At 59.6% G+C, this 57,671-nt stretch carries 45 protein-coding genes and 2 tRNA genes (2 of these 47 only partly in view); 19 read left to right on the top strand and 28 right to left on the bottom strand.

Features of this window, described 5'->3' with window-relative positions; all coding sequences use genetic code 11:
- The 5 genes from adhP to JZX87_RS04145 all read right to left on the bottom strand — a co-directional run.
- Nucleotides 1-787, bottom strand: partial view of an alcohol dehydrogenase AdhP gene (adhP, locus tag JZX87_RS04165; RefSeq protein WP_206824091.1) — the 5' portion only. Its footprint begins 242 nt before the window's first position; the window shows 787 of its 1,029 coding nt (coding positions 1-787); it begins with the start codon at nucleotides 785-787; its stop codon lies off the left edge, out of view.
- Between the two features lie 155 nt (nucleotides 788-942).
- Entirely contained in the window at nucleotides 943-1,821 is an 879-nt protein-coding gene (locus JZX87_RS04160; RefSeq protein ID WP_206824090.1) for a dienelactone hydrolase family protein, read from the bottom strand.
- 141 nt (nucleotides 1,822-1,962) lie between these two features.
- Nucleotides 1,963-2,382, bottom strand: coding sequence for an MAPEG family protein (locus JZX87_RS04155; RefSeq protein WP_148147403.1), 420 nt, complete (start codon nucleotides 2,380-2,382; stop codon nucleotides 1,963-1,965).
- Nucleotides 2,383-2,481: 99 nt separating this feature from the next.
- A complete protein-coding gene (guaB, locus tag JZX87_RS04150) occupies nucleotides 2,482-3,975 on the bottom strand; it encodes an IMP dehydrogenase (RefSeq protein ID WP_206824089.1) in 1,494 nt (497 codons plus the stop codon).
- Nucleotides 3,976-4,164: 189 nt separating this feature from the next.
- On the bottom strand, nucleotides 4,165-5,169 hold the full coding sequence (locus tag JZX87_RS04145; protein ID WP_206824084.1) for an MBL fold metallo-hydrolase: 1,005 nt from the start codon (nucleotides 5,167-5,169) through the stop codon (nucleotides 4,165-4,167).
- 219 nt (nucleotides 5,170-5,388) lie between these two features.
- Between JZX87_RS04145 and JZX87_RS04140 the strand changes: the two genes are divergently transcribed.
- Nucleotides 5,389-6,801: an MFS transporter gene (locus JZX87_RS04140; RefSeq protein ID WP_148147391.1), complete on the top strand. Its 1,413-nt coding sequence runs from the start codon at nucleotides 5,389-5,391 to the stop codon at nucleotides 6,799-6,801.
- Nucleotides 6,802-6,804: 3 nt separating this feature from the next.
- Here JZX87_RS04140 and JZX87_RS04135 read toward each other — a convergent pair whose 3' ends face one another.
- Both JZX87_RS04135 and JZX87_RS04130 read right to left on the bottom strand, forming a co-directional pair.
- Nucleotides 6,805-7,545: an RlmE family RNA methyltransferase gene (locus JZX87_RS04135; RefSeq protein ID WP_148147392.1), complete on the bottom strand. Its 741-nt coding sequence runs from the start codon at nucleotides 7,543-7,545 to the stop codon at nucleotides 6,805-6,807.
- The gene (locus JZX87_RS04130; RefSeq protein ID WP_502711299.1) at nucleotides 7,542-9,272 is read right to left on the bottom strand and encodes a Ppx/GppA phosphatase family protein; all 1,731 of its coding nucleotides are present in this window, start codon (nucleotides 9,270-9,272) and stop codon (nucleotides 7,542-7,544) included. Before JZX87_RS04130 ends, JZX87_RS04135 begins: the two co-directional genes overlap by 4 nt.
- 259 nt (nucleotides 9,273-9,531) lie before the next feature.
- On the opposite strand from JZX87_RS04130, the gene JZX87_RS04125 reads away from it, so the two are divergent.
- Nucleotides 9,532-9,605 (top strand) — tRNA-Gln (locus tag JZX87_RS04125).
- Between the two features lie 109 nt (nucleotides 9,606-9,714).
- Here JZX87_RS04125 and JZX87_RS04120 read toward each other — a convergent pair.
- Nucleotides 9,715-10,539: a pseudouridine synthase gene (locus JZX87_RS04120; RefSeq protein WP_206824082.1), complete on the bottom strand. Its 825-nt coding sequence runs from the start codon at nucleotides 10,537-10,539 to the stop codon at nucleotides 9,715-9,717.
- 346 nt (nucleotides 10,540-10,885) lie between these two features.
- Between JZX87_RS04120 and prmB the strand changes: the two genes are divergently transcribed.
- From prmB to JZX87_RS04100, 4 genes are all read left to right on the top strand, one after another.
- Complete coding sequence (prmB, locus tag JZX87_RS04115; protein WP_206824081.1) at nucleotides 10,886-11,800, top strand: 50S ribosomal protein L3 N(5)-glutamine methyltransferase; 915 nt, start codon at nucleotides 10,886-10,888, stop codon at nucleotides 11,798-11,800.
- 87 nt (nucleotides 11,801-11,887) lie between these two features.
- Nucleotides 11,888-13,138, top strand: coding sequence for an NAD(P)/FAD-dependent oxidoreductase (locus JZX87_RS04110; protein WP_206824080.1), 1,251 nt, complete (start codon nucleotides 11,888-11,890; stop codon nucleotides 13,136-13,138).
- Between the two features lie 287 nt (nucleotides 13,139-13,425).
- Complete coding sequence (locus tag JZX87_RS04105) at nucleotides 13,426-14,784, top strand: glutamine synthetase family protein (protein ID WP_206824079.1); 1,359 nt, start codon at nucleotides 13,426-13,428, stop codon at nucleotides 14,782-14,784.
- 1 nt (nucleotide 14,785) lies between these two features.
- Nucleotides 14,786-16,090: an NAD(P)/FAD-dependent oxidoreductase gene (locus JZX87_RS04100; protein ID WP_183823210.1), complete on the top strand. Its 1,305-nt coding sequence runs from the start codon at nucleotides 14,786-14,788 to the stop codon at nucleotides 16,088-16,090.
- Nucleotides 16,091-16,103: 13 nt separating this feature from the next.
- Here JZX87_RS04100 and JZX87_RS04095 read toward each other — a convergent pair whose 3' ends face one another.
- The 6 genes from JZX87_RS04095 to JZX87_RS04075 all read right to left on the bottom strand — a co-directional run bounded on the left by JZX87_RS04095 (nucleotide 16,104) and on the right by JZX87_RS04075 (nucleotide 21,383).
- Nucleotides 16,104-16,760: a TetR/AcrR family transcriptional regulator gene (locus JZX87_RS04095; RefSeq protein WP_148148095.1), complete on the bottom strand. Its 657-nt coding sequence runs from the start codon at nucleotides 16,758-16,760 to the stop codon at nucleotides 16,104-16,106.
- 167 nt (nucleotides 16,761-16,927) lie between these two features.
- Entirely contained in the window at nucleotides 16,928-17,449 is a 522-nt protein-coding gene (locus JZX87_RS04090; protein ID WP_206824077.1) for a gluconokinase, read from the bottom strand.
- 45 nt (nucleotides 17,450-17,494) lie between these two features.
- Nucleotides 17,495-18,526: an AbrB family transcriptional regulator gene (locus tag JZX87_RS04085; protein ID WP_286194145.1), complete on the bottom strand. Its 1,032-nt coding sequence runs from the start codon at nucleotides 18,524-18,526 to the stop codon at nucleotides 17,495-17,497.
- A 173-nt stretch (nucleotides 18,527-18,699) separates the two neighbouring features.
- Nucleotides 18,700-19,173 (bottom strand): iron-responsive transcriptional regulator RirA, encoded by a 474-nt coding sequence (rirA, locus tag JZX87_RS04080; protein WP_183823217.1) that lies wholly within the window; start codon nucleotides 19,171-19,173, stop codon nucleotides 18,700-18,702.
- Between the two features lie 453 nt (nucleotides 19,174-19,626).
- Nucleotides 19,627-19,755: a hypothetical protein gene (locus JZX87_RS31220; protein ID WP_286194144.1), complete on the bottom strand. Its 129-nt coding sequence runs from the start codon at nucleotides 19,753-19,755 to the stop codon at nucleotides 19,627-19,629.
- 131 nt (nucleotides 19,756-19,886) lie between these two features.
- Nucleotides 19,887-21,383 (bottom strand): CoA-acylating methylmalonate-semialdehyde dehydrogenase, encoded by a 1,497-nt coding sequence (locus JZX87_RS04075; protein WP_206824074.1) that lies wholly within the window; start codon nucleotides 21,381-21,383, stop codon nucleotides 19,887-19,889.
- 109 nt (nucleotides 21,384-21,492) lie between these two features.
- Here JZX87_RS04075 and JZX87_RS04070 point away from each other — a divergent pair, with 109 nt between their 5' ends.
- Nucleotides 21,493-22,380, top strand: coding sequence for a LysR family transcriptional regulator (locus JZX87_RS04070; RefSeq protein WP_206824073.1), 888 nt, complete (start codon nucleotides 21,493-21,495; stop codon nucleotides 22,378-22,380).
- 52 nt (nucleotides 22,381-22,432) lie between these two features.
- On the opposite strand, the gene JZX87_RS04065 is transcribed toward JZX87_RS04070, so the two are convergent.
- Complete coding sequence (locus JZX87_RS04065) at nucleotides 22,433-22,678, bottom strand: helix-turn-helix domain-containing protein (protein ID WP_183823223.1); 246 nt, start codon at nucleotides 22,676-22,678, stop codon at nucleotides 22,433-22,435.
- A 241-nt stretch (nucleotides 22,679-22,919) separates the two neighbouring features.
- On the opposite strand from JZX87_RS04065, the gene JZX87_RS04060 reads away from it, so the two are divergent.
- Nucleotides 22,920-23,405, top strand: coding sequence for a hypothetical protein (locus tag JZX87_RS04060; protein WP_206824071.1), 486 nt, complete (start codon nucleotides 22,920-22,922; stop codon nucleotides 23,403-23,405).
- A 371-nt stretch (nucleotides 23,406-23,776) separates the two neighbouring features.
- Here JZX87_RS04060 and JZX87_RS04055 read toward each other — a convergent pair whose 3' ends face one another.
- Nucleotides 23,777-25,279 carry a pyruvate kinase gene (locus JZX87_RS04055; protein ID WP_206824069.1) on the bottom strand — a complete coding sequence of 501 codons (1,503 nt, stop codon included), beginning with the start codon at nucleotides 25,277-25,279 and terminating at the stop codon, nucleotides 23,777-23,779.
- A gap of 390 nt (nucleotides 25,280-25,669) precedes the next feature.
- Between JZX87_RS04055 and JZX87_RS04050 the strand changes: the two genes are divergently transcribed.
- Together JZX87_RS04050 and JZX87_RS04045 are read left to right on the top strand one after the other, a co-directional pair.
- Nucleotides 25,670-28,111 (top strand): phosphoketolase family protein, encoded by a 2,442-nt coding sequence (locus tag JZX87_RS04050; RefSeq protein ID WP_206824068.1) that lies wholly within the window; start codon nucleotides 25,670-25,672, stop codon nucleotides 28,109-28,111.
- 279 nt (nucleotides 28,112-28,390) lie between these two features.
- On the top strand, nucleotides 28,391-30,271 hold the full coding sequence (locus JZX87_RS04045; RefSeq protein WP_206824067.1) for a methyl-accepting chemotaxis protein: 1,881 nt from the start codon (nucleotides 28,391-28,393) through the stop codon (nucleotides 30,269-30,271).
- 63 nt (nucleotides 30,272-30,334) lie between these two features.
- Here JZX87_RS04045 and JZX87_RS04040 read toward each other — a convergent pair whose 3' ends face one another.
- Complete coding sequence (locus tag JZX87_RS04040; protein ID WP_206824066.1) at nucleotides 30,335-31,087, bottom strand: SDR family oxidoreductase; 753 nt, start codon at nucleotides 31,085-31,087, stop codon at nucleotides 30,335-30,337.
- A 96-nt stretch (nucleotides 31,088-31,183) separates the two neighbouring features.
- On the opposite strand from JZX87_RS04040, the gene JZX87_RS04035 reads away from it, so the two are divergent.
- Nucleotides 31,184-32,104 (top strand): AraC family transcriptional regulator, encoded by a 921-nt coding sequence (locus JZX87_RS04035; RefSeq protein WP_206824065.1) that lies wholly within the window; start codon nucleotides 31,184-31,186, stop codon nucleotides 32,102-32,104.
- Between the two features lie 53 nt (nucleotides 32,105-32,157).
- Here JZX87_RS04035 and JZX87_RS04030 read toward each other — a convergent pair.
- Nucleotides 32,158-32,234 (bottom strand) — tRNA-His (locus JZX87_RS04030).
- Nucleotides 32,235-32,372: 138 nt separating this feature from the next.
- Nucleotides 32,373-32,861, bottom strand: coding sequence for a phasin family protein (locus JZX87_RS04025; RefSeq protein WP_206824064.1), 489 nt, complete (start codon nucleotides 32,859-32,861; stop codon nucleotides 32,373-32,375).
- Nucleotides 32,862-33,057: 196 nt separating this feature from the next.
- Between JZX87_RS04025 and JZX87_RS04020 the strand changes: the two genes are divergently transcribed.
- Nucleotides 33,058-37,221, top strand: a complete 4,164-nt coding sequence (locus JZX87_RS04020; RefSeq protein ID WP_206824063.1) for an ATP-binding protein — start codon at nucleotides 33,058-33,060, stop codon at nucleotides 37,219-37,221.
- 268 nt (nucleotides 37,222-37,489) lie between these two features.
- Here JZX87_RS04020 and JZX87_RS04015 read toward each other — a convergent pair whose 3' ends face one another.
- On the bottom strand, nucleotides 37,490-39,451 hold the full coding sequence (locus JZX87_RS04015; protein ID WP_206824061.1) for an acetoacetate--CoA ligase: 1,962 nt from the start codon (nucleotides 39,449-39,451) through the stop codon (nucleotides 37,490-37,492).
- A 162-nt stretch (nucleotides 39,452-39,613) separates the two neighbouring features.
- On the opposite strand from JZX87_RS04015, the gene JZX87_RS04010 reads away from it, so the two are divergent.
- Complete coding sequence (locus JZX87_RS04010; RefSeq protein ID WP_206824060.1) at nucleotides 39,614-41,470, top strand: AsmA family protein; 1,857 nt, start codon at nucleotides 39,614-39,616, stop codon at nucleotides 41,468-41,470.
- A 17-nt stretch (nucleotides 41,471-41,487) separates the two neighbouring features.
- Here the strand turns inward: JZX87_RS04010 and JZX87_RS04005 are convergent, their stop codons facing one another.
- From JZX87_RS04005 to JZX87_RS03985, 5 genes are all read right to left on the bottom strand, one after another.
- A complete protein-coding gene (locus JZX87_RS04005) occupies nucleotides 41,488-42,309 on the bottom strand; it encodes an ABC transporter permease (protein WP_206824550.1) in 822 nt (273 codons plus the stop codon).
- Nucleotides 42,309-43,247, bottom strand: coding sequence for an ABC transporter permease subunit (locus JZX87_RS04000; RefSeq protein ID WP_206824059.1), 939 nt, complete (start codon nucleotides 43,245-43,247; stop codon nucleotides 42,309-42,311). The genes JZX87_RS04005 and JZX87_RS04000 overlap by 1 nt, the downstream gene beginning before the upstream one ends.
- A 15-nt stretch (nucleotides 43,248-43,262) precedes the next feature.
- Nucleotides 43,263-44,420, bottom strand: coding sequence for an ABC transporter ATP-binding protein (locus JZX87_RS03995; RefSeq protein WP_206824058.1), 1,158 nt, complete (start codon nucleotides 44,418-44,420; stop codon nucleotides 43,263-43,265).
- 69 nt (nucleotides 44,421-44,489) lie between these two features.
- Nucleotides 44,490-45,584 (bottom strand): polyamine ABC transporter substrate-binding protein, encoded by a 1,095-nt coding sequence (locus JZX87_RS03990; protein WP_148148114.1) that lies wholly within the window; start codon nucleotides 45,582-45,584, stop codon nucleotides 44,490-44,492.
- Between the two features lie 158 nt (nucleotides 45,585-45,742).
- The gene (locus tag JZX87_RS03985; protein WP_183824096.1) at nucleotides 45,743-47,161 is read right to left on the bottom strand and encodes a short-chain fatty acyl-CoA regulator family protein; all 1,419 of its coding nucleotides are present in this window, start codon (nucleotides 47,159-47,161) and stop codon (nucleotides 45,743-45,745) included.
- A 196-nt stretch (nucleotides 47,162-47,357) separates the two neighbouring features.
- On the opposite strand from JZX87_RS03985, the gene aceA reads away from it, so the two are divergent.
- Nucleotides 47,358-48,647 (top strand): isocitrate lyase, encoded by a 1,290-nt coding sequence (aceA, locus tag JZX87_RS03980; RefSeq protein ID WP_206824057.1) that lies wholly within the window; start codon nucleotides 47,358-47,360, stop codon nucleotides 48,645-48,647.
- A 215-nt stretch (nucleotides 48,648-48,862) separates the two neighbouring features.
- Nucleotides 48,863-49,114, top strand: a complete 252-nt coding sequence (locus tag JZX87_RS03975) for an SMc00767 family acetate metabolism repressor (RefSeq protein ID WP_148148117.1) — start codon at nucleotides 48,863-48,865, stop codon at nucleotides 49,112-49,114.
- A 249-nt stretch (nucleotides 49,115-49,363) separates the two neighbouring features.
- On the opposite strand, the gene JZX87_RS03970 is transcribed toward JZX87_RS03975, so the two are convergent.
- From JZX87_RS03970 to JZX87_RS03965, 3 genes are all read right to left on the bottom strand, one after another.
- A complete protein-coding gene (locus JZX87_RS03970) occupies nucleotides 49,364-51,214 on the bottom strand; it encodes a methyl-accepting chemotaxis protein (protein WP_206824056.1) in 1,851 nt (616 codons plus the stop codon).
- A 151-nt stretch (nucleotides 51,215-51,365) separates the two neighbouring features.
- Nucleotides 51,366-51,500 (bottom strand): hypothetical protein, encoded by a 135-nt coding sequence (locus tag JZX87_RS31215; RefSeq protein ID WP_280518264.1) that lies wholly within the window; start codon nucleotides 51,498-51,500, stop codon nucleotides 51,366-51,368.
- Between the two features lie 158 nt (nucleotides 51,501-51,658).
- Nucleotides 51,659-52,843, bottom strand: coding sequence for a BaiN/RdsA family NAD(P)/FAD-dependent oxidoreductase (locus tag JZX87_RS03965; RefSeq protein WP_206824055.1), 1,185 nt, complete (start codon nucleotides 52,841-52,843; stop codon nucleotides 51,659-51,661).
- Nucleotides 52,844-52,968: 125 nt separating this feature from the next.
- Between JZX87_RS03965 and JZX87_RS03960 the strand changes: the two genes are divergently transcribed.
- The 4 genes from JZX87_RS03960 to pgl form a co-directional block, all read left to right on the top strand.
- A complete protein-coding gene (locus JZX87_RS03960) occupies nucleotides 52,969-54,411 on the top strand; it encodes a glutamine synthetase family protein (protein ID WP_206824054.1) in 1,443 nt (480 codons plus the stop codon).
- Between the two features lie 10 nt (nucleotides 54,412-54,421).
- A complete protein-coding gene (locus JZX87_RS03955; protein WP_210348980.1) occupies nucleotides 54,422-55,711 on the top strand; it encodes an NAD(P)/FAD-dependent oxidoreductase in 1,290 nt (429 codons plus the stop codon).
- Nucleotides 55,712-55,787: 76 nt separating this feature from the next.
- Complete coding sequence (zwf, locus tag JZX87_RS03950) at nucleotides 55,788-57,266, top strand: glucose-6-phosphate dehydrogenase (protein ID WP_148148122.1); 1,479 nt, start codon at nucleotides 55,788-55,790, stop codon at nucleotides 57,264-57,266.
- A 5-nt stretch (nucleotides 57,267-57,271) separates the two neighbouring features.
- Nucleotides 57,272-57,671, top strand: partial view of a 6-phosphogluconolactonase gene (pgl, locus tag JZX87_RS03945; protein ID WP_206824052.1) — the 5' portion only. Its footprint extends 299 nt past the window's final position; 400 of the gene's 699 nt are visible here — the first part of the coding sequence; its start codon is at nucleotides 57,272-57,274; the stop codon falls past the right edge of the window.

Here is a 57,671-nt window from a genome sequence, read left to right as displayed (position 1 = left end):
GCGCCATCGTGCCCCTGGAGCGCAGGAAGCCGTAGGCCTGCTCCATCGCCTTGGGCGAAACGGCGGTAACCAGCGCGCCATGCACGCCGCCGGTCGCCTTCTGCACCTGCTCGATGGCATCGGCATCGCGGCCATTGACTGTGATGTCTGCGCCAAGCTTTTTCGCCAGATCCAGCTTTTCATCAAAAATATCGGCGGCCACAACATGCATGCCCATGGCCTTGGCATATTGAACCGCCATATGGCCGAGGCCGCCAACGCCGGAGATGACCACCCATTCGCCGGGCCGGACCTCAGTTTCCTTCAGGCCCTTGTAGACGGTGACGCCGGCGCAGAGCACGGGAGCGGCTGCGCCGAATTCGAGATTATCCGGCAGGCGGCCACAGAAATCCGGATCGGCCAGACCATATTGCGCAAACGTGCCGTTGACGGAATAACCGGTATTCTGCTGGCTGCCGCAGAGCGTTTCCCAGCCGGTGCGGCAAGGCGAGCACGCGCCGCAGGCGGTGTGCAGCCAAGGCACGCCGACGCGATCGCCTTCCTTGATACGGGAGACGCCGGCACCGAGTTTTGCGACATAGCCGACACCCTCATGGCCGGGAATGAAGGGCGGATTGGGCTTGACCGGCCAATCGCCATTCGCGGCGTGAAGATCGGTGTGGCAGACACCTGTCGCTTCGTATTTTATCAGGACCTGACCCGGACCTGGATCGGGGATCGTCACTTCCTCGATGACAAGCGGCTTTCCGAATGCCCGTACGACGGCGGCCTTCATTGTTGATGCCATTTCATCCTCCTCACAAGCGATGACATTCGGCTGAGCGCTTGCTCGCCGCAACCTTGGAGAGAAAAGAAGCCGAACTGACACATGTCAACGTCGGCGGGTTTGCCGCCGCCGCTTCTGTCGCAAGGCTGCTACACTTGTGTGTGGCAAGATTGGTGTCAGCTAAGATACTGCCTGAAGAAGCCGGTCGTTCGGTTCCAGGCGAGATCTGCGGCTGCCTTGTCATAACGGGCGGCCGAGGTGTCGTTGTTGAAGGCGTGGTTGACGCCCTCGTAGACGAAGATCTCGAAGGTCTTGCCGTTCTTTTCCAGTGCCTCGCGATAGGCGGGGATGCCGGCATTGATGCGCTCGTCGAGGCCGCCGTAATGCAGCATCAGCGGCGCCTTGATTTTTGGCACATCCGCCGCCGGTGCCTGTTGTCCATAGTAGGCGACGCCAGCGTTAAGCTCCGGAGAGTTGACCGCGATGCGGTTGACGAGACCACCACCCCAGCAGAAACCGACAGCACCGACTTTTCCGTTGGCGCCTTCATGTTTCGAAAGCCAGGCACGCGCCGCTTCGCCATCAGCGGCAGTCTGTGCCGGCGCGAGGGTGGAAAACATCTCGCGCGCCTTGTCCTCATCCGCGGGTGTTCCGCCGAGAGGAGAGAGGAAATCCACCGCAAGCGCATTGAAGCCTTCCAGCGCCGCGCGGCGGGCGACATCGCGGATATGGTCGTTGAGGCCGCGGTTTTCGTGGATGACGATGATGGAGCCGAGCGGGCCGGTCGCGGATTTGGGACGGGCCCAATAGGCTTTCATGTCGCCGGTCGAACCGGGAAAAGTGACGTTTTCGGTCGTCAGCCGGTCGTCGCTTGCCTCGACCATGGCGGCGCGGGCGCCATTGGCGGCGAGCATGGGGGCGATGGCGGCCGCTGCGGCGCCGGACCCTGCGAGTGCGGTCAGCCGTTCCATGAACTTGCGTCGGTCGAGATGGAGATGGGTATATTCGTCATAGGCGTTGATCATCGCCTGGGTGACTTTTGGCTCCTTGTCCATGATGCCTGCTCCTCTCGCTACGCTTCGTGCAAAGTTAGGGCGGCCCTCCGACAAGGCGATGAAGCGCGGAAGGGCCGCGCTACACTTATGCGTGAAGAAATTGGTGCGTTAAAAAGATTGGTGCGTGAGAGCGGACCCGCCTCAGGACGTGGCGAGCCAAATCGCCAGCCAGCCCCACATCAACACTGTCACCATGAAGCCGAGCATGAACAGCGGGCGGCGCAGAAGCAGCCGGTTGCTGGTGATGTGGACATAGGAATGCGCGTAACGCGAGATGACGAAGATCCAGGCGAGTACAATGGTGATGATGTTGTCGGCATTGCAGATGAAGATCGCCAGCACGCCGGCGTGAAAAAGCATCGGCAGCTCGAACTGGTTCTTCAGGTTGTTATGGACCAGCAGGCTCTCAGTCGGCTCTGACAAGTTCTCCTTGAACTGCCGCGCATCGTAACCGCCGTCGCGGATGGCTGCGCCGCGGCGCATCGACAGCAGGTAATAGAGGATGAAGACCAGAAAGGCGTGGGCAATCATTGGCCAGAACATGGCGGTCGTGTCGGTCATCATCGGCAATACTCCTAAAATCTTCCCGACCTTCTGGCACGAAAACGGGCCGGGCAAAATGCCCGGCCCGCCTGAAATCGGTGGAGATGCTTCAACTCTTTACGAGCTGACGCCCGGATAGTTCGGGCTTTCGCGGGTGATGGTCACGCCATGCGGATGGCTTTCGCGAAGACCGGCGCCCGAAATGCGCACGAAGGTCGCCTTTTCCTGGAAGTCCTTGATGTCCTTGCCGCCGACATAACCCATGGCAGCCTTGAGGCCACCGGCGAGCTGGTGCAGCACGGCCGAAACCGGGCCCTTGTAGGGAACCTGGCCTTCGATGCCTTCCGGAACGAGCTTCAGCGTGTCGCGCACTTCCGCCTGGAAGTAACGGTCTGCCGAGCCGCGCGCCATGGCGCCGACGGAGCCCATGCCGCGATAGGCTTTGAAGGAACGGCCCTGGTAGAGGTAAACTTCGCCCGGGCTTTCATCGGTACCGGCCAGAAGCGAGCCGACCATGACGGCGGAGGCGCCGGCGGCGATCGCCTTGGCGACGTCGCCCGAGAACTTCAGACCACCATCGGCGATGACCGGGATACCGTGCTTGTTGCCTTCATCGACGGCGGCCATGACGGCTGCGAGCTGCGGAACGCCGACGCCTGCGACAACGCGGGTGGTGCAGATCGAGCCTGGGCCGATACCGACCTTGATGCAGTCTGCGCCGGCATCGATCAGTGCCTTGGTACCTTCAGCGGTAGCGACATTGCCGGCGATGATGCGAATGGCGTTCGACATCTTCTTGACGTGGGCAACGGCATCCAGAACCTTCTGGGAATGACCGTGGGCGGTATCGACGACGATGACATCGACGCCTGCATCGATCAGGCGCTCGGCGCGCTCGACACCATCGTCGCCGGTGGAGATGGCGGCGGCGGCACGCAGACGGCCCTGAGCGTCCTTGGCGGCGTTCGGGTTGAGCTGCGACTTCTCGATGTCCTTGACGGTGATGAGACCGATGCAGCGGCCTTCATTATCGACAACCAGCAGCTTTTCGATACGGTGCGAATGGAGAAGGCGCTTGGCCTCGGCCTGCTCGACACCGTCCTTGACCGTGATCAGGTTGTCGCGGGTCATCAGTTCGAAGATCTTCTGGTTCGGATCAGAAGCGAAACGGACGTCGCGGTTGGTGAGGATACCGACCAGACGGCCCGGGCGACCGCCGTTTTCGACGACCGGAATGCCGGAAATGCCGTGAGCCTTCATCAACGACAGGGCTTCGGCCAGCGTTGCATCCGGGCCGATCGTGACCGGGTTGACGACCATGCCGCTTTCGAACTTCTTGACCTGGCGGACTTCTTCAGCTTGTTCGATCGGGGTCAGGTTGCGGTGGATGACGCCCATGCCGCCCGACTGCGCCATGGCGATCGCCAGACGGCTTTCGGTGACCGTGTCCATGGCCGAGGACAGGATCGGCAACGAAAGGTCGATATCCTTGGCGATGCGGGTGGAAATATTGGTCTGACCCGGCATGATTTCCGAGTGCCCCGGCTGGAGAAGCACGTCGTCGAATGTTAGCGCTTCCGCGCCGGTTGCCGAGATTACGATGCGTGCCATTGCCAGTTCCTTCAGTTGGATAGGCAGAATCCTCCGGGAAAAGGAAATCCTTCATCCGGTTGCTTCTGCATGAAATACATGGAAGTTGGCGAGGGCTGGTAACACGTTCATGACAACAAGGGAATAGAAAAAACCCGGGAGGCAGCCCACCCGGGTTTGCATAGCTCATATGCTGTACGCAGAAAACGATCAGATATCGAACTGATAGCTCTTCGGCACGAAGCGGTAACCCGTCTCCTGCTTTTCGGCATAACCGACCGCCGGGAACGGCATGTGATAGCCGAGGAAGGCGACCTTGTCGGTGGCGACCATGTCGAACACCTTCTTCCGGGTTGCGGCGGCGGCGGCCTTGTCCATGTCGAACTTCACTTCCCAATCCGGGCGCTGCAGCGACAGCACGAAGTGGTTTGCCGTGTCGGCCGTCAGGATCAGGCGCTTGCCGGCGGATTCGACGTTGAAGATCATGTGGCCCGGCGAGTGGCCGAAAGCTGCCATGCTGGTGATGCCGGAGACGACATCGGCGCCATCACCGATGAAGGTGATCTTTTCGGCAAGCGGCTTGACGTTGGCAAGCACGCCCTTGTGGCCACCTTCGGCAGGTGTGCCGACACGGGCGGTATCGCTCCAGAAATCGTATTCCTTCTGGCCGACGACATAACGGGCATTCTCGAAGGCAGGTTTTCCATTTTCCATCAGGCCGCCGATATGGTCGCCGTGTAGATGGGTCAGGACGACGATGGTGACGTCCGCCGGCATGTAACCGGCAGCGGCCATACCTTCGATCAGGCGGCCTGCGCCCTGTGCATGACCGGACTGGCCGAAACCGGTATCGAACAGGATAACGTCAGAACCGGTGTCGATCAGGGTCGGCGAGAAGCCGTTGACGAACTGGTCGGTCGGCAAAAAATTGTCAGACAGAAGCGCGCCGACGGTTTCAGCGGACTGGTTGGTGCCGAAGGTTTCGTTCGGCACGCCAGACGGACGAGCGCCATCCTTGACGACGAGAACCTCGAAACTGCCTACCTTGAACTTATGAAGATCGGGCGGGGTAACGCGATCGATTGCCAAATTGCTGCTCGCTTTGCTGCTGTCCTGGGCGAAGGCCGCCCGGTTGCCGATGATTGCCGGTGCAGCGAGGACCGTTAAGCCCGCAGTGCCCAGCAAAGTTCTTCTTCCGATACCGTTTCCAGCCATATCCCGTTCCCTCATGACGAATGATGTCGACGCGAAGTTAGCGCGCCCGAGCGAAAAGTTGACGATGATCAGGGCTCAAAATCGCGTTTTCACGCAGACGTGACACCTCGCCCGATCAATGCGATGAACAAAAGGCGCGGAACGTCCATTGGCAGAACGGCTTTGGAGGTTTACAGGCCTCTTGTCCCTCGGGCCTGTCAGATAACGGCATCCGTCTCCATGAATCGTATCATTCCACTCATCCTCGCTGTCGCCCTGTTCATGGAGAACATGGATTCGACTGTGATCGCCACCGCGCTTCCGACAATCGCCAATGATCTCGGCGTCAGCCCGATCACACTCAAGCTGGCGCTAACCTCCTATATGGTGGCGCTTGCGATGTTCATACCGATCAGCGGATGGATGTCGGACCGGTTCGGCGCGAAGAAGGTGTTCCGGCTGGCGATCTGTGTATTCATCATCGGATCGATCCTCTGCGCGATCTCCGATTCTGTCGTCCAGTTCGTCATGTCACGTTTTCTGCAGGGCATGGGCGGGGCAATGATGACGCCGGTCGGGCGCCTGGTTCTGCTGCGCACCACCAAGCGCAGCGATCTCGTTTCCGCCATGGCGCTTTTGACCATACCGGCGCTTGTCGGGCCGCTGACGGGGCCGCCGATCGGTGGCTTCATTACGACCTATTTTTCCTGGCACTGGATCTTCATCATCAATGTGCCGATCGGGGTGATCGGCCTTTACCTCACCGGCAGATACCTGCCCGAAGTGCCGCCGATGGGAACTGCCAGGATGGACTGGACTGGCTTCCTGCTGACATCCGTCGCGGCCTCCGGCGTCGTGTTCGGGCTTTCGGTAATCGGCCTGCCGGCCCTGCCGCCCGCAGTCGGAATCAGCGCAACGCTTGCAGGCTTTGCCGCGTGCTTTCTTTATGTGCGTCACGCAAGGCTGCACCCTCACCCGATCCTGAACCTGCAGATCTTCAACGACCGGGCATTCAGGGCATCGACAACGGGTGGCACGCTGTTTCGGATTGCCACCGGTGCCATCCCCTTTCTGATGCCGCTGATGTTGCAACTCGGTTTCGGGCTCAATCCGTTCCAATCCGGCCTTATCACTTTTTCAGGTGCGATCGGTGCGCTGACCGTGAAGTTCATGGCACGGCGGGTATTTGCCGTCACCGGCTTCCGCACGGCGCTTATGGTCGCCGGCGTTCTCGGCGCAGCCATGACGGCGGTGAATGGGTTCTTCACGCCCGAGACGCCGCATATCTGGATCATCGGTGCGCTTCTGGCGGCAGGCCTGTTCCGCTCGCTGTTCTTTACCGGCGTCAACGCACTCGGTTATTCGGAGATTTCCGACGAACTGGCGAGCCAGGCGACCTCGATGGCATCCGCGCTGCAGCAGGTCAGCCTTGCGCTTGGCGTCGCCTTTGCCGCCTTCATCCTGGAAATGTCGTCGATGTTTTCAGGCAGCCATCTGCAGCTTTCAGATTTTCACCTTGCCTTCTTCATCGTGGCAGCCGTCTCGCTGTTTTCGATCATTCCGCTCATCAAGCTCGATCCGCTGACAGGCGCCGATGTTTCCGGCCACCGGGGCCGGCGACCGGCTGACGTGCAGCCGGAAGCGGGAGAATAAGGATCAGTCGTCAGACGTCTCGGAAACGACTTCGGCGTCGGCATCCTCTGCCCTGCGTCCCTTGAAGTGCTTGGCGAGCAGGAACATCTCGACCGACTCCTGACGCGACGACGCGGGCTTCACATGGATGACCTGCTTGAAGTTCTTCTTCAGGAGATCAAGCAGATCCTTTTCCGTGCCGCCCTGGAAGGTTTTGGCCAGGAAGTGGCCGCCTTCGGCCAGAACCTCGATGGCGAAATGCGCCGCGACCTCGCACAAATGCATGGTGCGCAGATGGTCGGTCCGGTGATGGCCGGTCGTCGGCGCCGCCATATCGGAAAGCACGAGGTTCGGCACGCCGCCGATCGCTTCCTTCAAAAGCGCAGGCGCGCTGTCATCGAGAAAGTCGAGTTGCAGGATTTTTACGCCCGGCAAGGGATCGACCTCGAGGAAGTCGATGGCGGCGACGCGCGGATCCTCGTCCGTCGAGTTCGTCACCTTGGCGGCGATCTGCGACCAGCTGCCAGGTGCTGCGCCCAAATCGATGATGCGGCGGGCGCCCTTCAAGATCTGGTGTTTTTCATCGATCTCAAGCAGCTTGAAGGCGGCGCGGGCGCGATAACCCTCGAGCTTTGCCCGCTGCACGTAAGGATCGTTGATATGGCGCTCCAGCCAGCGGCGCGAAGACGCCTTCAGCTTGCCCTTCTTGACCTTCTGGCCGAGCTTTCGCCCTGTTCTGTTTATTCCGACCGGTGTCTTCGTCATCGCCGTCTCAAAACCTCTCCGGAACCTGTCGAACCCGATCTGCGCGAGCGCACACGCCGCCAGACGCCATCATCGGCCATCATATCGGTCAAAAGCCCTTCGCGCAGCCCGCGATCGGCAACCCGCATTCTGGGACTTGGCCAACGGCGGCGGATCGCCTCCAGAATGGCGCAGCCGGCAAGCACGAGATCCGCCCTGTCCGGACCGATGCACGGGTTGGCGGCGCGCCCGGCAAAATCCCAGGAGAGCAGCTTTGCCTGCATGGCGGAAACTTCCGCATCCGACAACCACAGCCCATCGACCCTGCGGCGATCATAACGCGGCAGATCGAGATGGACGCCGGCAAGAGTCGTCACCGTACCCGATGTGCCGATCAGATGGAAATCGTAGTCGCTGCCGTTGCCACCGGTCTCAGGCGGCGGGCAATCGAATTTCGCCAGCATGCCCTGAACCTCACAGATCATCGCCTCGAAGACATCCGGCGTCACATCGCGACCACCATAACGCTCCGACAGAGTGACGACGCCGACGGGTAGCGACGTCCAGTGCGTGATATGGTTGGCAAGCCGCGATGAACGATTGTCGGCGATGCGGATGACGGCAATTTCCGACGAGCCACCGCCGATATCGAACAGCACGATCGAACGCGCCTCACGCCCCACAAGCGAGGAGCAGCCGGAAACGGCAAGACGCGCCTCTGTCTCACGATCGATGATTTCCAGCTCAAGACCGGTTTCGGCAGTCACCCGCGCCAGAAATTCCTCGCCGTTTGCGGCGGCGCGGCAGGCTTCGGTTGCGATCAACCGCATCTTGCGGATCGGCTTGGCGGCGAGCTTTAAGGCACAGATGCGCAAAGCCTCGACCGCACGGTCCATCGCGTCGTTCGACAGCCGGCCGGTGGCTGCAAGCCCCTCCCCTAGACGCACGATGCGCGAGAACGCATCGACGACGCGAAAATGGCCGGGACGCGTCGGCTGGGCGATCAGCAGGCGGCAATTGTTGGTGCCGAGATCGAGCGCGGCATAAAGGTCATCGTGGAAGGGAAGCGTCGCGTCGACCGACTGCAGGGCCGGGGTGATGCTGCTGCCCTGCTCGGAAGACGACATCGCCCGCGTCAACGCAGGCTGCGAAACACCGTTCAGAGCGCCTTTTGCCTGTGTGAGGGGGCGCCCCTGAAGGCCGCGACCGGCCCGGTTCTTCTTGCGCCGGTCCCGCCCTCTGCCGCCATGAGACTGACCGCTGTGAGCCTGGCCACCATGAGACTGGCCGCCGTGATTTTTGCCCTCATTCCGCGATGCGCCTTCGCCACCCGCATGATGGGGCTGCTGCGCGCCTGCGCCGGCATTCGATGCACCTGCCGAATGAGATGATCCGCCTCGGGCATCGACATGCGGCTTGCCACCGGAATGCCCTGAAGCACCGGCTGCAGCCTGTGACATATGATCGGACGATGCACCGGGATGAGATCTGGAGCGCCTGCGCTTGCGTTTGCGCGCAGGCTGATCCTGCTTGGCGACATCCGATTTCCCGGCATCGCGTTTAGCCACGTCCTGTCTTGACGAGTCCTGCTTTTTTTCTGGGCGCGCGGCCGGGTCAGCCTGAACGGCCGATGACGCGTGTTGGGAAGTGTTCGCATTGCGGTTTTTGCCGCCGCGCTTCCCTTTCCTGCGACGGGGCCGCTTTTGCGCCCCACGCTCTCCGGCCGACGCCCCGCCATCTGGCGGCATACGGCCGCTATCGGGGTCCATTGGTCGTTCTATCCATTTCGCGGCGCACCGCCTCCAAAAGGCGTGCTGCTGCGTCTGATTGCTTCGTTGCGGCAAGGATAACAGCGCAAGCGCAATTCGCCAATGTCTTTTTCCGAACGGCGACCAAAAGTGGCTGATGCAACATGCTGCAAATTTTTCGGAAAAAACTATTTGCAAGTCGCGAAGGTTTGGCTATAAGCGCCGCACACCGACGAACCGGCCAAGCGCCGCTTCCTGCTGGGGAATAGTTCAACGGTAGAACGACGGACTCTGACTCCGTTAATCTTGGTTCGAATCCAGGTTCCCCAGCCAACTTCCTCTAGAAGATTATGTTTTTGTTGGCGTTTTGATTGCGTGTCATGATTGCTAATCATATCCGCAGACTTGATAGCCTATGTCGAATCGCTGCACAGAAGCTGGCTTAACGCTTCGGCGCAGCGGCGGACTGGACCCTCAGCCCATCAAGCTCCGCCTCGCTCAGCGCACGCACTGCCCCCTTATCCAGATCACCCAGAGCGAGATCACCGATCGCGACGCGGATGAGGCGCAGCGTGGCGATGTCGAGCGCTTCGAGCATGCGACGGATGTGGCGGTTTTTGCCTTCGTCCAGTTCGATCTCCAGCCAGGAATTCTTTTCGCCTTCGCGCAGTTTTATCGCGCGGCGGGCTTTTAAGGTTTCGCCGTCCTGATCGATACCTTTCGTCATTGCCTCCAGCATCGCGTCGTCGACGAGCGTGTCGATCTGGACGTGATAGGTTTTCGGCACATGGGTTTCGGGATCGAGCAACGCATTGGCGAATTGCGTGTCATTGGTGAAGAGGAGAAGGCCCTCGCTCGCCTTGTCGAGCCGACCGACAGGGGAGAGGTGGGTGTGGTCGTGGCCTTTCAGGCAATCGAAGACGGTCGGGCGGCCTTCGGGGTCATGGCGGGTGGTGACTAGGCCGCGGGGTTTGTTGAGCATCAGATAGACCGGGGCTTCGGCCGCGACCTCTCTTCCATCGACGGCGAGCTTTGCGGTGTCGAGGTCGATCCAGGCTTCGGTATCGGTGACGGTGCGGCCGTTGACGCTGACCTGGCCGGCGCGGATGAGATCCTCGGCTTGCTTGCGTGAGCAGAAGCCGAGTTTCGACAAGGCACGCGGGAGCGTGACGCGTTTGCCGGAGGATGGCGCGGCGGGTTTGCGGACGGGGGCCGCCGGCGGCCGGCGGTTCTGTGTTGGTTTGGAGCGTCGGGGCTTTTCGTTCATTTCATGCGGTTTCCTGCGCAGGCGATCACGTCTTCGCTCGACTCTGAGTTTCCGCCCCCTCTGGCCTGTCGGCTGCCGGGGCAGAGCCACCTGTCTCTGCCCGCTCTTCGAGCCCGCCACAAGTGGGGAGATTACGAGTGGTACCCGCCTGCCTTACTTTTGGCCTCGGTTGAGCGGCCAGCTTGAACCATTTGCCTTGCGGGACGGTCAGGACGGGTCTTGTCCAGCCTTCCCTGTTGACCCATCCGCCCTTGCCATTCTATGCCCGGCTTCGTCCAGTCCTATATGGTCCGGATGTGATCAAAACCCAATTGCCAAAACCCAGTTGTGACGAAGAGAGACGCCGGTGAGCCAGGATAACATTACGACAGACCTCGTGACGCTGCGCGATTACTGGCGTTATGCGATTTCCCGTTTCAATGCGGCCGAGCTGGGTTACGGCCACGGCACGACGACGGCCGGGGACGATGCGGCGTTTCTGCTGCTCGATTCACTCAACCTGCCGATCGATGCGCTCGATCCGTTTCTCGATGCGCGGCTTCTCCCATCCGAACGCAAGCTGCTTTCCGAGCGGATCGAGACGCGTGTGACGACGCGCAAGCCTTCGTCCTATATTACCGGCCATTCCTATATCCAGGGCGTGCGCTTCCATGTCGACGAGCGGGTGATCGTGCCGCGTTCGCATATCGGCGAGATCCTGTTTTCCGAATATCTGGGCGAACAGGGTTCGGCCTATCTGCCTGATCCCTTTGCCGTGGAAACTGCCGTCGATATCTGCACCGGTTCGGGCTGCCTTGCGGTGCTGGCGGCAAAATTCTTCCCCAATGCGGCGATCGATGCGGTCGATCTTTCGGCCGATGCGCTGGAAGTGGCGAAGATCAATGTCGCCGAGCATGAAGTCGGTGAACAGGTGTCGCTCCATCAGGGCGATCTGTTTGCGCCGCTCAAGGGCAAGACCTATGACCTGATCATCACCAACCCGCCCTATGTGGACCATGCCTCGATGGCCGGTTTTCCGGCGGAGCATCAGGCGGAGCCGGCAATGGCGCATGACGGCGGCGAGGACGGGCTCGATCTGGTGCGCCAGATCCTGGAGCAGGCCGGCGACTATCTCAACCCGGAAGGCGGGATGATCTGCGAGATCGGCTCGGGCCGGGAAATTCTCGAAGAGGAATATCCGCATCTGGAATTCCTCTGGCTGGAAACGGCGGAATCGCAGGATGCCGTGTTCTGGATTTCGGCCGAGGCGCTGAAAGGCTAAAGCACCGCCATTTCGACATTTTTCGTTTGCGCGGCGATCACCGGGGCGGCATGTTCCGGTGATGGTTGAGTGTGGAGACGAAAGATCATGGCGGCTGCGGATGTCATCGTGCTTGGAGCCGGCATTGTCGGCATTTCGACGGCCTTGCAGCTTGCCCGGCGCGGCAAGGCGGTGGTTCTCGTCGACCGGGGCGAGCCGGGTCGCGAAACCTCCTATGGCAATGCCGGGCTGATCCAGCGCGAAGGCGTCGTCCCTTACGGCTTTCCGCAGCAGTTCGGCCAAATATTGCGCAATGCCATGAACAACCGGATCGACTCGCATTTTCACTGGCGGGCGCTTCCTTCCGTTTCTTCCTTCCTGGCAAAGTACTGGTGGCATTCGAACCTTTCGCGCCATCAGCTGATCGCCCGCGCCTACGCGCCTTTGATCGAGCATTCGATCTCCACCCATAACGAGCTGATCGAGGAAGCGGGGGCGCAGGCGCTGATCGCCAAGGATGGCTGGACAGAGCTTTTTCGCACGCCTGCCAAACGGGATGGCGAGCTTCGCGAGGCCGAAAGGCTGGCACAGGAATACGGCGTGGCGTTCGAGGCGCTTTCGCCGAAGGAACTGGCGGTGCGGGAGCCGCATCTTTCTCAAGGTTTCACCGGTGCCTTGCGCTGGGAAGATCCGTGGTCGGTGAAGGACCCGCTGGCGCTGAGCCAGGCCTATGTGAGGCTGTTCGAAAAGCTGGGCGGCAAGGTGCTGAAAGGCGATGCGCGCAGCCTTTCGAAAACCACGAGCGGATGGCGGATCGTGGCGGGGGAAGGCACGGTGGAAGCCAAGGACGTGGTCGTGGCGCTCGGGCCGTGGTCTGACGTGGTGACGAAGCCGCTCGGTTACAGTTTCCTCGTCGGGGTGAAGCGCGGCTATCACATGCATTATGCGCCCAAGGGCAATGCGGTGCTCAACGGCTGGCTGCTGGATGCGGAGCGCGGTTATCTTCTGGCGCCGATGAACCAGGGGATACGGCTGACGACCGGGGCGGAATTCGCTCGCCGGGATGCCCCGAAAACGCCGGTGCAGTTGGCCCGCGCAGAAGCGGTTGCGCGCAGCATCTTGCCGCTCGGCGAGAGACTGGACAAGGAGCCGTGGATGGGTGCCCGCCCCTGCACACCGGACATGATGCCGGTGATCGGAAGAGCGCCCCGGCATGAGGGCCTGTGGTTCGCTTTCGGCCATGCACATCACGGGCTGACGCTCGGACCGGTGACGGGTCAGGTGATTGCCGAGGCAATTTTGGGCGAAAAGACGCTGATCGATATTTCGGCCTATCGGCCAGAGCGGTTCAATGCTTGATGCCTCCGGGCCTGATGCCTCCGGACCTGATGGTTGCGGGCCTGATGGTTGCGGGCCTCAATAGCGATCACAGCGGCCGGGCTGGCTTTTGGCAAAAAGGCGGGTTAGGCTTTAAGGAACAATCAAAGGGAACGATGCCCGGATGATCGCCCCTGATCCGCCGGGCCGACATGACAATGGCACGTTATCTCATCTACGACGCCAGATTTCTCGACCGTTAGCGCGCCTCATTAGCGGCGTGAACGGGCGTTTTTCGCCTCGGGTTCGATTGGATTTTCTGGTGTTTCATGAATGATGTTGCCAATGCCAAAAGCTTTTTCGATGCCAATCCCGATATCGAGGTTCTAGAGGCCTTCGTGATCGATGCGAATGGTGTTCCGCGCGGAAAGTGGATACCGCGCGAACGGGCGCTGGACGTGCTGGACAAAGGCATGGCGATGCCGCGCTCGGTCTATGCACTGGATGTCTGGGGCCGCGACGTGAATGCCGCCGGACTAGCGCAGGGAACCGGCGATCCGGACGGGTTATGTTTTCCCATTCCCGGTACGCTGTCGCGGATCAACTGGCTGAACCGGCCGACGGCACAGGTGCTGCTCGGCATGCGCGATCCGGACGGTTCCGGTTTCTACGGCGATCCGCGGCAGGTGCTGGCCAATGTGCTCAAAGGGTTTGCGAAGATCGGGCTGACGCCGGTAGTGGCGACGGAGCTCGAGTTCTACCTGATCGACCCGCTGCGTTCGGCGCTCGATCCTGTGCGACCGCCGAACTCGCGCGAGGGGCGCTGGCATACGGGCCAGACGCAGGTGCTTTCGATCTCCGAACTGCAGGATTTCGAGGATGTGTTCCATGGCATTGCCAGTGCCGCAAGGGCGCAACGCATACCGGCCGACATGGTGGTGCGTGAAAACGGACCGGGCCAGTACGAGATCAATCTCAACCATGTGCCGGATGCGCTGAGAGCCGCAGATTATGCGGTGCTTCTGAAGCGGATCGTCAAGAGCGTGGCACGGGCGAATGATCTCGATGCGACCTTCATGGCGAAACCCTATGGCATGCAGGCAGGCAGCGGCATGCATGTGCATTTCTCGCTGATCGACGAGAGCGGGCGCAATGTCTATGCCGGCGAGGACGGGCCTTCGGAAATGCTGTTTCATTCGGTCGGCGGGTTGCTGGAGAATATGGGGGAGAGCATGGCGGTGTTTGCGCCACATGCCAATTCCTACCGGCGCTTGAGGCCATCGGAACATGCGCCGACCTATGCATCCTGGGGGTTCGACAACCGGTCGGCGGCGGTGCGGGTGATCACCGCATCGAAGCCTGCGACGCGGATCGAGCATCGGGTGGCGGGTGCAGATGTGAACCCCTATCTGGCGCTGGCGATGATCCTCAATGCCGCACTTTCCGGCATCAAGGAGAAGCGTAATCCGGGCGGGGCGATTACCGGCGACGAGCACGCGATCAACCATGATCCGCTGCCGACCAACTGGGACTATGCGCTGCGGCAGTTTGCCCGATCCACTTTCGCCTATGCCACACTCGGCCCGAAATACCGGTCGCTCTATAGTGCCTGCAAGGCGCAGGAACTGGCCGAGTTTTCGCTGCGCGTCACCGACGTGGAATATGACGCCTATATAAGGACGGTATGAGATGACGTTTCGAGACAGCGCCACCAATCCCGGCCATACCGGCTCGTGGTATGCGGCAAGCGCCAATGACAAGCGCGTGCACCCTGCCCTTGCCGGCGATATCGAGACTGACGTGTGCATCATCGGTGCCGGGTTCACCGGCATATCGGCGGCGCTGGAGCTTTCGGAGCGCGGCTTTTCGGTCGTGGTGCTGGAAGCGGAGCGTATCGGTTTCGGCGCATCCGGGCGCAATGGCGGGCAGATCGTCAACGGTTACAGCCGCGATCTCGAGACGATCGCCGGACGCTATGGGAAAGACAAGGCGATCGAGCTTGGCAAGATGTCGCTCGAAGGCGGCAATATCATCCGCGAGCGGGTGGTCAAATATGCGATCGATTGCGAGCTTGAGCATGGCGGTTTCTTTGCGGCCTTCACCGACAAGCAGATCCGCGAGATGGAGCATCACAAGACCGACTGGGAACGTTACGGCCATACAGGGCTGGAAATGGTGTCCAAGGCCGACGTGGCCAAATATGTAAGGACCGACCGCTATGCGGGCGGGATGATCGACAAGCTCGGCGGGCATATCCATCCGCTCAACCTCGTGCTTGGCGAGGCGCGCGCGGCGGAAAATCTGGGTGCGAAGATTTTTGAAGGCTCGCGGGTGATCGCGGTCGATACTGACAGGAAGCGTCCGGTCGTCAGCACGGGCGGCGGCTCGGTGACGGCATCTTATGTGCTGATCTGCGGCAATGCCTATCTGGCACCGCTGTTTCCGCAGGTGCATGGACGGATGATGCCGGTATCGAGCCAGGTGATGGTGACGGAACCGCTCGAGTCCTCACTGATCGAGGATCTGCTGCCGGCCAATTACTGCGTCGAGGATGCCAATTATATTCTCGACTATTATCGCCGCACCGCAGACAACAGGCTGCTTTATGGCGGCGGCATCGGTTACGGCGGAAACGATCCGAAAAACCTGACCGGCGTGATCCGTCCGAATATGCTCAAGACGTTTCCGCAGTTGAAGGACACGAAGATCGATTATGCCTGGAGCGGCAATTTCGCGCTGACGCTGACGCGTATTCCGCATATGGGGAAACTGTCGGACAAGGTCTATTTCTCCCATGGCGACAGCGGCCATGGGGTAACGACGACGCATCTTCTAGGAAAGATACTCGGTGAGGCCGCTGCCGGCCATGCGGAGCGTTTCGATGTCTGGGCATCGCTGCCCAACCTGCCCTTCCCCGGCGGACGGATGTTCCGCGTGCCGCTGACGGCACTCGGTGCATGGTATTACGGGATAAGGGATAAACTGGGCGTCTGATAACGCCCAGTCATCACACAGCTGCTTGCGGGAAATGTCCCTTGAGGAAGTAGGTCGCGTGGGTTCGCACGATCGACTTGAACTGTGCCGAAATCTGCGCCGCTTCCGCCGGAACCATCAGTGCGAGGCGCAAGGTGGCGCCGGCCATGTGGAACATGACGAACAGGGTCTGCGCATAGCTTTCACGCAGCGGTTCGGCAACGAAATGCCGGGTGAGCTGATAGAAACCCTCTGCCTGAGCCCGCGTCTCGGCGATATCGAGATCGGCCAGTGTCTTGTCTGCCTGGATCGCGTTCAGAAGGTCCTGAGTAGACGGTTCCTGGCGCATGCGCTCGTAATACATGTCGAACAGATCGTCGGTTGCCTTCAGGGCGTCATCCGCAGTTTCGATGTGGGAGACGTGGCCAGCAATCAGCTCGCGAACCTCTTCGACGTAGAGCTCATAGAGCATGGCGATGATGGCCGACTTGTTAGGAAAATATTGGTAGACCGAAGCGATGGGACCGCCGGAAAGCGCTGCGATCTCCTTCATGGTGACGGCATCAATACCCTTCTGACCGATCAGTTCCTTCGCGACTTTCAGGATCTCGCCGATACGTTCACGACTTCTTTCCTGTTTCGGCACCCGGCGAAGCGCGGCACGTCCCGCGCCATGGCTCGACTCCTGCATGCGATCCCTTTTCCACCCAACACTCATTGACCGAACGCTACCGGCGAAACCGATAACGCTAATTGAGTGTTATACGTAGAAAGACCAGTTTCAGATCACCAAGCCGGACAAAAAATGTAAATAAAAGTTTAATTCACTAAGAATTGTCGATCCGGGCGAGATAACGCTCAACTATTTTCCCGCCAGAGTTTTTCCAGCCTGCCGATTGCATCCTCTACGATTTGCGGAACCGAAGCGTCGATATCGACGGTCACCACATTGACCTCACCTTCAGGGCTTTCAAGCGTTGCAAGCTGACTTTGCAGCAAGGAGGTCGGCATGAAGTGACCCTTGCGAGCACCCATGCGGGAGGCCAAAAGCTCGGGCGAGCCCTTGAGGAACACGAAGTAGAGCGGATCACCGCCTGCAGATCGAAGTCTTTCGCGGTAAATCTTCTTCAAAGACGAGCATGTCAGGACAATATCTTCGCCGGCAGAGCGGGCGGTCTTGAGTTCGTTGCCGATGATATCCAGCCACGGCCAGCGATCTTCGTCCGTCAGCGGCGTGCCTTCCGCCATCTTCTTGACGTTCGCCTCCGGATGCAGCCGATCTCCTTCGACGAACTTGCAGCCGAGACGGTTTGCCAGAAGATCGGCAATCGACGTTTTGCCGGCGCCGCTAACCCCCATGACGATGATCGCCTTCGACATTCGTTCTTCTCCCTGCTTGTGTCTGCGCATCTGACGCGACGAATTCTATTTCAATCTTGCATCCCTGCCGATGACGAGCGGCATCAGCACGGACAGGAACATCAGCCTTAGCACATGATGGGCGCCGACATAGGTGGGATCGGCATGAAGCATGACGGCCATGGCGGCCATAGTTTCCAGCCCGCCGGGAGAAAACGCGATCAGCGCCGCATCAAGCGGCACATTGGCGAAATAGGAGACGATAACGGCAATGCCTCCCGCAAGCGCCATGACGACGACCGTGACGACCAAGCCCGAAACGATGGCAAGGCGCAGATCGGCGAAGGACAGGCCGGAAAAGCGCGAACCGATCAACGAGCCGAGCAAAACATAGATCGGGATCAGCAGCCAGTTGGGAACGGCGCCTGAAACGGTGCCGGTGATATGGGTGGAGATGGAGACAAAAACGCCGCCAAGCAGAAGGGCCGCGGGAAACTTCCAACGCTGGAAAAGCAGGCCGAAACCGGCTGATGCAATCAGCATCACAACGAAGATCGGCATGCTCATCGCGTCAGGCAGAACGATCACGTCGGTGTCGGCCAAATCAAAGAATTCAACGATCAGCGGGACACTGATCGTCAGCGCAAGCACGCGCACGCTCTGGGAAATGCTGACGGCGCGAAGATCACAGCGCATTTCGGCAGCGAGGCTGAGAACATAACCCAGATGGCCGGGCGATGCGGCAAGAAGCGCTGTCGTGCGATCGTAACGAAACAGCCGCTGAAGCACCCAGGCTGCCGAAAAAAGCAGGATGACAATCGCCACGAAGACCATGACGAAGCTGAGCGGCCAGGTACGTGCCGCAACAAAAATCTCCGGCGTAACTGTCGAGCCCATCGATATGCCGATGATGACGAAGCAGGCGTTGCGGACGAGAAGCGGGACACCCAGACGAAGTCCGGCTAGACCAGCAAAGGTGACTGCAAGCGCCGGTCCAATGAGATAGGGCGCCGGAAAGCCTATGGCGATGGCTATAAGTGCGCCGGCAGTTCCAATCAGCAACGTTACAAAAAATTGGCGCAGTTCAGGAAAATTCATACAGACCGGACCTGATACCTGTCGGCGCAACAGGCTGCCGACACGGCAGGCTGCCGGCATGGCAAGACATAATTCGTTCTAGCCACTGCGGCAGGAAGGTCAACCAAGTGCGGTCAGCAGAAACAAAAAACGCCGGAGCGACCGGCGTTTCTCATCGAAAAAGCTTGGTGAGATCAGGCCGCAGGGGCGACAACCTTCTTCATATCGACGGCATCAAGGCCGAGAAGGAAGTTGATCTGCGGGCGCGCCTTGACCAGATCGTCTATCGTGTATTCGGCCAGAACGTCGAAGAAGGCGTTGAGCGCCTTGCGAAGCGCGGAATTGAGACCGCAGCTATCGACCAGAGGACATTCGATCGCACCATCGTCCTCGAAACATTCCGCCATTGCGAAACTATCTTCCGTGACGCGCACGACATCAAAAAGGGTGATCTTATCGGCAGCACGGCCGAGCTTTACACCACCGTTGCGGCCACGCACGGTCTCCACCAGACCAGCCTTGTTGAGCGGCTGAAGGATCTTGAACAGAAACAGTTCGGATACGCCATATGCCCTGGCAATTTCCGGAATGCGGCTGAGATGGCCGTGATTGGCTGCACAATACATCAGCATTCTTACGGCATAATTGGTCTGTTTGGTCAGGCGCATGATGGTCTCCGAAGACTCGAGAGAACTCTATATAGACGCTTCCCTAGTTTTGAACAATTCCAAAATAGGAAAATCGGGATCATGTTTTCAAGTGCACTAATTCACCGAACACACAAAAAAGCAAATCCTGAATTAAACAATCAACATAAAGCAGCCACTAGGTGCGGTTTTCCTGGTGGTGATTACCATCTGCTTACACCCGCGTCAGCGTGCGATCCTTGATAAATGACATTCACACCAAGGCTGTGACAAATAGGTTCAGCACCAGCCGTGATCGACCGCCGGAAGTTTTTCGCGAGAAAACTGCAGGCCTGCTGAGACCATCTACCAGGAAAAACGCGCTGCGCCAGCGAACCACTCACACGCTTCGCGCGCCTGTTTCACCGCATGCCTTTCGCGCCGAGTCATTAGCAGGCTTTGTCTGACATGATTGAAATATGACGCGAAGATGGCTCAACCGATAGACATCGCGATAGCAATCGCTGCGGAAACGCCCAGAGTTATCATGATTGCCAGGATGCTCAGGCCAACACGCGCCAAATACGCGCGACGGGCACGCTTTTCGTCCCATTCGTAGACCATGATACAACTCCCACTCCTACCCGCGTCAAATTAGGGCAACTGGCGACCACGTCAACCTTTCGTGAGGGATAGTTGATTAAGCGAAAGCTGGATGGCGGATACGATCATACCCGCCATCGATGGTGTCCAGATTATTTCATGACCGGCATGACGAATTCCGCGCCGTCCTTGATACCCGAAGGCCAACGAGCGGTGATCGTCTTGGTCTTGGTCCAGAACTTGATCGAATCCGTGCCATGCTGGTTGAGGTCGCCGAAGGACGACGCCTTCCAACCGCCGAAGGAATGGTAGGCGAGCGGAACCGGGATCGGCACGTTGATGCCGATCATTCCGATGTTGATGCGGGATGCGAAATCGCGGGCGGCATCGCCGTCACGGGTGTAGATCGCTACACCGTTGCCGTATTCATGTTTCATCGGCAGCGACAGGGCGTCTTCGTAATTCGCCGCACGGACGACGGAGAGAACGGGGCCGAAGATTTCCTGCTTATAGATTTCCATGTCCGGCGTGACGTTGTCGAACAGCGAGCCGCCGACGAAATAGCCGTCTTCATATCCCTGCAGCTTGAAGCCGCGGCCATCGACGAGAAGCTTGGCACCCTCTTTGACACCCTTGTCGATCAGGCCGTTGATGCGCTCCTGTGCCGCCTTGGTGACCACCGGGCCCATGTCGGCCTTGTCATCGGTATAGGGGCCGATGCGCAGGCTCTCGATCTTCGGGATCAACTTGTCGACCAGTCGGTTGGCGGTTTCCTCGCCGACCGGCACGGCGACCGAGACGGCCATACAGCGCTCGCCAGCGGAACCGTAGCCCGCGCCCATAAGCGCGTTGACGGCCTGATCGAGATCGGCATCCGGCATGATGATCATGTGGTTCTTGGCGCCGCCGAAGCACTGGGCGCGCTTGCCGTTCTGAGCTGCCGTTCCGTAGACATAACGGGCGATCGGGGTGGAGCCGACAAACGAGACGGCGCCGATATCCGGATCCGTCAGGATGGCGTCGACGGCGGCCTTGTCGCCGTTGATGACGTTGAGGATGCCAGCCGGGAGACCTGCCTCGATCATCAGCTCGGCAAGCCGGATCGGCAGGGACGGATCACGCTCGGAAGGCTTCAGGATAAAAGCGTTGCCGCAGGCAATCGCCGGGGCGAACATCCACATGGGGATCATGCCGGGGAAATTGAACGGGGTAATGCCAGCGCCGATGCCGACCGGCTGGCGGATCGAATACATGTCGATCTGCGGGCCTGCACCCTCAGTGAACTCGCCCTTGGAGAGATGCGGAATGCCGATGACGAATTCGCAGACTTCCAGGCCACGGACGATATCGCCCTTCGAATCCTCGACCGTCTTGCCATGCTCCTTCGACAGCATGACGGCGAGTGCATCCATGTTCTGGTTGAGCAGATCGACGAACTTCATGAAGACGCGGGCGCGGCGCTGGGGATTGGTGGCAGCCCATGCCGGCTGAGCGGCCTTGGCGTTTTCGACTGCCGCGCGAATTTCGGAAACGCTGGCGAGCGCCACCTTGGCCTGTACTTCGCCGGTTGCCGGATTGAAGACGTCGGCGGTGCGACCGCTGGTTCCGGCGACATGCTTGCCGTCGATGAAATGACCGATTTCCTGCATGGTTTCCTCCTGGTTTCTGTGACAGCCAGAATGTCACTCGAAATTGCGCAATTCAACGCGATAGTTTACGCAACTGTTGTGCAAATTTCGACATTAGAGGGTAGCGCCCGTGGACTGGGATGATGTCAGGATGTTTCTGGCGGTGGCTCGCACCGGCCAGTTGCTCTCCGCCTCACGGCGGCTCGGTATCAACCATGCTACGCTCGGGCGGCGGATGACGGCGCTGGAGGATGCGCTGCAGACGCGGCTTCTGGTGCGGAGAACCAACGGTTGCACGCTGACGGCGGAAGGCGAAGTGCTGCTGGCTGCGGCCGAAAAGATGGAAACCGAAATGCTTTCGGCGCAGGCAAGAACGGCCAGCACCGACACGGTGATTGCCGGAACGGTGCGGATCGGCGCGCCGGACGGTTTCGGCGTCTCCTTTCTCGCATCGCGGATGAGCCGTCTTACCCGCCGGCATCCGGAACTGAAGATCCAGCTGGTGCCGGTCCCGCGGCATTTTTCGCTGTCGCAACGCGAGGCGGATATTGCGATCACCATCGAGCAGCCGGAACAGGGGCGGCTCGTTTCCTCCAGACTTACCGATTACACGCTCGGGCTTTATGCATCACGGGCCTATCTCGATACCGCCGGAGAACCAAAGACCGCCGAAGAGCTGAGACGGCATGCGCGGGTGGGCTATGTGGAAGACCTGATCTTCTCACCCTCGCTGAATTTCACCGGCGAGATCATGCGCGACTGGGATGCGGGTTTCGAGATCTCGAGCGCGATGGGCCAGACCGAGGCGGTCAAAGCGGGTGCCGGCATCGGCATCCTGCATGATTATGTGGCGCGGCAACACTCCGAGCTCATCAGGCTCTTGCCGCAAGTCTCGCTCAAGCGATCCTACTGGACGACCTATCACGAAACATCCCGCGACCTTGCGCGGCTTCGGATCGTTGTCGAATACATCCGCGAACTGGTGGCGGCGGAAAGCCATATCTTCGTCGCCGGTTGACGGCAAAGACGAAAAAGCCCGGCCGGAGCCGGGCTTTTGGTGCACCTTAAAATCAGGCGACGAGAAGCGCTGACGGGGGTAATTTCAGCGCAACGGCAATACGTTTCAGCTTGGCCGGATCGGCATTCAGGCCTTCCTCGACGCCAAGAATTTCCTCATGCACGAGGCCGGTGGTCAAAGAAAGGTCATCAATACTGTAGCCGGCGGCAATACGCGCTTCGGCAACGGCTCTTGCCACTTGACCCGAAAGAACAGCGCCGCTCTGAGATGCCTTGATGTTGCTAATTGAGACTGTCATGGTTTCATCCTTCTTGAAAAAACCCGGCGTTTGCGACGGGTGAAGGGGGTCAAATGACCCATGGTGCGACACGCGGCCGCAGGACAAACATAGGCCATAATCCGCTTTGTGCAATAGGCAATTGTGCGCTGCACAACATCGAATGTGAAAAAACGGTGGCGCCTCCGTATCTTAGGTGGTCAAAATTCCGGCAGAACCAAAGCAAGCCCTGCGCGTTTATAAGGCAAACGAGGACAGGATCATGCCTTATTCAGCTTTCACAAAACCGGCGCATGGCGACGATCACCTGTATGGGATCGATCGCGGGACCGACGCGCAATTGTTGCAGTCGGCGCACCGTCTGGTCGACATCTATCTCGTTTATCTGCGGGAACATGAAACCGGCAGCGATCTGTTCGACATATGCGAGCTGCCGGTATCAAAGGGCAGCCTCATCAACGCCTTCCGTGTGGTGATTGCCACAGAAAGCCGCCCTGGCGTGCGGGCCCTACTGGTGAAGGCCGGCATGACGCTGGCGCAGTTTCAGGAAAATATCGGCCCGCGCATGTCGTTCAAGCCTGCAGGCAGCAACGACAAGGCCCGCGACGGGCGCTGGCGGCCGGATTCGGGCCAGATCCGGCGCTTCGACCACGCACTGATGCGGCATGGGGAAGAGCGGACAAGGCTGGTGCGCATGTTCCGCCACGCCGCCGACATCGCCGAGCACAAGCCCATCCACGACGCCTGAATCGGATATCCATTCGAAGGCATTTCCGGGGCATTTTCAGGGGCATTGCGTTGGGTCAATGAAATCAACCGCAGCCTGTATAGGCTCAAAGCCAACTCGGACTGCAAGGATTTCCACTCCCGGAATTTGGTCTCCCGGAAAGCATATATCCAGTTTGCCGCCGAGGGTTGAGGTGAAGTCTGAAATCCGTGAACCCTGCGCGACGATATCAACGATATCCGGGCGCAGCCAAAGGACGGTTCGATCAAGAGCCGGACGGTGCCGGATTCGCCATCTCCGCCTGAACGGTGGGCTGGGACGACGCGACGGAGGCCGCGTCGTCCCACGAAGGACCCGGCCCAACATTCATGGGCCGGGTCTTCCTATTTGAGCTACCAGGATTTCAGTGCACGAAGCGTAGGCGTCTTCTTGAAAATATGCTCGTCCATGCGGGCAAGAAGCGTGTCAAGCAGCGTGACGGCTTCGGCAACCGCCGGTCCCTTGTTCAGCATGACGCATTCGGCACGGGCAGCCATGGCGGCATCGGTCATCTCTCCACGCGATGGCAAGCCGTCCTTGACCAAATCCTCCAGAACCTGTGTCGCCCAGACGGTGGGTACGGATGCCGCTTCGCAGAGCCAGAGGATTTCTTCCTGCATTTCGGCAACCCGCTCGAAACCGATCTCGGCTGCAAGATCGCCGCGGGCGATCATGACGCCGAAGGGGCGACCGAGTGTGTGGGCGCGGGCAATCAAGGCCGGCAGGTTGCGGACCGCTTCCGGCTGCTCGATCTTGGCAACGAGGCCAAGCTTTTCGATACGCGGCGGATGGGCGCAAAGCGCCTTCTCCAACAGATCCAGATCCTCCGGCCGGCTGACGAAGGAATAACCGAGCATGTCGGCATTGCCGATGACGGCAGCAAGATCACCTTCATCCTTGGCGGTCAGGGGCGACAGGCCCAGTGCCGTATCCGGCAGGTTCAATCCTTTTTCCGGTTTCAGCTTGACACCACCGGCCTTCACACGGGTCACCCTCAAAAGCGCTCCTCCTTCGGAGACGCTTTCGACAACGGCTTCCAGCTTACCGTCATTATAACGCAGCTTGTGGCCCGGCTCGACCCGTTCGACGATCTCCGGCAGTGAAACCGCCGCGCAGAAACGTACGTCTTCCGTCTGATAGGGTTCGCGCGAGACGACAAGGCGGAAAAGATCGCCTGTCGTGAGTTTGGCGCCCTTGTCGGCCACAACGGCTTCCGTCCTGATCTTGGGCCCGGCTATATCCATCAGCACGGTGATCCGGCGGCCGATCTTTTCTCCGGCGGCACGCACATGCCGCGCCATTGCCTCCCATGTGTCGGGACCATCATGAGCGCAGTTGATGCGAGCGACATCCATGCCGCGCCGGGCGAGATCAAGGATGAAGTCGGGATCGGTCGCCGCCTCTCCCGGCAGCGTGACCATAATGCGACCGCGGCGATGCGGGCGTCCACTACCGAGCAGCCGCTGCGTCATCGCACTGAGTACTGCCTCGCCGGCAAAAAACTGCGCTTCTGACGGCAGGGCATAGGGAGAGGTCATTGCCTGCATGGCGGACAGCGCGCAGAGGACGGCATCCAGCGTGGGCAGAACCCGGCTTTCCAGCCGGCCGAGTGACGACAGTCCATGACGCATCAGCCTGCGCTGCAGCGGCCGGATGTCGTGCCTGCGCAGACAGAGATAATGGCAGAGGTTTTCAAGGCGATCCGCTTCGTCTCCCCCGCGGATAAGGCTTTCGAACAATGACCGCCCTTCGCCGGCGACACGGTCACGCAATGCCCGAACCTCGGAAAAAAGCGCGCCAAGCTCGATTGTGTGGTCATCCAAATCGGCGGCGGCGATACCATTCGTGTCATGCATGTTTCGATCTCCTCCGATGACTGCAATCCGGCTAGGAAAGAAGTCTGGCCTTTCAACATCACCCCGACATGACAGGCGCGCGTTGAGTCGCATCAAAACCTGCGACGGCATAACGCACGGCGTTTATGCGCGGCGAATGATCAGGCCCGACTGGCGGCAGCGGGAGACCGAAGCCAGAAATGTCGCGCTGAAAGCTGGCAATCGTCAGCCCCTGCCCTATCCTGACGTCCATCGCGCAAGAGTTGATTGATTGTCACAAAAAGCGTCCACATTGCTGGAAGCGCGATGCCTCTTGAGAGGCGGACAATCCGCCAGTCCATGATCCATGTCATGAAACAGATCATCTAAATCGATTAGCATCAGAGGTGAGGAAAAAGAGAGGAGTTTTCAATGCAGCAACATTTGGTCCAAAAGGACGCCGCATTTTCGCAGGCCGAATATTTCGACCCCACCCGTCCGCGCACGCAACTGTCGCAGGCGGAAGTGGAATTGATGGACCGGTACTGGCGAGCGGCCAATTATCTTTCGGTCGGTCAAATCTATCTTCTGGAAAACCCGCTCCTGCGTGAGCCGCTTCAGCCGCTGCATATCAAACCGCGACTCCTCGGCCACTGGGGCACGACCCCCGGCCTCAACTTCATCTACACGCATCTCAACCGGGTGATCAAAAGCCGCGATCTCGACGTCATCTATATATGCGGGCCGGGCCATGGCGGACCGGGCATGGTCGCCAATACCTGGATGGAAGGCATCTACAGCGAGGTCTATCCGGAGATTGCGGAGAACGAAGAGGGCATGCGCAAGCTGTTCCGGCAGTTCTCCTTCCCCGGCGGCGTGCCGAGCCATGTGGCACCGGAAACGCCCGGCTCCATTCACGAAGGCGGCGAACTGGGTTATGCGCTGGTGCATGCCTTCGGTGCAGCCTTCGACAACCCGGACCTGATCGTTGCCTGCGTCGTCGGTGACGGCGAGGCCGAAACCGGGCCGCTTGCGGCCAGCTGGCAATCCAACAAGTTCCTGAACCCGGCCCGTGACGGTGCGGTTCTGCCGATCCTGCATCTCAACGGCTACAAGATCGCCAACCCGACAGTGCTTTCGCGCATCCCGCATGACGACCTGAGGAAGCTGTTCGAAGGCCATGGCTACGCGCCGATCTTCGTCGAAGGCAGCGAACCGGAGGCGATGCACCGGCTGATGGCGGATGCGATGGATCTGGCAACCGACATGATCCGCGCCATCCAGGAAGAGGCCCGTTCTGGAGCTGTTTCCGGCCAGGCGCCGCGCTGGCCGATGATCATCCTGCGCAGCCCGAAGGGATGGACGGGACCGAAAGAGGTCGACGGCAAGAAGGTCGAGGATTTCTGGCGGGCGCACCAGGTTCCGGTTGCCACGTGCCGCGAGAACGACAGCCACCGCAAGGTTCTCGAAGACTGGATGCGCAGCTACAATCCGGAGGACCTGTTCAATGCAGACGGCAGCCTGAAGGCGGAACTCAAGGCTCTGGCTCCAACCGGCAACCGCCGCATGGGTGCCAACCCGCATACCAATGGCGGCATCCTGCGCAAGGAATTGAAATGCCCGCCGATTTCCGACTATGCCGTCGATGTGACGGTGCCGGGCGAAAAGATCGTCCAGACGACGGAAGTGTTGGGCAAGTACCTGCGCGACGTGATGAAGCTCAACGACGCGGAGAAGAATTTCCGGGTTTTCGGGCCGGATGAGACGGATTCCAATCGGCTTGGCCCGGTCTTCGAGGCAACCGATCGGGTGTGGATGGAAAAGATCGAGCCCTATGACGTGCATCTTGCGCCTGACGGGCGGGTGATGGAAGTGCTTTCCGAGCACCTATGCCAGGGCTGGCTGGAAGGCTATCTGCTCACCGGCCGTCACGGCTTCTTCTCCTGCTACGAAGCCTTCATCCACATCATTGACTCGATGTTCAATCAGCATGCCAAGTGGCTGAAGGTGACGCGTCATCTCGAGTGGAGAAAGCCGATCAGCTCGCTCAACTACCTGCTCACCTCGCATGTGTGGCGGCAGGACCATAACGGCTTCTCGCATCAGGATCCGGGCTTCCTCGATCACGTTGCCAACAAGAAGGCCGACGTGGTGCGCATCTACCTGCCGCCGGATGCCAATACGCTTCTGTGGGTGGCTGACCATTGCCTGAATACCTGGGACCGCATCAACGTCATCGTCGCCGGCAAGCAGCCGGAGCCGCAATGGCTTTCGATCGAGGATGCGACCAGGCATTGCGAGGCCGGCATCGGTGTCTGGGACTGGGCCAGCAACGAGGATGATGCGATTGCGCCGGATGTGGTGATGGCCTGCGCCGGCGATGTGCCGACAATGGAAACTCTCGCCGCCGTGATGATCCTGCGCGAGGCGATACCGGAACTGAAGATCCGCGTCGTCAACGTCGTCGACCTGATGACGCTGCAAGCGAAGGAAGAGCATTCGCATGGCCTGACAGACGAGGAGTTCGACAAGCTGTTCACCACCGAGCGGCCGGTCATCTTCGCCTATCACGGTTATCCGTATCTCATCCACCGGCTGACCTATAAGCGCAACAACCACCGCAACATGCATGTGCGCGGCTTTGTCGAGGAAGGCACGACCACGACGCCTTTCGACATGACGGTGCTGAACCAGCTCGACCGCTATCACCTGGCGCTTGAAGCCATTGAACGGGTGCCGGAGCTGAAGGAAAAGGTTCCGCATGTGATCGAGATGCTCAAGGGCAAGCTCGCACTGCATACGGCCCATGTGCAGGAATACGGTGAAGACATGCCGGAAATCCGTGACTGGAAATGGACGGGTCTCAACGCCTGATCATAGGCGAACCGGTGGGATGATATCCCGCCGGTATGGCAATACCAGAGTGGGCCGCCGACTAAGCGGCCCATTTTTTTGTGCCTGCCGCATGGGCCAATCGACGGCAGGAATGGACAAGAAAATGTTAAATCAATTTTTATGATACTTTGTCAGATTTGAGGCAACAAGCCGCAGCGGTGCACAGCCCGCTGTAAGCCCTTTGTTAGCAAAACTGTCACAAATCTCAACGGGCACGCGCACAACACAAGAATGCACGGCACATCCAAGGACCCGGTTATGTTTGCAAAAATTCAGATTAAAACACTTTTACCATTGTTATTCGGCCTCGTCGTCACGCTCGGAATTGTCCAGGGCGCCTTTTCCATTCTCGCGGTCAATTCTCTCCAGGCCCAGGTCGACACCGTCGGCGAACGGGTTTCGCGGGCAACCCAGATGGGCGAAATGGAACGTCTTTTCGGCGATGTCCGCCGCAATGTCGCACTGCTGCTCAGCACTTCGACGCAGGAGGAACGCGCCAGCGCGCTTGCCGTGCTGAAGGCGGCATATGCCGCACGCAACAAAGCATTCGAAGCGTATGGCGCCAGTCTGACGACAGACACTATGCGTGCCAAATATCAGGCCACGGAAGCCGCAATCGACACCTATGAAGCAGCAGGCGGGCGTCTTGTTACCCTGCTGGGTGAAGGCGACATGGCTGCGGCCAAGAAACATGTGCAACAGATGACGGTCATGGGTGGAGAAGCCGTGAAGCTATTTGCCGAAATGGTCAGCCTGAACAAGGCAACCGGAGAAGCGGCAGTCAGCGAGGCAAAGGCAACAGCAAGTTCGTCGCTGGTGACAACGGTTATCCTGGTGGTCATCGTCGGCGTGGTCGGCGGGATTGCCGCCCTGCTCGGCTTCCGCTGGATCGCGCGACCGATCGCCAGCATCACCCTGTCGATGAACGCACTCGCGGCCGGCAATACAGAGCATCAGATCCCGCATCGGGATCGCAAGGACGAGATCGGCGACATGGCAGCCGCTGTTTCGGTATTCCGCGACAACGCCATCGAGCGCGAGCGGCTGGAACGCGAAGCGGAAGCCAATGGCCGGCTTACAGAACAGGAACGACAGGCGCGCGAGGAGCAAAGTACAAGGCAAGCAGCGGAGGTGAAGTTCGCGGTGGATGATATCGCCCGCGGCCTGAACCATCTTGCCGAAGGCGATGTGACCTACCGTCTGGCTACCCCGTTTGCCGGTGAGCTGGACAAGGTTCGGCTGAACTTCAACGAGTCCATTACCAGACTTCAGGCAGCACTGCGGTCAGTTGGAGACAACGCCAAGATGATCGATGCCGGCGCGAGCGAAATTCGTGCGGCAACGGAAGACCTGTCAAAGCGCACGGAACAGCAGGCCGCATCAGTGGAAGAGACCGCCGCAGCACTGGAACAGGTGACTACCGCCGTCAAGGATTCCGCCGCGCAGGCAAGCACGGCCGGCGAACTGGTGAAAAAGGCCCATGATGGTGCCGAACGCTCTGGAGAGATCGTTCGCAAGGCCGTTTTGGCGATGCAGGAGATCGAGAAATCGTCATCCGAAATCGGCAACATTATCGGCGTGATCGACGATATCGCCTTCCAGACCAACCTACTGGCGCTGAACGCCGGCGTAGAGGCCGCGCGTGCGGGCGACGCAGGCAAGGGGTTTGCCGTCGTCGCACAGGAAGTGCGCGAACTGGCTCAACGTTCAGCGAATGCCGCCAAGGAGATCAAGAACCTGATCACCAAGTCGAGCGCGCAGGTACGCGACGGGGTGGCGCTGGTTGGAGAAACCGGCACGGCGCTGCACACGATCGTATCGGAAGTGCAGGAAATCAACCGAAGCGTCTCGGCCATCGTATCGTCCACACGCGAGCAGTCTACCGGGCTTTCGGAGATCAACTCCGCGGTCAACCAGATGGACCAGGGCACGCAGAAAAATGCATCGATGGTGGAAGAGACAACTGCCGCGACCTACAGCCTTGCTTCGCAGGCTGCCGAGCTGACCGCCCTGCTTGCCCAGTTCAAGCTTGATGCGGAAGCATCAGTTCGGGCCATCAACAATGCTGACCTGCGGGACAGGAGGGAGCCATCGCCGGCACGTGCGCTGGGCCAACGGCTGGCATCGGCCTTCGGCTAAGAGTGACCGTCGTCTTCGAACATATCCGCCGGATCGAAAGCGACCCGGCGGATTTTTATTGTATCAGGCCTGCGAATTGGCGAGCGCCACCGCATCGGCACCAGCCGGCAGCCGCATCGGGGATGACGGATCGGTCACTGCCCGCCAGACGGCTTCTGCGACATCCATTGGCAGCGTGACCTCGGTTCGCTGCCTCATCTCGCCAAACACCTCGTTTGCATATTGAGCATAGGCTTCAGGGAAACCGCCATGCCCTTCCATGCGGGAGATCGCGGTTTTGCCGAAACTGGTGGCTGGTGCAGCGCCCGGAAGCACGATCCTCACCTCAATGCCGAATGGTTCGAGTTCCAGTGCAAGCGATTCCGTAAACGCATTCACCGCGGCCTTGCTCGCCGTATAGACCGACAGAAGCGGCAGCGGCTTCATGGTGACCGTCGACGTGACATTGACGATCAGCCCCGCCCTCCTTTCGCGGAACTGCGGAAGCACGGCCTGCACCATCCGCATGCTGCCGATCGTGTTGGTCTCGAAGATATCGCGGATGACATCGACCGGCGTGCCTTCAAGCGCGTTCAGCCAGCCGATGCCAGCATTGTTGACAAGGACGTCGACCGGGCCGGCGGCTTCGATAGCCCTTGCGACGCTTTCATCGCTTCTGACGTCGAGGGGGAGAATGCGCAGGTTTTCGGATATCGGCAGCAGGTCCTCACGCGGCGTGCGCATGGTCGCGATCACCTTCCAGCCGCGATCGAGAAACAGTTTTGCGATATCGAGGCCGAAACCAGACGAGCAGCCGGTGATGAGAACAGTCTTCATGGTTGTTCCTTTCATGTTGTCTGGTCATCAAAGTAGATATTGAGGCCAGGACGCGCTATAATCGATCGTCCTCAATTCATTTCCGAAAGTCCCGAATTGACCGATCCTTTCGCAGATGTGGTGGCCCTGCTGCAACCAAGCCTGCCGTTTTCGAAGATGGCGAGCGGCTCCGGCCCATGGCGCGTCGATGCTCCGGCGACGGCCCGGCCGCTTTTCTGCGTCCTTCTCGAAGGTGCTTCGCGGTTGTCGGCTCCCGGAGAGGAACCGATAGAACTGCGGGCCGGCGACTTCATTCTGATCCCCGCCGCCTGCGACTTTACCATGTCGAGTATCGAGCCGGTCGATCCGGAAAATGCCGCGCATTTCGCCGTTACCAGGCGCGATGAGGAGACCCGGCACGGCGATCCGGACGGACCGGCCAATATGCGCATGCTTGTCGGCGGACTTGCGTTCGGATCCCCGGATGCCAGCCTTCTTGTATCGCTGCTGCCGCGACTGGTGCATGTGCGCGGGGAAAGGCAGTTCGCCACCATCGTTCAACTGATCCGGAACGAAGCGAAGGAAGAAAAGCCGGCGCGCGACATGGTGCTGACGCGGCTTCTCGAAGTGCTGCTGATCGAGGCGCTTCGGTCGGCATCCGGCGGCAGCGCCTCTCCCGGCCTGCTTCGCGGGCTTTCCGACGAGCGGCTGGCGGCGGCGCTTCGCAAGATACATGCAGACCCGAAGCATGACTGGACGGTTGAGAAACTGGCCGGCGAAGCGGCTCTATCCCGATCGGTCTTTTTCGAACGCTTTCGCAAGGCGATGGGCGTCGCGCCGATCGAATATCTGCTCTCCTGGCGGATGGCGATCGCGAAAAAACTGCTCCGATGTGGCGATGAAGGCATCAAGGAGATCGCCGATCGTGTGGGCTACGGTTCCGCCAGCGCCTTCAGCATCGCATTCACTCGATTTGTCGGAATGCCGCCAACGCATTACGCACGTGCACAAATGGACCAGGATATCGGGGAAGGATAATTCCCCTCTCCCCGTAAGTCCTAGTGACTTATAGACTTACTGAGAGAGGGGAATGGTACGGTTGAGTGGGGTCGAACCACCGACCTCAGGTGCCACAAACCTGCGCTCTAACCAACTGAGCTACAACCGCATAAACCGCCGAAGCGATGTTGACCGGTCACATACGGCCATCGAATGAAGATTGCAAGTCCTTTCAATCTGACAAATTCGATCCTTGTGATCAAGTCCGCCGCGAGGATGTGGACAAGGTTGCCGAAGAACCTGGCGATCAGGACGGTTTGAAGGCGTCCATGGCTTTTTCGGCGGCTTGCCGGCCGGGCCTTGAGACTTCGCCTGCAACCTTTTGCGCGGCGTCCTGCATCACCTTCACCTGCTCGACGGTAAACTCCGCCTGCCTGCGGACGAAAGCAGTCTGCAATTCCATCATTTCGGAAAAGGACTTGGCCCCGATCAACTGCTCCATATGGGAGAGCGACATTTCGGTATTGGTGCGAAGTGCGTCGATTGCCTTCAAGCCGAATTCCATAGAGCCGGCCTGGGCAGAATGGATTGTGGATTCAACCGTGCGGGAGGCTTCCTCCGCCGCCGTTTTCATCTTACCGTAGGCGTCATGGGAATGGGTCGTGCTTTGCTCTGCAAACTCGCGCCAGCTTTGCGTCAGCTTTGCCGGATCGAATGCAGAGAACGAGAAGATATCGTCAGAATAAGCCACAATCTTTCCCTCCAAAAAGATCCGGTCCGGCGAAAAAACAGGCATCGCCGAACCTGTTCTGCCGTAAATATAGCCGATGCTATTGTGCATTGCAATATTTGCAGTGCAGCACAACCGACCGACGTTAACCCTGTTTACGCGTTCCTGTTCTCCCATGTGGACCCTGTCGAAGGGGAGGGATATTAACAAGAGGTTAATTCCATGGCCTTATAGGCCGACACGTAATTTCACAGGCTTGCCCATGTCGGACGTGCAATACCCATTCATCGATGTCGCCGTACACGAGCGTGTGCGAGAGGCATTTGCCGCGGGTATGGCCGTCGTTCTGTTCTCGGCGGATCTCAGATCGGTCTCATGGGCAAATGGCCGGGGTGCCGCACTTTTTGGCTTCGGCTCAATCTATGATTTTCTCGACCAGGGGCTCGACCGTGGCGAACTGATGTTTCGCCAGGTGGAGCCTGTCGCACGCTCGCTGCAATCGGTGGGCGACAGGCGCACGTTTACTGTTCGCATCGCTTCCGGGTTTCTGCGCGTGGCTGTGCAGGCGCGCTGCGAAATGATCCGGGTTCAGGACAAGCCGTGCATCCTTCTTTCCGTGCCGGTGGACAGCCAAAACCTGCCGCTGAAGGAATGTGCTGCCCGCCTGATCGAAGGCTTTGACGATCCCGACACGCATATGGCCGTGCTCGATGGCGATGGTAACATTCTGGCTGCATCCGGCCAGTTTGCAGCGCTCAGCCTTTCCATCCAGACTACGCGCATGCTTGTCTCGATGGTCGGCAATGACCGTCACCGACTGATCAAGCGCCCGATCGCGACCGCCAGCGGATATCTGCCTGCTGCGATCGGCCAGGTGTCGGAAGAGCCTGCACTTAATCTTCTGTTCGTCGTGGGAGCCGCAAAAATGCAGGCTGCGGCGGTGAATGCCGCCCATGCCGCGGAAGACATCGCCGTCGATAACTTCGCCTTGCCTGACTACGAAGATGCGCTGAGCGCCGTCGCCGCGATCGAGGACAATCCCGAAGCGGAGGAAGAAATCTCGCTCGATGACACAACGGGCGCGGCCGATGAGAGCGATGCGGTCTCCGTGGAGACGGGCGGACACGAGACAGAAACCGAAGCTGATGCCTTCGCCGAGACGGCTGCAGAAAAGGTCACGGTGGAAGAGGCTGCGGATACGCCTTCGCCGGTTTCCCGCATTGAAGACATCGAGAGCGGGGATGTGAAGACTGAAGATCTGGCCCCTGCTGATGAAGCAAACGAGGTTTTCACCGAGAGCGGCGAACCGGATGCGAAGACGTTCGACGGCACCACAGCTGCTGAGCGGGATGCCGAAACCGTTGCGCAGGACATTTCTGCCGAAGAGATCGTGAGCGGAGAAAATCACATTCCGGCAGACCTGTCGGGCGACGCGGACGCGCTTGTCGACATTGAAACCGATGATGACGAGGTCGCGCCGTTCGGATCGCATGAAGAGCATGATGACGACCCCGACGAAATATCGACGGTGTTCGATGCTGATGACGAAACCGTGCCAGCCACCACGTCTGAGGCAGAGGCGCCGGGGCAGCGGAATGAAGGCATAAACATCACCGAAGATCACGCCGGACCGATGCCGCTTGCGCAACAGGCAGAGCCGGCATCACGTCCGCTCGGAACGGTGCGCTTCGTCTGGAAAATCGATGCCGCCGGCCGGTTCAGCGAAGTGTCGAAGGAATTCGCCCAGGCTGTCGGGCCGCATGCAGCCGATATTTCGGGCATGGCATTTTCCGATCTCGCCGCACTCTTCAATCTCGATCCGGACGGCAAGATCGGCGAATTGCTTGGCCGTCGGGACACATGGTCAGGCAAGACGATCTGGTGGCCGGTAGAGGGAACCTCGCTCGTGGTGCCGGTCGATCTGGCAGCGCTCCCGACTTACACGAGAGCACGCGAATTTGACGGGTTCCGCGGCTTCGGCATCGTTCGGATGGGCGACGCAGCCGAAGACCCGCACGCCGCTGGCCTTTCATTGGGGGGAGCAGAGGCAGACCTAGCAACCAAGCCGCTCGAAGCAGAACAGAATGAATTGCAAGCTTCCGAGCAATTGGAAGAGGTTCTCGAGCAACCGGCCGAAAACCAGAATGCCGATACTGTCCCTGCGGCAAGCGACGAGAGCGCGGAAACGGCAGCGTTCGATGAGATTGGCGACACATCGAATGAAGAGGCGGATGTCGAAGCGAGCTCTTTCGCCGATGACGACATGCCGATGCCGGGTGAAACGGACAACGAACCGGATGTGGATACCGTTGATGCGGACACAGCTGAAGACCCGGCCAAGACCGTTGACTGGCCGGAAGGCGAGCCCCCAGCCCTGACGCTGACCGACACGCCGGGCAGACGGCAATGGGACAAGGTGATCCAGCTTGAGGAGCGACGCTCACGGCTGAGTCCCGGCGAGCAGGCAAACTTTCAGGAAATTGCCCGACGTCTGGATGATTTCGTGAAACCAGCCGAGGATCTGGAGACCGAAAGCGACGAAGCCCTCGGTGATAAGGTTATTACTGCAGACACCACCGCATCCGATCTGCCGGAGGATGTTGCGGCTTTCAGCAAGGACGTCACCAGCACGAACGAAGACCTCGTTTCCGAGGCGAATGGCGAGGTTGAGCAGTCCCTGCCGACCGACGACGACGAAACGCAACAGGTTGACGAAGAACTGCCGGAAGATGCCCAGGCATTTCACGAGGATGAGACGCTTGAGGTGACCGACGGATCGGAGACTTCCGATGGCATCGTCGTCACGTTGTTCGACAACGAGCCGACGGAAGCAACCGAGGACCGCCCCGAGAATGAGATCGAGCACGAGGAAGCGGCGGATGCCGCGGCTCTCGCCGCCATGCTGCCCGGTCGCGATCGCACCGGCCTTTCCGAGGATATCATCGACCAGATGCCGGTGGCACTTCTGGTGCATGCCGGTGATCGGCTGATCCACGCCAACAGCGAATTCCTGAAACTGACCGGCTATTCTTCGCTTGAGGCGCTTGGCGATGTCGGCGGACTCGATGCGTTGTTGCAGCGGCAGGAACTGGAAGACAAGACCACGCATGCCGGCGGCATGGTGGTGGTGCGCGCCGACGACGTGATCGTTCCCGTGACGGCAAGGCTTCAGTCGATCCGCTTCAATGAGACATCGGCATTGATGCTGGCGCTGATGCCGGTTGCCGCCGAAGCGGAGCCGCCAGAAAACACCACGGCGGAAGTGTTGCCGCTGCGCCCGATCCGCACCGCCGACCAATTGGCGAAACTGCAGGTCGAGGTGGAGGAGCTGCGGGCCATTCTGGAGACCGCCACCGACGGCGTCGTCATCATCGGATCCGACAGGGAAGTCCGGTCGATGAACCGGGCGGCAAGCGCGCTGTTCAATTTCGATGGCGAAGAGATCAACGGCAAGCCGTTCGTCACGCTTTTTGCGCATGAAAGCCAGCGGGCAATCCTCGACTATCTCTCCGGGATTTCCGGCCATGGCGTGGCGAGCGTGCTGAACGACGGTCGTGAAGTGATCGGCCGCGAGGCATCCGGCGGGTTCCTTCCCCTTTTCATGACGATCGGCCGATTGACGTCATCCAACGGCTATTGCGCCGTCATCCGCGACATCACCCAGTGGAAACGGACCGAAGACGAGCTGCGCACCGCAAAACGCGCCGCGGAAACGGCCAATGCGCACAAGAGCGAGTTCCTTGCACATGTGAGCCACGAGATCCGCACGCCACTGAATGCCATTATCGGCTTTGCCGACATGATGGCATCGGAACGGCTCGGGCCTGTCGGCCACCCCCGCTATATCGAATATTCGAACGACATCGGCCGCTCGGGCCGGCATGTGCTCGATATCGTCAACGACCTGCTCGATATTTCCAAGATCGAGGCCGGAGAGCTTGATCTCGATTTCGTCGCTGTCGGCCTGGACGAAACGGTGTCGGAAGCGGTCTCGCTTGTGCAGCCGCAGGCAAACGGCCAGCGGGTGATCATACGGACGGCACTGTCGCAAGCCGTGCCGCAGGTGGTGGCCGATCTGCGCTCGATCAAGCAGATCGTGCTCAACATTCTGTCCAACGCCATTCGGTTTACGCCATCGGGCGGTCAGATCGTCGTCTCCACCGCCTATGAATCGAATGGGAGCGTCGTGCTGAGAATTCGCGATACCGGTATCGGCATGAACCGCGCCGAGCTGGAATTGGCGATGAAGCCGTTCCGGCAGGTGGCGGGTGCATCCCGCAAACGGGGTGACGGCACGGGCCTTGGGCTGCCACTGACAAAAGCGATGGTGGATGCGAACCGGGCGAATTTCGCCATTACCTCGGCGCCGAACGAGGGAACGCTGGTGGAGATCACCTTCCCGTCGCAGCGGGTTCTGGCGAGCTAACGACACGCCAAAAACGCGATACAGAATAACCTATTCACGCAATGCGTGTATACCGCTATAAAAAAGGGGCAGCCTCGGCTGCCCTTAAGTCATTGTGCTGTTGAACAACGATAGAAGTAAAAGACGTCCCGCCTCAAAATCTCATCGTGTGTCAGCTTTATAGCCCCTAACGGGACATTTCGCGCCAGAATTGAGGAACGTCACTCAACAAGAGCTTAAACCTGTCCCGATCCGGATCATCGCGATGTATTGCTGCATTGCAGCAAGATCACGTGCCGAGTTCTGCAAGGTTTTCGTACTGTTTCAACGCGTCGGGATTAGCGAGTGCTTCCTTGTTTTTGACGGGCCTGCCGTGAACGACATCGCGCACTGCAAGTTCGACGATCTTGCCGGATTTGGTTCGCGGAATATCCGATACCTGTATGACCTTGGCGGGGACATGGCGAGGCGTCGTGCCATTGCGGATACGGGTACGGATTGCCTTGGCAAGATCCTCATCGAGCGACAACCCATTGGCGAGCCGGACGAACAACACGACGCGCACATCATTGTGCCAATCCTGGCCGATACAGATAGCTTCTGACACTTCCTCCATCTGCTCGACCTGATTGTAGATTTCGGCCGTGCCGATGCGCACGCCGCCGGGATTGAGCGTAGCATCCGAGCGACCATGGATGATCAGCCCGCCATGCTCTGTCCATTCGGCAAAATCGCCGTGGCACCAGACATTCTCAAAACGCTCGAAATAAGCGGCCCTGTATCTCGACTTGTCCGGGTCGTTCCAGAACCCGACCGGCATTGAGGGGAAGGCTTTGGTGCAAACCAGTTCGCCCTTCTCGCCGCGTACCGGCTTGCCGTCGTCGTTCCATATATCGACGGCAAGCCCCAGTCCCGGCCCCTGAATTTCGCCCTTCCAGACGGGTTTCAACGGATTGCCCAGCACGAAACACGAGACGATGTCAGTGCCGCCGGAGATCGATGCAAGATGCATATCCTGCTTGATGCCTTCATAGACAAAGGAAAATCCTTCAGGAGACAGCGGCGAACCGGTTGAGGTCATCAGGCGCAGCGATGACAGATCATGACTTTCCTTCGGCACGATGCCGGACTTGCGCAGTGAATCGATATATTTGGCCGCCGTGCCGAAGACCGCAAACTTTTCATCCTGAGCAAAATCGAAGAGCACGTTGCCATCGGGCGCAAAGGGCGAGCCGTCATAGAGACAGAGCGTCGCGCCAACCGCGAGGCCCGAAGCCAACCAGTTCCACATCATCCAGCCGCAGGTGGTGAAATAGAAGAGCCTCTCGCCCGGCTCTATGCCGCAATGGAGCCGATGCTCCTTCAGATGCTGCAGCAAGGTGCCGCCGGCAGAATGGACGATACATTTCGGGATGCCGGTCGTGCCGGAGGAAAACAGGATGTAGAGCGGATGGGAAAACGGCAGCTGGACAAATTCGAGCGGCTTTTCCTGATAGGCGGCGATTACATCAGGGTAAGTGCGTGAGTCCGTCAAGTCGGCGGCCAGCGTTGCCGCCTTGCCAAGATAGGGCACGACGATGACCGGCACGCCAAGGTGGGCGGTCACGACCTTCAGCTTGGCGGAAACATCCTGTTGCTTGCCGTTGTACCAATAGCCGTCACAGGTGATGAAAAGCTTCGGCTCGATCTGGCCGAAACGGTCGAGCACGCCCTGTTCACCGAAATCGGGGGAGCATGACGACCAGATGGCGCCGAGCGAGGCGGTGGCCAGCATGCAGGCGATGGTTTCGGGCATGTTCGGCATCATTGCCGCAACGCGATCGCCCTTGCCGATACCCATGGCGCGAAAGGCCTGCTGCAGTTTCGAGACTTCCGAGCGTAGCTTGTCCCATGACCAGCTGTAACGGGCCTTGTCTTCTCCGCGAAAGATCAGTGCATCCTCGGATCCCTCACCGGCATGGGCAAGCAGGTTTTCCGCAAAGTTGAGCGAAGCTTCGGGGAAAAACCGTGCGGCCAGCATATCTTCCCCGTTTGCCAGCACGATTTCCCCACGCTCTCCCCTGACGCCGCAGAAATCCCAGATCGCCGACCAGAAATGTTCGCTTTCATCGATCGACCATGAATGAAAGGCGTCATAATCGGCAAATTTGGTGGCATGGCGCGCCTCGCACCAGCGGATGAACCGATAAAGGGGTGTTTCATGCCGCTTTTCTTCGGGCATGATCCAGAGCGGCTTTTCCTGTTCGAGCATAGTCCTCCCTTTCCGGCATCTGCCGGCCTCCTCTTGCCGCGGGCACCTCCATGCCGGGGCGACAGGAAATGTATAACATGTCGCATGCGACAATGAAGTACATGACGTTGTCGTTTCGATGCCCGAATTGCGCCCTGCAGCCATTTCCTATATGCGCCTTGCATGTTCACGAAAGCCGCCCAGACATTCCGCAGGCATGCACGCCGGCCAGTTGGTCGAACGGTGCTGATTGCGCTTGCGATGATCCTTGCGGTGGGCGCGATTTTCAGGATCGTCACGCCTTTCCTGATTTCCACCAGTCTGGTGCGGGAAAGCATCGAACAGTCGGTAGAACGGTGGACCGGGAATAACGCCACAATCGGCGGCATCTCCACAATTCGGTTCTGGCCGCATCCGGAAGTCACGCTTACCGACATCACCATTCATAACGATGAACATGGCGGACGGCAGATACTGGCAACGATCAGGGAACTGTCCGCCTCGTTCGACTTGATGGAAGCCTTGCTTGGCCAGCCGGTCTTTGAGGATTTCCGCCTTAACGAACCACACCTTTTCATGAGCCGCGACAAGGACGAGCGGCTTCATTGGGCCAATGGCGGACAGCTGGTCGATGCCATGGCGAAGGTTTCGGCCAATGGCGACCGGCAGAGGCTCGATCAGGCGCTGGATGCACCGATTGGCGAGGTACAGTTTCGCAACGGCATTCTCGATATCATCCGCGAAACAGATGGAAGTGTCGTCCGCTTCGATGCCATCAACGGCATGATGGATTGGCCTCGTCTTTCCGATACCGCCATCATTCGCGGGGACGCCGTTGTCCGCGGCAAAAGAATCGGCCTCGATATTCGCAGCACACAGCCGCTGCTGCTTCTCGATGGTAGAAGCGGAGATTTCGAGGGAACGGCCAGTGCCGACATCGGGTTTGCAAAGTTCGACGGCGTCGCAAGCCTGACGCCGCGAGGTTATTTCTCCGGCAATGCCGAGCTTCGGGCGTCGGACATGCCTGCTGCGCTGCGCTGGTTCGAGATCGATCCACGCCTGGTGGATGGACTGCAATCGGCATCGGTTTCGGCCCGGTTGATTGCAGACCGCCAGGAAATGCGGTTCGAGGAGCTTTCGCTCGGGCTGAACGAGGAGAATGCAACCGGTCTGCTGGAGCTCGACATCCCCGCCTCCACGCCGCCGAAGCTTTCGGGCACGCTTGCCTTCGATCATATGGACCTGCGCCGCCTGCTTATCGCTCTGGAGCCGACGATCAGCAAGGATGTGCAAGCGCTGCCGTCGCTTGTGACGAATATGGACCTCGATATGAGGCTTTCTTCACAAATCGCCTCGCTGGGCGGTCTCCAGCTTTATGATGTGGCGCTTGGGCTGATGAATGTGACCCAGCAGTTCCGCCTCGATATTCTCGATAGCGATCTAAAACCGGGTCGCCTGACGGGGCGGATCACCACCCTTAATGCGAATTCCAGCGCCCGAGGCGAGGAACAAAGCGTCGCCTTCCGCGCGGCTGTCCGGGGCGTCGATTTCGCGACGATCGCACAACAGCTGCAGCTCAAAGGCCCGCTGCCTGCAGCACAGGGATCGCTCGACATTTCGCTGGATGTGCCACGCCCGATCACGCGCGACGCCTGGAACGCAGCGACCGGGACGGTCAGCTTCCAGACAGGCTCCGGCAATCTGACCGGCATGGACCTGTCGGCTATTCGCCAGCTAGCAATCCGGAAACCCTATTTCTCGCTTAGCGACGCTGCAACGGGCTCCATCGAATTCGACAGCATGAAGGCGACGGCCACTATCCGCAACGGAATTGCCGACCTTCAGGACACCGAGATTGCCGGGCGCAACGAAACGATTGCGCTGACCGGGGCCGTGCCGCTTGCAAACAGCAGCCTCGCGCTCTCGGCCACGATCACACCGAAGGATGCAAACCCGCCACTGAACTTTTTCATCGGCGGCGCATGGCCGACACCGATCCTCTGGCCGATGAACGTGCCGGCCGCCAAGCCCGGCGAATAAACCGCGGGCCGCCCCTATCAGCTTTCCGCGCCGCGGATCGCCAGATGCTCGTCGCGGACGCGCCTCAACTCGGCGCGCTTGGTGGTGAGGGATGCGGCGATGACGCCGATCGTTACAAGACCAATGAGGATGGTGCAGATGGCGTTGATTTCCGGCGTCACACCGAGGCGGACCTGCGAATAGATCTTGATCGGCAGTGTTGTTGCGCCCGGACCGGTGTTGAAGCTTGCGATGACCAAATCATCGAGCGACAGGGTGAAGGCGAGCATCCAGCCGGCGATGACGGCGGGGAAAATCAGCGGCAGTGTGATCTTGAAGAAGGTTTTGACCGGCGGACAACCGAGATCGAGCGCCGCCTCTTCCAAACTGCGGTCGAAGGTCAGGAGCCGCGACTGCACGACGATCGCCACATAACACATGGTAAAGGTCGTGTGGGCGATCGTGACCGTCCAGAAGCCGCGATCGACACCCATGGCGACGAAGAGCAGTAGCAGCGACAGGCCGGTGATGACTTCCGGCATGACCAGCGGGGCATAAATCATGCCCGAGAAGGCCATGCGGCCGGGGAAGCGGGCAAACCGGGTGAGCGCGAGTGCGGCCATCGTGCCGAGGATGGTGCCCAAAGTGGCGCTGAGCACGCCGACGCGGGCCGTCACCCAGGCCGCATCCATCAGACCCTGGTTCGACCACATGGCGGAGTACCAGTTCAGCGAAAACCCACCCCAGACCGTGACCAGCCTTGACGCGTTGAACGAGTAGACGATCAGGATGATGATCGGGATATAGAGAAAGGCGAACCCGAGGGTCAGCACGGTGGCGTCGAAACGGGGAGATCTCATCATACCACCTTCTTCTGCTGGTTCTGGAAAATCATGATCGGCACGACCAGCATGATCAGCAGGATGACGGCGACGGCGGAGGCGAGCGGCCAGTCACGATTGCCGAAGAATTCGGTCCAGAGCGTCTTGCCGATCATCAGCGTGTCGGCGCCGCCCAAAAGATCAGGGATGACGAATTCGCCAGTAATCGGGATGAAGCAGATCATCGCACCGGCGATGACGCCCGGCATGGAGAGCGGGAATGTGATCTTCCAGAAGGCTTTCCAGGGTGGGCAACCGAGATCGCTCGCCGCTTCCAGCAGCGAATTGTCCATCTTTTCCAGCGCCGAATAGAGCGGCAGGACCATGAAGGGCAGATAGGAATACACGATGCCGATGAAGACGGCGTAATCGGTGCGGAAGATCTGCACCTGCTGATCCGGTCCCATCAGCCCGATGGTCTGGAGGAGAAGCGTCAGCAGGCCGTCCGGCTTGAGGATGCCGATCCAGGCGTAAACGCGGATCAGGAACGACGTCCAGAAAGGCAGGATGACCAGCATGACCAGCGTCGGGCGGATCGAGGTCGAGGCGCGGGCCATGGCGAGCGCCATCGGATAACCGATCAGCAACAGCAGCAGCGTCGAGATCGCCGCGATCCTGAGCGACGAAAGATAAGACCAGATGTAGAGCGGGTCTTCGGTCAGGAAGATATAGTTCTCGAAATCCAGCTCGGAAAAGAATTCGCCAAGATTGCCGAAACCATCGAAGGTCGGCAGATAGGGCGGCATGGCGATTGCCGTATCCGACAGCGAGATCTTGAAGATGATAAGGAACGGCGCGACGAAGAACAGGATGAGCCAGATATAGGGCACGACGACGACCAGCCAGCGCGTCCAGGACGGACCTCCGGTATTGGTGGCGGCATTGCTGACAGGATTGGTTTCCGCGACATTGGCCATGTTCGCTCCCCTTCCCTATCGCGTCAGGACGAGGCCGGCATCGCGCGACCAGGTGAGCCAGACCATATCGCCAAAGGTGATCGGCCGATCGACGAGACGCGAAACATTGGCCTGGGCCGCACGCAGGAAACGGCCATCCTCGGAGCGGACGATGAAGAGCGAGAAATCGCCGAGATAGCCGATATCCCAGACCTCGCCATAAAACGCATTGGTGGAACTATCGGCCGGAGCATCCAGCGAAATGCGAACCTTTTCCGGGCGAACAGCGAAGGCGACGTGGTCGTCCTTCACCGCCTGGCATTCCTGATCGACGGCGATCGACAGGCCTTTGCTTTCGATCCTTACCGTGCCCGGTGCGCCGAGCGCGCTTGCGGTGTCGGCAACTCTACCTTCGATGATGTTGATGTCGCCGATGAAATCCGCGACGTAGCGGCTGTTCGGCGCCTCGTAGATTTCAGCCGGGGTCGCCACCTGCATGATGATGCCCTTGTCCATGACTGCGATCCGGTCGGACACGGTCATCGCTTCTTCCTGGTCGTGGGTGACGATAAGGAAGGTCATGCCGAGTGTGTGCTGCAGGTCCATCAGCTCGAACTGGGTTTCCTCGCGCAGCTTCTTGTCGAGCGCGCCGAGCGGCTCGTCGAGCAGCAGCACCTTGGGGCGCTTGGCCAGCGAACGGGCGAGAGCAACGCGCTGGCGCTGGCCGCCGGAAAGCTGGTTCGGCTTGCGCTTGGCGAACTGTTCCAGCTTGACGAGCTTGAGCAGTTCCTGAACGCGGGCAGTGATCTCGCCCTTCGGCATATTGTCCTGTTCGAGGCCGAAGGCGATGTTCTTCTCCACCGTCATATGCGGGAAGAGCGCGTAGGACTGGAACATCATATTCGTCGGGCGGCGATAGGGCGGCACGCCGCGAATATCCTGACCCTGCAGGAGAATCCGGCCTTCCGTCGGCTCCTCGAAGCCGGCGAGCATGCGCATCAGCGTCGTTTTTCCGCAGCCGGAAGGGCCAAGCAGCGAGAAGAATTCCTTCTCGTAGATATCAAGCGTGAGGTTGTCGACGGCAACAAAATCGCCGAAGCGTTTGGTGATATTCTCGAAGCGGATGAAGGGGACCGCATTCGGATCGGTCCAGGGAGAGAATTTGCGTTTTACCGGTCCGAGCGTTTTCGCCATGCCTTGCCCCGCTTGCGATCCTTGGAAACTGAAAGGGCGGGTAAAAGCCCGCCCTTGGATTGTCAGCTATCAGCTGCCGGTCTTGATCTGCGTCCAGACCCGGTTCAGCACGCGCTGTTCCTTGGGTCCGTAAGGCGAGATGGTGAAGAGCTTTGCCACCACATCTTCCGGCGGATAGACCGACGGATTTTCCAGCACTTCCTTATCGACGAACTTCTGCGAGGCAAGGTTGCCGTTGGCATACTGGACATAGTTGGAGGCCTTGGCGATGACTTCCGGCTTCATCAGGTAGTTGATGAAGGCGTGCGCCTCTTCGACATTCTTCGCATCCGCCGGGATCGCGAGGTTGTCGAACCACATATAGGTGCCTTCCTTGGGGATGACGAACTCGACCTTGACGCCGTTGCCAGCTTCTTCGGCGCGCGACTTCGCCTGCAGCACGTCGCCCGACCAACCGATGGTGATGCAGCTGTCGCCGTTAGCGAGCTCATCTATATAGGCCGAGGCGTTGAACGTCTTCACGAAAGGACGGATCTTCTTGAAGACCTCGCCGCCGGCTTCCAGATCGGCAGTTTCCTTGCTGTCCGGGTTCTTGCCGACATAGTTCATGGCGATGGCGAACGTTTCGTCGGAGGCATCGAGAATGTTGATGCCGCAGGACTTCAGCTTTTCTGCGTTTTCCGGCTTGAACAGGACGTCCCAGCTGTCGATCGGCACATCGCCGAGCGCTGCCTTCACCTTGTCGACATTATAGCCGATGCCGGTGGTGCCCCACATGTAGTTGACGGCATATTCGTTGCCAGGATCATATTTTGCCAGACGCTCGGACACGAGCGGCCACATGTTGGTGAGGTTCGGCAGCTTCGACTTGTCGAGCTTCTGGAACACTCCGGCCGTGATCTGGCGGGCAAGGAACGGACCGGTCGGGACAACGACGTCATAACCCGAGCCGCCGGCAAGCAGCTTGGTTTCCACGAGATCATTGCTGTCAAAAACGTCGTAAACGACCTTGATGCCGGTTTCCTTGGTGAAATCCTCGAGAATGGACTCATCGATATAGTCCGACCAGTTATAGACGTGGACGACCTTTTCCTGCGCAAAAGCGGAGGAGCCAAGGGCGGTAACAGCAAGTGCTGCCGCCATTCCAAGCAGGTGGGTTCTCATGATTTCTCCTGTTTCTTTTTTCTCCGCGGGTGCCCCCACGCAGGAATTCCCTCTGTATTTGAACGTGAGAGTAGAAAGGATTTTTACGACCTACAAGTGGGAATGTGCACTGCGGAATGACTTGCCCCCAAGGCTTGTCGTGCAAATTACCCAAGGGGCTACTGAAAGTCGAAGGCGCTGAGGCCGGTCACCATTTCGTCAAGCCCGAGCGGGCGTGTGATCGGCGGCTCGGCACGCGACAGACAGGCCTTGCGCTCGCAGATGCGGCAGGCGGGGCCGGATTCGACGGCAAAGCCGGTGGCCGGCAGCGCCGCGGCATAGGCCACATCGGCTGCAAAGCCGATATCGCAACCGATGAGGATCGCCGTACGTCGGATCCGCTCGCCGAAATCCGCCTGCGGACCTTCCAGCGTTCTCGACACGGTGAGAAAGGCGTCCTCTTCCGGCATCTCCACGCGATCGACGAGGATGCGGCCGGGCTCGGCAAAGGCGGAATGGATGCCGAGCTTGGGACAACGGCCACCGAAGCGGGATTGCGGAAAGCCTTGGGCGCCCGCGCGACGCACGACATTGCCAGCGTGATCCATCTCCATGAGGAAGAAAGGAATACCGGCAGCGTCCGGCCGACAGAGGGAGGTCAGGCGGTTTGCAGCCTGTTCGAAGGAGACATCGAAGCGGGCGCGCAGGATATCGATATCGTAACGGGCGCGCTGTGCGGCCGCCAGAAACGCCGCGTAGGGCATGAGCAGCGCATGGGCCGCATAACGGGCAAGCTCGAAGCGGGCGATACGCCGGGCTTCTGCCGTCTGCAGGGACAGGCCGTCCAGCTCCGCATCGATTTCCGTCGCCATTGCCAGCAGTGCGACTTCAGTCGCCAGTTCCCGGTTGCGATCGAAGGGCGAGAGGCGCTCCGAGAGGAAGAGCCGCATGCTGTGGCGATCGTAACGGCGACGCAAGCTCGGCATAACGTGAGAGGGAAGCGTGCGGACGGTTATGCCACGCTCGTTCTTCAGCCATGTGCGTAGGGCGGAGGGTAGGTCGTCTCCGGCGGAGAAGGTCTTTGCCAGAGCCTCTGCCGCATCCTCCAGGCGGGGAAAAAAGTTCGGGCGACGTTCCAGCGACTGGCGCACCTCATCCATCGGCATTCGGCTGCTGCTGGTTGCCATCTCGCGGCCTTCGCTTGCCAGCAGGACCGCGAGATCGGAAAGCCGGCCCGCCTGTTCGCGATAGGCGCGATAGAGTTTTACCGTGGCGAGTGCCGCATTGGGCGCCGCTTCCGCGACTTCGACAATTTCCTGATCGCCGGGGATTTCACCGGCCAGGAGCGGATCTGCAAAAACTTCGCGCAGCTGGGGGGCAAGCCCGCCGCCCTCCCCCTGGAGCGCATCGAGATCCACCTTGTAGGTGGAGGCGAGCTTCAACAGAAGCTGCACCGTCAGCGGCCGCTGGTTGCGCTCGATCAGGTTGAGATAGGAGGGAGAGATTTCCAGCGCGCCTGCCATGGCGGTCTGGGTCAAACCAAGCCCGAGCCGGACCCGCCTGACGCGGCCTCCCGCAAATACCTTCCGCTCCACTATAGACCTCCTCCTGTCAAAGTTTTACGCGGCTTCGATTTTACAATATTTACAAAACTCAACTCGCTTCTGTGTAAGTCGTGACATCGTAACTTCTTTTATATCATGCACTTATAGAATTAACATTCGTCATTCTGTAAATATTTCACATGAGCTTTCGGGCCTGATCCAAAGTTCAAAACCAGTGGGAGAGAGACAGATGACAGATTTTTACAAGCTCGTTGCCAATGCGCCTGACGGCCGGTTCGACGGGATCACCCGCCCCTATTCGGCTGAGGACGTGCAGCGGCTGCGCGGCTCGATCGAGATCCGTTATTCGCTGGCGGAAAAAGGTGCGAACCGGCTGTGGGAGCTTTTGAAAGCTGAGGATTTCGTCAATGCGCTCGGCGCCATGACTGGCAATCAGGCGATGCAGCAGGTGCGCGCGGGCTTAAAGGCCATCTATCTCTCCGGCTGGCAGGTGGCGGCGGACAGCAATACCGCATCCTCGATGTATCCGGACCAGTCGCTTTATCCGGCCAATGCGGCACCGGAACTGGCGCGGCGGATCAACCGCACCCTGCAACGCGCCGACCAGATCGAGACGTCCGAGGGCAAGGGGCTTTCGGTCGAGACGTGGTTTGCGCCGATCGTTGCCGATGCAGAAGCCGGGTTCGGCGGACCGCTCAACGCTTTCGAGATCATGAAGGCGTTTATCGAGGCTGGCGCCGCGGGCGTTCATTTCGAGGACCAGCTGGCGTCCGAAAAGAAATGCGGCCATCTGGGCGGCAAGGTGCTGATCCCGACTGCGGCGCACATCCGCAACCTGACTGCGGCGCGGCTTGCCGCCGACGTCATGGGCGTACCGACGCTGGTGATTGCCCGCACGGATGCGGAAGCTGCAAAGCTTCTGACCTCGGATATCGACGAGCGCGACCGGCCCTTTGTCGATTACGATGCCGGGAGGACGGCGGAAGGGTTCTATCGAGTGAAGAACGGGCTTGAGCCCTGCATTGCCCGTGCCGTCGCTTACGCTCCGCATTGCGACCTGATCTGGTGCGAGACGTCGAAACCGGATCTGGAGCAGGCGCGCAAGTTTGCCGAGGGCGTGCACCGGGAACATCCGGGCAAGATGCTGGCTTACAATTGCTCACCGTCGTTCAACTGGAAAAAGAACCTCGACGACGCGACGATCGCGAAATTCCAGCGGGAACTGGGGGCGATGGGCTATAAGTTCCAGTTCATCACGCTCGCCGGGTTCCACCAGCTGAATTTCGGCATGTTCGAACTTTCTCGCGGTTACAAGGACCGGCAGATGGCCGCCTATTCAGAGCTGCAGGAGGCGGAATTCGCTTCCGAGATCAACGGATATACGGCGACCAAACACCAGCGCGAAGTCGGCACCGGTTATTTCGATGCCGTGTCGATGGCGATCACCGGCGGGCTGTCGTCGACGACCGCGATGGGAGAGTCCACCGAGCATGCACAGTTCCGGCCGGCGGCGGAGTGAGCCGCAAAGTCCCCTCCCCACCCTCCCCACAAGGGGGAGGGCTTAACCCAGCCTCACCGCCAGCGTTCACAGGTGAAATGGGCGGCTGCCGCGATTTTTCTCCCCCCTTGTGGGGGAGATGGCCGGCAGGCCAGAGGGGGACTTCGCCATCCGCAAAAGGCTCACGGCAACAAGAGATATCAAGACCACCAAACCCAACGAAAGGAGACCCCGAAATGACGATCCAGGCACCCATCAAGACCCATGTAAAAGAACGGGCGGAGGAGCAGGCAAGCGCCATGACCGCCGATCAGCAGGCAGCGATCCGCTCGCTTGCCAATGACCTGCACCGGCTGAACCATGCCGTCATGAAAGCAGTCGAGGCCGGCGTTTCGGTCGAGCTGATCCGTTCGGCGCGGCATCACGGCGGCGACGGCCACTGGGGCGACCTTATGGTTCCCGTCGTCATGACCAACAGGCTTCAGTAGCGGCGGGTGCAAGATTGCCGGGTCGGACCGCACCGTCCCGCAATTTGTCGCAAATTCAGCAGTCAAAGTTTCACACTTGTGCTGGAATTGCCTCAAACACCGGCCGGACAAGAGCCGGGCCGATGGAGCCATTAGGGAGCCTCTTGGGAGCCCTTCGGCCACCATGCCTTTTCATCTCCCTGCCAAAAGAAAGGGCGGCCTCAAGCCGCCCTTTCTTACATCTGGTTGCCGATCTTCAAGAGACGCCGTTCAGGCGGCCTTGCTGTAGCGATAAGAAGACTGCGTGCCCGTGGCGGCCGCATCGATGCGGAACTGCTGCAGCAGGTCGAACAGGGCTTCGGTCTCTGCCGCCAGGCGCTGGCTTGCCTCGCTGGTTTCGGCCACCATTGCGCCGTTCTGCTGGGTCATCTGATCCATCTGGTTGACGGACTGATTGATGTTGGAAAGCGCTGCCGACTGGTCGCGGCTGGCGGTGGCGATGGTTTCGACATGCTGGCTGATGACAACGATCTCGCTGCTGATCGTGGCGAGCACTTCGCCGGCCTGCTGGACGAGCGAGACACCGGAACCGACCTCGTTGGTCGCCTGGTTGACCAAGCCTTTGATTTCCTTGGCCGCATCGGCTGAGCGCTGCGCCAGTTCACGCACTTCCTGCGCGACAACCGCAAACCCCTTGCCGGCTTCACCCGCGCGGGCCGCCTCGATACCGGCATTCAGAGCAAGAAGGTTGGTCTGGAAGGCGATGTCGTCAATCACCTCGATGATCAGTTCGATCTTCTGCGACGCGTCTTCGATACGCCCCATGGCCTCGACAGCATTCTTGACGACGGTGCCGGAATTGTCGGCGTTCTTCTTCGTGTGACCAACGGCCTCGTTCGCCTCGCGGGCACGATCGGCGGAAGAGCGCACGGTTGCCGTGATTTCCTCGACAGCAGCCGCGGTCTCCTCCAGCGAAGCCGCCTGGCTTTCGGTGCGGCGAGACAGATCAGCGGACGAATGGCTGAGATCGGCGCTGCTCTTCTGGATTGCCATCGTGCTCTGACGAATGTGGGACAGCGTGTCGCGCAGCTTGAGGATCGAACCGTTGAAATCGGTGCGCAGCGGTTCCAGCTTGCCGGAGAAAGGCTGGTCAATAGTGACCGAGAGATCCCCCTGCGACAGGTGCGACAGGGCCGTGCCGAGTGCTGCGACAGCCTGATCAATCTGACTGTCGACCATGCGCTTGTCACTGTCGTTGCGTTCGCGTTCGGCTTCGGCCTCTGCGCGTTCCATGGCACTCTGATGCTCGATGCGCAGTTTTTCGAGCGCGTTGTCGCGGAAAACCTGCAGGGCGCGGGCAATGTTGCCGAACTCGTCAGAGCGTGCGGTGTAAGGGATCTCGGACTTGTTGTCGCCATCGGCAATCGCCCGGACGGAGCCGGTCAGGACACCAAGCGGACTGACGAGCCTGCGAATGACGAAATAGCTGGCAACGGCAATGAAGAGAAGCGCAAGCAGCGAGGAGACCATCAAGGCCGTGCCGGCAGAGGCGATGTGGGCGAAATAGACCTCCATCGGAATGCCTATGAAGAGTACGCCGCTGACAGCGCCGGAGGCGTTCACAACGGGATAATAGGCGGTCATGAAATCGCGACCGAAAAGAACGGCCGGCCCATAATAGGCCTCGCCTTTGGCCAGAGCCTTCTGTGCCGGGTGATCGGCAACGAGCTTGGTGCCGACGGCACGTTCGCCCTTCTCGTTTTTCACGTTGGTGGAGATGCGGACATAATCGCTGCCCTGCTTTTCGAACACCGTCGCTACGCCACCGATGGAGCCGGCGGTACGATCGACAAGATCATGGCCCTGAAGTGCCCCCTCGCCGGCAGTTACCCTGGTGAGCTTTCCGTCAGAAAGTGCTGTTTTTGCACCCGCCACAGCCGTCTCATAGATTAACGCCATCGTCCGGATGGACTTGTGCGTATCCTCCACAGCCGTTTCCATGATGTCCTTGCGAAACGTGTTGTAGGCAAGGCCGGAAACGGCGGAGACTGCAACCACGATAAGAAAGAGACAAAGAAATACAATTTTAGTGACGACCGAAGAAGGTACGATCTTTTTCATGGGGAGCCTTTGTGGGTGTAAATTTCCCACACACACTCGCCGACATAGGTGAAATTTTTGCTAAACTTGACAAACGTCAAGAATTTGGAGGCGGTCGCGCAAAGCAAACCAGCCCAAAGCCACTGAAAATCCGATTAAATTAGCGTACCGCTTAAAACAGTACCGGTACGGCCAAAAGTGCAGCCGTGGTTCCAGCGGCAATCATCAGCATGCTGAAACGAAAGAGTTTTGCGCGGTCATCCGCCTTGGCAATTGCAATGGCGCGGGTACGGCGAGCATTCGGCATGGATTGGAACTCCGAGACGATAATCAAACCTATAGTGGCAGCCTTTTTCGATCTTGAACATCAAAATAAGCTGGGATTATGGCAGGATCAGTTCGTTACATTAAGAAGTGCTGAACGATACCGCCACAACCGGAGCCATGCGGGCGTGAATGCCAGGATCAAAGCGATTCTCCGCAGACATGGCCGGACGACCACGCCCATTGAAAATTGTAGCCGCCGAGCCAACCAGTGACGTCGACGCATTCGCCGATGAAGTATAGGCCGGGAACAGACTTTGCCTGCATCGTCTTGGAATCGAGTTCCGAAGTATCGATGCCACCGAGCGTGACTTCGGCCGTGCGATAACCTTCGGAGCCTGCCGGACGGATTCGCCAGTCCTGGATCGAAGCGGCGACGGCGTCGAAAACCTTGTCGGAACAGTCCGCAAGCTTCGTTGCCGCGGGATGTTTCTCGGCGAAGAACTGCGCAAGCCGCTTGGGCAGGATATCGGAAAGCGCCGTCTGCACCAGCTGCTTGCCGTTGGCCTTGCGGGCAGCCTTCAGGTCGTCGGCGATCCGGCGATCCGGTTCGATCACGAGCGTGATCTCGTCACCTTCACGCCAATAGGACGAGATCTGCAGGATCGCGGGACCGCTCAAGCCGCGATGGGTGAAAAGCAGAGCCTCGCGGAAGCTAGTCTTGCCATGGCGGATTTCGGCGGGTGCGGCGATGCCCGAAAGCGGCGCGAGCTTTTCCAGAAGCCCCTGATCGAGCGTCAGCGGCACCAGGCCAGGGCGGGTTTCGACGAGCTTCAGATCGAACTGCCTGGCGATGTCATAAGCGAGACCGGTCGCGCCCATTTTCGGGATCGACTTGCCGCCGGTGGCAACGACGACGGAGCCGGCTTCGATCGTCTCGCCGGTGGAGGTGACGATGCGAAAACCGTCAGCGCTACCTTCCACCGAGGTGACGCCGGTCTGGAGTTCGAGCTTGGCCCTTACCGCTTCCATCTCTGACAGCAACATGCGGATGATGTCCTTGGCGCTGTCATCGCAGAAGAGCTGACCCAGTGTCTTTTCGTGGAAGGCGATGCCGTGGCGGTTCACCAGATCGATAAAATCCTGCGCCGAATACCGGGCGAGTGCTGATTTGACGAAATGCGGGTTGGAAGAGAGATAATTCTTCGGGCCGGCATGAATATTGGTGAAGTTGCAGCGACCGCCGCCGGAAATGCGGATCTTCTCGCCCGGAGCTTTGGCGTGGTCGAGAACCAGAACGGAACGCCCACGCGCACCGGCGCGGATCGCGCACATCATGCCGGCGGCACCTGCGCCGAGGATCACCACATCGAATTTACGGGCCAATCATCACTCCATTGGTTGCCGCTTTCGCTGTTCGACATAGTTCACCCAAAGTCAACGCCTCCCCCTCGCCAATTGCCGATCGGTGGCTATGATGGGAACATTCGATCAACCTCACCCGGTGTGTCATGCCAACCAAAAAAGCCAATCCCGCTGCAGTTGAAGTCGGTACGGTCGCAAAGGCCGCCGTCGCCCAACCAACGTTGACCTCGCTTCGCGGCGTGGCAGACTGGCAGGAGGCCGCGGCATGGCTGCGCGCGCGAGGGATCGAAGATATCGAATGCATCACGCCCGACCTTGCCGGCGTGCCGCGCGGCAAGATGATGCCGTCGTCGAAATTCACCTCCAACACATCGCTGGCGCTGCCATCGGCGCTCTACAGACACACGATTTCCGGCGAATATCCGGAAGAGACCGAGAGCTTCCGCTACGAGCCGCGCGACAGCGATCTTAAGCTGATGCCGGATCTTTCGACGCTCTCCGTCGTGCCATGGGAAACCGATCCGACGGCACAGGTGATCTGCGATATCGTCAATACCGAGGGCAATGCAGTCGCCTATACGCCGCGCAACGTGCTGAAGAATGTCGTCAGGCTCTATAACGAGCGTGGCTGGAAGCCGGTCGTGGCACCGGAAATCGAGTTCTATCTGGTCGCCAAGAACGACGACCCGGATTATCCGCTGCACCCGCCGAAGGGCCGGTCGGGCCGTTCCATCCTCGGTGGGCAGGGCTATTCGATCGCCGGCATCAACGAGTTCGACGAACTCATCGACGACATCTACCATTTCTCCGAAAAGCAGGGGCTGGAGATAGACACGCTGATCCACGAAGAAGGACCGGCGCAGCTCGAAATCAACCTGCGTCACGGCGATCCGGTGGAACTGGCCGACCAGGTATTCATGTTCAAGCGGACGATCCGTGAAGCGGCGATGAAACACGGCATCTACGCGACCTTCATGGCCAAGCCAATGCAGGGCCAGGCGGGGTCGGCCATGCACATCCACCAGTCTGTGGTCGACATCGATACGGGCAAGAACATCTTCTCCAACAAGGATGGAAAAGCGTCGAAGGAATTCTTCCATTTCATCGGCGGGATGCAGACCTTTATTCCGAAGGCGCTGGTCATGATGGCGCCCTATGTGAATTCCTATCGTCGCCTGACGCCGGACATGGCGGCGCCGGTCAATACCGCCTGGGGTTACGACAACCGCACCACGGCGTTCCGCGTGCCGGTCTCCGATCCGGTTGCGCGACGTGTGGAAAACCGGCTGCCGAGTTCGGACGCCAATCCCTATCTGGCACTCGCCGCTTCGCTCGGCTGCGGGTTGCTCGGCATCATGAACAAGATCGAGCCGACACCGCCGACGGACGAATCCGCCAATGAAGGTGCGATCGATCTGCCGCGCGATCTCCTGAAGGCAGTCTCCTTGCTGGAAGAGGAGCCGGCGCTGGCAGAGGTGTTCAGCAAGGAGTTCATCGGTATCTATGCAGGCGTCAAACGCGGGGAATTCGAGACCTTCATGCAGGTGATCAGCCCGTGGGAGCGCGAGTTCCTGCTTCTCAACGTTTAAGGTGAGTGGCATGGATACATGGCAGAGCCCGATCGCACCGGGTCTTTCCTGGTATCAGGCAAGCGTCGACGAGCGCCCTACCTATCCCTCGCTCGACGAGTCACAAACGGTGGACGTGACGATCATCGGCGGCGGTTACACCGGGTTGCAGGCGGCCTGTAATCTGGCGGCTTCCGGCGTCTCCGTGGCGCTGATCGAAGGCGGGCACTTCGGCGATGGCGGCTCCGGCCGCAATGGCGGGCAGCTCGGCACCGGGCAGCGCTGGTGGCCGGAAGAGGCCGAGAAGGAACTGGGCTACGAACGCTCCAAGCATTTGTTCGAGATGGCAGAAAACGCCAAGCGGCATCTTCACGATTTTGCGACACTGCATGGCATAGACATGGATTACATGCCGGGCCAGCTCAACGTGTCACACAAACGGGGATATGAGCGCGATTACCGCGCCAATGCGGAGATCGCCGCCGAACGCTACGCCTATCCGCACATGTCCTTCATGGACAAAGCGGAGACGGAAGAGCGGGTCGGCACCAAGGATTATTATTGCGGTGTGCGCGATACCGGCACCGGCCATATCCATCCGCTGAAATTTCTGATCGGCCTGGCGAAGGTTGCCAAGGCGGCGGGCGCCGGCATTTACGAGAATACGAAGGCGACGGCGATCCGCCGCGAGGGCGGCAAGATCAAGGTCGAGACGCCGAGAGGCACGCTAACATCCGACCGGGTGCTGATCGCCACCAATGCCTATATCGGCGATCTCGAACCGGTCACCTCAGCGCATGTGATGCCGATCGGCTCGTTCATCGCGGCAACCGAGCCGCTCGATGCTTTCCCGCATGTCATTCCGGGCATGGAGGCTGTCTGCGACAGCCGCTTCGTGGTGCGCTATTTCCGCAAGTCGAAGGATAACCGGCTGCTGTTCGGCGGCCGTGAGGTCTATAGTTCGAAAAACCCGAGCGATACGGCCGAGGCGATACGGCAGCAGATCGTCACCACCTATCCGGCCTTGAAGGATGTGCGGGTAACCCATGCCTGGGGCGGCAATGTGGGGATCACTCTGCCGCGAAGGCCTTTCGTGCGCCAGGTCATGCCCGGCGTGACGTCGATCGGTGGATATTCCGGCCATGGCGTGATGCTGTCAAATTACTGCGGCAAGCTTTATGCTGAAATGGTCGCTGGACGAAAAAGCGAGCTCGACGTGCTGGCCGATCTTAACATACCTGCCTTTCCGGGAGGACATGCAATGCGTAAACCACTGCTTTTCCTTGCATTAACCTGGTTTGCGCTAAGAGACCGTATTTGACGCCGACATTCGGGCTGGCCTTTTTAAATCGATTAGCATAAGACACACCCCAACCACACATGACGAAAGTTGAGCGATGAGCAGCCAGATCATTCCAGTGGAACCATTCGATTGCATCGTCTTCGGCGCAACCGGTGACCTTGCAGAGCGCAAGCTTCTTCCGGCGCTGTATCACCGGCAGATCGAAGGCCAGTTCACGGAGCCGACGCGGATCATCGGCGCGTCCCGTAGCGCGCTTTCCAATGAAGAATACCGCAAGTTCGCCGAGGATGCGCTCAAGGAGCATCTGAAGAAGGGCGAATATGACGAGGCTCAGGTCAAGGCCTTCTGCGAGCGCATCTTCTACATTTCCGTGGATGCCAAGTCCGATCAGGGCTGGGACAAGCTGAAGAAGATTCTCGACGAAGGCACCGGCAAGGAGCGCATTCGCGCCTTCTATCTGGCCGTTGCGCCGGCGATTTTCGGCGCGATTTCGGAAAAGATCCGCGACCACAAGCTGATCACCAAGTCGACCCGCATCGTCGTCGAGAAGCCGATCGGCCGTGACCTCGCCTCCGCGCTGGAACTGAACGACACGATCGGCAAGGTGTTCAAGGAAGAGCAAATCTACCGTATCGACCACTATCTGGGCAAGGAAACCGTCCAGAACCTGATGGCGCTGCGTTTTGCCAACGCGCTTTACGAGCCGCTTTGGAACGCCAACTATATCGACCACGTGCAGATCACTGTCGCCGAAGCTGTCGGCCTCGAAGGTCGCGCCGGTTATTATGACACGGCCGGCGCACTGCGCGACATGGTGCAGAACCATATCATGCAGCTGCTTTGCCTTGTTGCGATGGAAACCCCGTCTTCGATGAATTCCGAAGCGGTGCGTGACGAGAAGCTCAAGGTGCTGCGGGCGCTGAAGCCGATCACCGCCGACAATTGCGAAGTGATGACGGTGCGCGGCCAGTACCGCGCCGGTGCCTCCGCGGGCGGCCCGGTCAAGGGTTATCTCGAAGAGCTGGAAGGTGGCGTTTCCAACACCGAAACCTTCGTCGCCATCAAGGCCGAGATCGGCAACTGGCGCTGGGCCGGCGTTCCCTTCTACATTCGCACGGGCAAGCGCCTTGCGAGCCGCGTTTCGGAAATCGTGATTTCCTTCAAGCCTGTGCCGCACAACATTTTCGACACGGCAGCGGGCCGGATTTCGGCCAACCAGCTGATCATCCGCCTGCAGCCGGACGAAGGCGTCAAGCAGTCGCTGATGATCAAGGACCCAGGTCCGGGCGGCATGCGCCTGCGCAATGTTTCGCTCGACATGAGCTTTGCCGAAGCCTTCAACGCCCGCAGCCCGGACGCCTACGAGCGCCTGCTGATGGACACGATCCGTGCCAACCAGACGCTATTCATGCGCCGCGACGAAGTCGAAGCCGCATGGGAATGGGTCGATCCTATCCTCAAGGGCTGGGAAGAGACCGGACAGGTGGCGCAGGGTTACACGGCCGGCACCTGGGGTCCGAGCCAGGCGATTGCACTGATCGAGCGTGACGGCCGCACTTGGCACGAAGGCTGAAGACCATGGCATCGACTTTTCATGAGTTTGCCAATGGAGCCGATCTCGCCGAAGCGCTAGCCGACAAGGTTGCCAAGCAGCTTTCCGCAGCGATCTCGAAAAAGGGAGCGGCGTCCATCGCCGTTTCCGGCGGGTCGACGCCAAAACGCTTCTTCGAGGCGCTTTCGGGCAAGGATCTCGACTGGACTAAGGTTTCGGTGACGCTGGTCGACGAACGTTTCGTGCCGGCCGACAGCCCACGGTCCAATCATCTTCTGGTCGCAACGCATCTGCTCAAGGACAAGGCTGCGGCCACGACCTTCATCCCGCTCTATCACGAAGCGGCAACGATCGATGCAGCCGCGGAAATTGCAACCGGAAAGACGGCTTCGATCTGCAATCCGTTCGATGTCGCGATCCTCGGCA

Origin of the sequence: Agrobacterium sp. Ap1 (assembly GCF_017313375.1) — a bacterium.
Taxonomy (GTDB): Bacteria; Pseudomonadota; Alphaproteobacteria; order Rhizobiales; family Rhizobiaceae; genus Neorhizobium; species Neorhizobium cellulosilyticum.
This window is presented reverse-complemented; position numbering and strand designations above follow the sequence as displayed.

What these genes read in the sequence shown, in the direction of transcription:
- JZX87_RS03995 (WP_206824058.1), bottom strand. Translation starts at nt 44,420, where the DNA reads ATGGCGAAAACGCTCGGACCGGTAAAACGCAAATTCTCTCCCTGGACC.
- JZX87_RS31220 (WP_286194144.1), bottom strand. Translation starts at nt 19,755, where the DNA reads ATGGTCTACGAATGGGACGAAAAGCGTGCCCGTCGCGCGTATTTGGCG.
- JZX87_RS04025 (WP_206824064.1), bottom strand. Translation starts at nt 32,861, where the DNA reads ATGCCTGTTTTTTCGCCGGACCGGATCTTTTTGGAGGGAAAGATTGTG.
- JZX87_RS04085 (WP_286194145.1), bottom strand. Translation starts at nt 18,526, where the DNA reads ATGAATTTTCCTGAACTGCGCCAATTTTTTGTAACGTTGCTGATTGGA.
- JZX87_RS04140 (WP_148147391.1), top strand. Translation starts at nt 5,389, where the DNA reads ATGAATCGTATCATTCCACTCATCCTCGCTGTCGCCCTGTTCATGGAG.
- JZX87_RS04155 (WP_148147403.1), bottom strand. Translation starts at nt 2,382, where the DNA reads ATGACCGACACGACCGCCATGTTCTGGCCAATGATTGCCCACGCCTTT.
- JZX87_RS04130 (WP_502711299.1), bottom strand. Translation starts at nt 9,272, where the DNA reads ATGCCGCCAGATGGCGGGGCGTCGGCCGGAGAGCGTGGGGCGCAAAAG.
- JZX87_RS04005 (WP_206824550.1), bottom strand. Translation starts at nt 42,309, where the DNA reads ATGAGATCTCCCCGTTTCGACGCCACCGTGCTGACCCTCGGGTTCGCC.
- JZX87_RS04095 (WP_148148095.1), bottom strand. Translation starts at nt 16,760, where the DNA reads ATGCAGGAGTCGAGCCATGGCGCGGGACGTGCCGCGCTTCGCCGGGTG.
- JZX87_RS04120 (WP_206824082.1), bottom strand. Translation starts at nt 10,539, where the DNA reads ATGAACGAAAAGCCCCGACGCTCCAAACCAACACAGAACCGCCGGCCG.
- JZX87_RS04100 (WP_183823210.1), top strand. Translation starts at nt 14,786, where the DNA reads ATGACGTTTCGAGACAGCGCCACCAATCCCGGCCATACCGGCTCGTGG.
- zwf (WP_148148122.1), top strand. Translation starts at nt 55,788, where the DNA reads ATGAGCAGCCAGATCATTCCAGTGGAACCATTCGATTGCATCGTCTTC.
- JZX87_RS04075 (WP_206824074.1), bottom strand. Translation starts at nt 21,383, where the DNA reads ATGCAGGAAATCGGTCATTTCATCGACGGCAAGCATGTCGCCGGAACC.
- JZX87_RS04055 (WP_206824069.1), bottom strand. Translation starts at nt 25,279, where the DNA reads ATGCATGACACGAATGGTATCGCCGCCGCCGATTTGGATGACCACACA.
- JZX87_RS04145 (WP_206824084.1), bottom strand. Translation starts at nt 5,169, where the DNA reads ATGGCTGGAAACGGTATCGGAAGAAGAACTTTGCTGGGCACTGCGGGC.
- JZX87_RS04015 (WP_206824061.1), bottom strand. Translation starts at nt 39,451, where the DNA reads ATGCTCGAACAGGAAAAGCCGCTCTGGATCATGCCCGAAGAAAAGCGG.
- JZX87_RS03970 (WP_206824056.1), bottom strand. Translation starts at nt 51,214, where the DNA reads ATGAAAAAGATCGTACCTTCTTCGGTCGTCACTAAAATTGTATTTCTT.
- JZX87_RS04010 (WP_206824060.1), top strand. Translation starts at nt 39,614, where the DNA reads ATGTTCACGAAAGCCGCCCAGACATTCCGCAGGCATGCACGCCGGCCA.
- JZX87_RS04020 (WP_206824063.1), top strand. Translation starts at nt 33,058, where the DNA reads ATGTCGGACGTGCAATACCCATTCATCGATGTCGCCGTACACGAGCGT.
- JZX87_RS03990 (WP_148148114.1), bottom strand. Translation starts at nt 45,584, where the DNA reads ATGAGAACCCACCTGCTTGGAATGGCGGCAGCACTTGCTGTTACCGCC.
- JZX87_RS04090 (WP_206824077.1), bottom strand. Translation starts at nt 17,449, where the DNA reads ATGTCGAAGGCGATCATCGTCATGGGGGTTAGCGGCGCCGGCAAAACG.
- rirA (WP_183823217.1), bottom strand. Translation starts at nt 19,173, where the DNA reads ATGCGCCTGACCAAACAGACCAATTATGCCGTAAGAATGCTGATGTAT.
- JZX87_RS04160 (WP_206824090.1), bottom strand. Translation starts at nt 1,821, where the DNA reads ATGGACAAGGAGCCAAAAGTCACCCAGGCGATGATCAACGCCTATGAC.
- guaB (WP_206824089.1), bottom strand. Translation starts at nt 3,975, where the DNA reads ATGGCACGCATCGTAATCTCGGCAACCGGCGCGGAAGCGCTAACATTC.
- JZX87_RS04065 (WP_183823223.1), bottom strand. Translation starts at nt 22,678, where the DNA reads ATGACAGTCTCAATTAGCAACATCAAGGCATCTCAGAGCGGCGCTGTT.
- JZX87_RS04060 (WP_206824071.1), top strand. Translation starts at nt 22,920, where the DNA reads ATGCCTTATTCAGCTTTCACAAAACCGGCGCATGGCGACGATCACCTG.
- JZX87_RS04040 (WP_206824066.1), bottom strand. Translation starts at nt 31,087, where the DNA reads ATGAAGACTGTTCTCATCACCGGCTGCTCGTCTGGTTTCGGCCTCGAT.
- aceA (WP_206824057.1), top strand. Translation starts at nt 47,358, where the DNA reads ATGACAGATTTTTACAAGCTCGTTGCCAATGCGCCTGACGGCCGGTTC.
- JZX87_RS04105 (WP_206824079.1), top strand. Translation starts at nt 13,426, where the DNA reads ATGAATGATGTTGCCAATGCCAAAAGCTTTTTCGATGCCAATCCCGAT.
- JZX87_RS04050 (WP_206824068.1), top strand. Translation starts at nt 25,670, where the DNA reads ATGCAGCAACATTTGGTCCAAAAGGACGCCGCATTTTCGCAGGCCGAA.
- JZX87_RS04045 (WP_206824067.1), top strand. Translation starts at nt 28,391, where the DNA reads ATGTTTGCAAAAATTCAGATTAAAACACTTTTACCATTGTTATTCGGC.
- JZX87_RS04135 (WP_148147392.1), bottom strand. Translation starts at nt 7,545, where the DNA reads ATGACGAAGACACCGGTCGGAATAAACAGAACAGGGCGAAAGCTCGGC.
- JZX87_RS04110 (WP_206824080.1), top strand. Translation starts at nt 11,888, where the DNA reads ATGGCGGCTGCGGATGTCATCGTGCTTGGAGCCGGCATTGTCGGCATT.
- JZX87_RS03960 (WP_206824054.1), top strand. Translation starts at nt 52,969, where the DNA reads ATGCCAACCAAAAAAGCCAATCCCGCTGCAGTTGAAGTCGGTACGGTC.
- JZX87_RS04000 (WP_206824059.1), bottom strand. Translation starts at nt 43,247, where the DNA reads ATGGCCAATGTCGCGGAAACCAATCCTGTCAGCAATGCCGCCACCAAT.
- JZX87_RS31215 (WP_280518264.1), bottom strand. Translation starts at nt 51,500, where the DNA reads ATGCCGAATGCTCGCCGTACCCGCGCCATTGCAATTGCCAAGGCGGAT.
- JZX87_RS03955 (WP_210348980.1), top strand. Translation starts at nt 54,422, where the DNA reads ATGGATACATGGCAGAGCCCGATCGCACCGGGTCTTTCCTGGTATCAG.
- JZX87_RS03975 (WP_148148117.1), top strand. Translation starts at nt 48,863, where the DNA reads ATGACGATCCAGGCACCCATCAAGACCCATGTAAAAGAACGGGCGGAG.